This window comes from Curtobacterium sp. Csp2 (assembly GCF_013347165.1).
On record NZ_CP054593.1, the window covers coordinates 3,873,591 to 3,929,148 of the forward strand.

Genomic DNA, 55,558 nt, shown 5'->3' on the forward strand with positions numbered 1-55,558 from the left:
AAGACGCAGCAGACCGCCGCGACCATCGGGCTCGGCTGATGACGACGCCCGACCGGACCCACAGCGAGCGGGGAGGTGCCGGCATCCGCTTCTCCGACGTCGGCGTCACCTACCCGAACGGCCACCACGGCCTGCGCGGCATCGACCTCGACATCGCCCCCGGCGAGATGGTCGCCGTCGTGGGTCTGTCGGGCGCCGGCAAGTCGACGCTCATCCGCACGATCAACGGGCTCGTCCCGATCACCTCCGGCGGGATCACCGTCGGCGACACCCGCGTGGACGGCCTCCGCGGTCGGGCGCTCCGGGACCTGCGCGCGGACGTCGGGATGGTCTTCCAGGGGTTCAACCTCGCCAAGCGGACCACCGTCCTGAACAACGTGCTCATGGGCCGGCTGCACCACACCTCGGCCTGGCGGTCGCTCCTCGGCGCGTGGCACCGGGACGACGTCGAGCTCGCGATGCAGGCCCTCGAGCGGGTCGAGATCGTGCAGAAGGCTTACGTGGGCGCCGCCGAGCTGTCCGGCGGGCAGCAGCAGCGCGTCGCGATCGCCCGGACCCTCGCGCAGCGGCCGCGGGTGGTCCTGGCGGACGAGCCGGTCGCGTCGCTCGACCCGCCGACCTCGCACGTCGTGATGCGCGACCTGCAGCGGATCAACGCCGAGCTCGGCATCACGGTCGTCGTGAACCTGCACTTCCTCGACCTCGCCCGGCGGTACGGCACCCGACTCGTCGGGCTCCGCGCCGGCGAGGTCGTCTACGACGGCCCCGGGGCCGACGCCGACGAGTCGGTGTTCGAGGCGATCTACGGCCGGTCCCTCACCGCCGAGGACGTCCTCGACGCGCCGGCGGTGCAGCTGTGACGACGGCGGACGCGACGCGGTCCGGCGGACGCACCCCGTGCCTCCAGGCCGACGGCACGGGCCGTCCCCGCCGGCCGCGCACCCTCGGACGCACGCTCGCCGTCGTGGCGGTCGTCGCCGCGATCACCGTGTGGTCCGCGATCGCCGTGCAGGTCGACGTCGCAGCCCTCGTGACCAACGCGCGGAACGCGTCCGCCACCCTGGTCCAGCTGGTGCAGCCGGACTACTCGTTCATCCCGGAGACGCTCCCCGCGCTCCTGCAGACCGTGCAGATGGCCGTCGTCGCGACGGCCGTCAGCACGGCCGTGGCGATCCCCCTGTCCTTCGCGGCGTCGCGCGCGACGAACCCGAACGGTCCGTTCCTGGCGGCCGTCCGTCTCGTCATGAACGTCGTCCGCAGCGTGCCGGACCTGCTGTTCGCGTCGCTGTTCGTGACGGTCGTCGGGACGGGTGCGCTGTCCGGTGTCCTCGCGCTGGTGCTGTTCAACGTCGGGATCCTCGTGAAGCTCGTGTCCGAGGCGCTCGACGGCGTCGACCGCGGCGGACAGGAAGCGGCCCTGGCGAGCGGTGCCACCTGGCTCCGCGCGAACCGCGCCGCGGTGCTCCCCGAGGTCGCCCCGTCCGCCGTGTCGCAGGTCGTCTACGTCCTGGAGCTCAACATCCGCGCGTCGACCGTCATCGGCCTGGTCGGCGCCGGCGGGCTCGGAATGCTCATCGACAAGGTGCGGACGTTCTACCAGTACCACTACCTGAGCACCGTCATCCTGGAGGTCCTCGTGCTCGTCGTCCTGCTCGAGCTCCTCAGCTCCGTCACCAGGAAGCGGCTCCTCCGATGAGCGTCGCCGTCGGCCCGGCTCCGACACGCCCCGGCTCCGGCACCGGCCGGGAGGCACGCCCCGCCACCGCGCGCCCGACCCGTCCTCGTCGGGTCGGCCGGGCGCTCGTCGCGGTCGCCGTCGTCACGGTCGTCGCCGCCGCCTCGTGGGGGGTCGACCTCGACTGGGGCGCCCTGCCGGCGCTGCCCGCGAAGTCCGCGCACCTGCTCGGGCTGATGTTCCTGCCCCCGGCGTGGTCGGCGCTGCCGGACGCCCTGTCCGCCACCCTGCTGTCCGTCGCGATGGCGTGGTTCGGCACCGTGCTCGGTGCCGTCCTCTCGCTGCCGCTGTCCCTGCTCGCGACCGACCGGCTCGCGCCCGCGGTCGTCCGGGTCCCGCTCCGTGCGGTCTTCGCGGTGCTGCGTGCGGTGCCCGAGGTCGTCATCGCCGTCCTGATGCTGTCCGTCACCGGCCTGACCGCGTGGACCGGGGCGCTCGCGATCGCGATCGGGTCCGTCGGCACGCTCGGCAAGTGGGGCTACGAGGCGTTCGAGTCCGTCGACCGCGGGCCGGTCGAGGCGACGACGGCCGTGGGGGCCTCGCGGTGGCAGGTGATGCGGTGGGGCGTGTGGCCGAGCGCCCGGCCCGACGTGCTCGCGTTCTGGCTGTACCGCTTCGAGATCAACGTCCGGGCGTCGGCGATCCTCGGGCTCATCGGTGCCGGCGGGATCGGCAAGATGCTCGTCGACAACGTGCAGTTCCGCGTGTGGGACGTCGTCGGGATGCTCCTCCTGGTGGTCGTCGTCGTGACGATGGCGATCGACCAGCTCAGCGGCGCGGTCCGCACCCGGATCATCACCGGGCGGTGGGCGATCCCGCTCGTCGGGACGATCCGTCGGGGTCACGGGGCGCGCCGGACCCGTAGGGTCGAGCCGTGAACGACCAGCCGGGCGCGGTCATCGCCACCATCCGGAGCCTCATGCCGTCCCTGCTGCCGACCGAGCAGACCGTCGCGGCCGTGCTGCTCGAGCGCTCCGCCGAGATCGTCGAGCTGAGCGCGCAGCAGGTCGCGGACGCCGCCGGGGCATCGCGCGCGACGGTGGTCCGGACGTGCCAGAGCCTCGGGTACTCCGGGTACCAGCAGCTCCGGGTCCTGCTCGCGCGGGACGCCGCGGCCGCCCCGGTGCGTCCGACGGGGGCGACCCCGGACGGCGCCGCCGGGATCGTCACCGCGACATTCACGCAACTGGCCGACCGGGTGCACGACATGACGGCGCTCCTCGACGGCGGGGCGCTCGACCGCGCGGTCACCCTGCTCGCCGACGCACGCCGGGTCGTCATCGTGGGCAACGGCCTGTCCGCGCCGCTCGCGCAGGACGCCGCCGCCCGGCTGACGAGCATCGGTCGCCCCGCCGAGGCGCAGTCCGACGTCATCGGACAGCAGATCAGCGCGCGGCTCCTCGGGCCCGGAGACCTGCTCCTCGTGGTGAGCGGGAGCGGGGCGAACGCGCTGACGCTCCGGACCGTCGCCGCGGCCACCGCGGCCGGGGCGGACGTCGTCGCCGTGACCGCGTTCGGTCGGAGCCCGATCGCGCAGGCCGCCACGGTCGCCCTCGTCGTGACGATGCCGGACCTGACGTTCCGCGACGAGCTGACCCTGGCGTCGCGGTTGCCGCAGGCGATCCTCGTCGAGGGGCTCGTCGCGGCGACGGCGGACCGGCTCGGGGACGTGGCGGTGCGGGCGAAGGCGTTGGCGCTCGACGCGATCAGCGCGAACCTGTCCGACTGACGCCGAGCGCACCGGGCCGCGTCCGGGCACGTCGGGCCAGGATGGGACCCATGTCCTACATCGCCGCGGACGACCGCTACGACTCCATGCCCTACCGCCGGACGGGCCGCTCCGGCCTCGACCTGCCACTGCTCTCGCTGGGCTACTGGCACAACTTCGGCGACGACAAGCCGTTCGAGACGCAGCGGGCCATCAGCCGCCGGGCGTTCGACCTCGGCATCACGCACCACGACCTCGCGAACAACTACGGCCCGCCCTACGGCGCCGCCGAACTGAACTTCGGCCGACTCATGCGCGAGGACTTCCGCCCCTACCGCGACGAGATGGTCATCTCGACCAAGGCGGGCTGGGACATGTGGCCAGGCCCCTACGGCCAGGGCGGCGGGTCGCGGAAGTACGTGCTCGCCTCGCTCGACCAGTCGCTGCAGCGGACGGGCCTGGACTACGTCGACGTCTTCTACTCGCACCGGCTCGACGCCTCGACCCCGCTCGAGGAGACGATGGGCGCCCTGCACACCGCGGTCCAGCAGGGCAAGGCGCTGTACGTCGGCATCTCGTCGTACGACGCCGAGCGCTCCCGCCGGGCCGCCGAGATCCTCCGTGACCTCGGGACGCCGCTCCTCATCCACCAGCCCTCGTACTCGATGCTCAACCGCTGGATCGAGGACGAGGGCCTGCTCGACGCCGCCGGCGACCTCGGCTTCGGCGTGATCGGGTTCACCGCGCTCGCCCAGGGCCTGCTCACCGGGCGCTACCTGGACGGCGTCCCCGAGGACTCGCGCGCCGCGGCGGGCAAGTCCCTCGACGCCGGCTCCCTGACCCCGGAGGTCGTCGAGCACCTGCGCGCGCTGAACGGCATCGCCGAGGCCCGCGGGCAGAGCCTGGCGCAGCTCGCCCTGGCGTGGGCGCTCCGCGACGAACGGGTGACCTCGCTCGTGATCGGCGCCTCCCGCGTCGAGCAGCTCGAGCAGAACGTCGCGGCGCTCGGCAACCTGTCGTTCACCGCCGACGAGCTGGCGTCGATCGACGAGCACTCCGTCGGGGTGCTCGACGTCGACCTGTGGTCGGGCGCCCGCTCGGGCCAGGTGAGCTGACCGCTCGCCCGGCCGCAGCAGCCCGGTACGCTACACATCAGTGGGGCGGTTCGCCGGGTCGTCCTGCGGGCAAGGCTGAAGCCCACCACCGCGGCAACGGTGATGGGCTCCGGGTTGCCCTCCGAGTGGAAGGCCGAGGGCGCACAACCGCCCCCGAGTTCACTTGCTCGGGACCAGCATACGCAGGTCCGCCCGCGTGTGCAGCCCTCGGCCGCCTCCGCTCCTCGTGTCCGCCGGCCCTGACACGGAAGGTGGTCTCGATGTCGAAGGACACCGAGCCCGACCGCAGGCGTCAGGTGCCGTGGCTGGGGATCGCGAGCTTGCTCGTGACCCTGGTCCGGCTCCTGCACGACCTGTGGCGGAAGGGCCAGTAGGCACGGCGGCCCGTACCCGATCGGGTACGGGCCGCTCCGGTCTCCTGCGTCAGGGGGCCGGGGGGCGTCAGACCAGACCGAGGCGCTCGTCGAGCAGCGCCAGGAGCCGCTGCCGGAACGGCACCGCCGACCAGCCGTGGTCCGCACCGTCGACGACCGTGAGCGTCGCCCCCGGCAGGAGTTCGGCGTAGCGGCGGCCGTACGACACCGGGACGATCGCGTCCTCGGTGCCGTGCACGACGTCGGCCGGACCGGTGTACCCGGCGGCAGGGCCGTACACGTCGAGCCCGTCCCGGACGTCCGCGATGAACGCCGTCCCGAGCACCATCCCGCCGAAGTCGAACCACCCCTGCTCGCGCGCCGGGGCGAGGGGCTGCCCCTGGATCGCGTCGTGCACGGTGATGTCGTCGACCACGACGCCGGCTGGTGACCACAGGGTCAGTGTCCGGACGGCCTCCGGCACCCGCGCTGCGGCGAGCGCCGACTCCACGGCGCCCAGGCTGTGCGCCACGACGTGCACGCCCTGCCCCCGGTCCGCGGCGCGGATCATCGCGACGACCTGTTCGACCTCGTCACGGAGGGTGATGTCCGCGAACTCGCCGTCGCTGGCACCCTGGCCGAGCCGGTCGTGGCTCCGGACGAGGGCGCCGCGGGCGACGAGGTGTCGGGCGGTCTGCACGAACAGCTGGTGCCCGCCGAGGGCACTGTCGCTGAACCCGTGCACGAGGAGGACGACGGGGGCGTCCGGGGCGGCGCCGTCCTGCGGTTCCCACTGCCAGCCGCGGATCGTGCGACCACGGTGCTCCAGGGTCGCCAGGGTGGTGCGGGGGTCCGTCCCCTGCAGCGGCACGGTGCCCATCAGTTCGTCCGGTCCGCCCACCCGGCCGGCAGGTCACCGGGAGCGGTGTCGACGACGGTCTCGTCGTCCTCGCCGACGTGCTCGAACCGCGTGATGTGCGCGAACTCCGGCACGACGTAGATCGGGTACGTGGGGCCTTCGTCGCGGTAGCGCTGCATCTCGTCGAGGTGGTCGTTCTGGAACAGGACGGTCTTGGAGCCGTCGAGCTCGATCCAGCGCGGGAAGAAGATCGTGCCGTGCAGCACGCGCTGCTCGGGCAGCACGTTGACGACGACGCTCGTGCCGGTGGGCTCGTTCCACGAGACCTTGTAGACGCCCGGCGCGAGGGCGACGAGGTCGACCGTCTGGTCCTTCACCCACCGGCCACCGACGTGCCCGGTGTGGATCCGGTAGTCGATGGTCGTGGCGTTCTTGACGTACATCTCGTACTGCCAGCCGTTGGCGTACGTGTAGATGAACCGGTGTCCGACGATGCCGGAGAGGTCCTGGGGCGGTTCCGGGTGCTCGACCGAGGTGGTGGTGTCCATGACCTCGAGTGTGCTCCCGAAGTAGTTTTGTTGCAAACAAAACTTGCTGGTAGGTTGCCGAGCATGACGGGTACAGGCGACGAGACCGCTCGGATCGCCCGACGACTGAGCGACCGGATCGGTCCGTTCCGCCGGACCCTGCTGCGGACCTCCCGCGCCGTGGCGGACCTGCCCGACATCCCGGACGCGCAGGTCGAGGTGCTCCGCGCCCTGGCTGCCGGAGCCGCTGCGGCGCCGGGCGCGGACGCTCCCGGTGCCGCCCCCTCGGCCCTCGCGACCCGCCTCGGCCTCGCCCGCTCGACGGTGAGCAACCTCGTGTCCGCGATGGAGCAGTCCGGACTCGTCGAGCGTCGACTGGTCGGGGGCGACGGTCGCCGCACCACCGTGCACCTGACCCCGCTCGCGGTCGATCGCCTCCGCACGTACGACGACGCTGCGACCTCGGTGCTCGTCGACGCCCTCGGGCACCTGTCCGCGGAGGACGTGCACGCCCTCGCCGCGGCCCTCCCCGCACTCGAGCGCCTGCACCGCGAGATCACCCCGCCGCCCGCACCCTGACCGGCACCGCGCGACCCTCAGCAACCTCGAAGCGATCCTTTGGCACTCCTGAGGCAAGAGTGCTAAAACGGACGCCAGTTGAGTCGAGGGGACTCAACGAGGACCACGAAGGAGTTGATCTCGATGACGATGCAGTTCGACCCGTTCCGCGAGCTCGACCGACTCGCAGGCTCCCTGCTCGGAGCCGGCGCCGGTGCACCCCGGTCGATGCCCATGGACCTCTACCGCAGCGGTGACCACTACGTCCTCGACGTCGACCTGCCGGGCATCGACCCGGGCTCGGTGGACGTGGACGTGGACGGTTCCGTCCTGACCATCCGCGCCGAGCGCACGCTCGGCGCACCCGAGGGCTCGCAGTGGATCACGCGCGAGCGCCAGCCCGGCACCTTCGTGCGGCAGCTCACGCTCGGTGACCACCTGGACGCCGAGCGCATCAGCGCCGCCTACGACAACGGCGTCCTGAGCGTGACCATCCCGGTCAAGGAGTCCGCGAAGCCCCGCAAGATCCAGGTGTCGACCGGCGGCGGCGCCCAGCAGCTCGCCGTCGGCTCGAGGGGCGAGTGACCGGAAGGGCACGGCAGCGATGGCAGCACTCGGCAACGCGCTCCTCGCCGTCGGCGTCCTGACGGCAGCCCTCACCGCGACGGCCCTCGACCGTCGCACCGCGGCACTCCTCGGAGCCACCGGCGGCACCGTCGGGAGCTTCCTCGCGTGGCTCCTCGCCCCGCAGGCCTGGACCGGCTCCTGGCTGCTCCCGTGGATCGCCGCGGGAGCGGGGACGGTCGCGGTCGTCGCCGGATGGGCGGCAGCTCGCGCGTACACCGGCCTCACCCGCTCGCCGCGGGAACACGAGGACGACACGACGAGCATCACCACCCTGCCGGGCTGAGTGGGCGACGGGACGGGAGGCGCGGTGCCAGCCGGCACCGCGCCTCCCGTCCGTCTGCCGGTCGCGCCCCGCGACCGGCGTGACGCTCACTCCTTGTTGAGCGTGTCCTGCACGAGGCCCGCGGTCTTCTCGACCACGTTCGGCAGCACGGTCGTGCCGTAGAAGCGCACGTCAGGGTGCGTCGGCGGCGGAATCGGCACCGAGGACGTCGGGCCGTCGTGGTACGAGTACTCGCCCTTGCCGTCGAACGAGGGGCCGCTCGCCCAGGGCCCGTCCGCGGCCGCGGCGCCGTCGGAGAAGTTGAGGTACTGGAGGCTGGATCGCGCGGGGGCGGTGGCCGGATCGCGCGGACGGGCATCGTCAGCGCGGCCTACCGTGGCCGTCATGGACCTCGAACTCACCGGCCGTGTCGCGCTCGTCGTCGGCGGCCAGGGCTACATCGGCGCCGTCGTCGCGGAGACCCTCCGCCGCGAGGGCGCGACCGTCGTCGTCGCCTCCCGCAGCGCCGGCGGCCCGGACGCCGTCACGATCGACACCGCGTCGCAGGCCTCCGTCGACGCGGGGGTCGCCCGCGTGCTCGAGCAGCACGGCCGCATCGACGTGCTCGTCGTCACGGCAGCGCCCGCTGCCGGCACCCTCGACCCCGAGAAGGCGTCGGATCCGGAGCAGGTCGCGACCGCGATTGACGGCAAGGCGCTCGGGTTCCTCCGGGTGGCGAACGCCGTGCTCCCCCACCAGCAGCGCGCCGGCTCCGGCCGCGTCGTCGTCATCAGCGGGCAGAACGCCTACCTCGCGGGGAACATCACGACGTCGCTCCGGAACGCGGCGACGAGCATCATCGCGAAGAACCTCGCCGACCAGGTCGCGGGGTCCGGCGTCGCGGTGAACGTCGTGAACCCCGGCACGGTGACGGACGAGCCCGCCGCCCAGGTGCAGCAGGGCGCCGGTGGGGAGTCGAGCCCGCAGCAGATCGCGGACCTGGTCGCGTTCCTCGCCTCACCGCGTTCCGCGATGAGCGGCGAGTCCGTGTCGATCGCGCACCGCGTGCGCGGGCAGCTCACGATCTAGACGCGCCACGGGACGGACGGGAGGCGCGTGGTCGCGCGACCACGCGCCTCCCGTCCGTCACGGCCACGCGTCCAGGACAGCCTCGACCACTCGAGCGGCGACCCGCACGAAGCGGTCCCGCCATCTCTTCGGACGGGCCGGCTCCGGCTGCGCCCGTCGGAACAGCGCCGCGGGGACGACCGCGCGGCACAGCGTCGCCCCGGGTGCGGCCTGCTCGTGGTCGCGGTCGAACACGCACTCGTCGCAGACCGCGCTCGTCGACGTCGGAGCACCCGGGTGCTCCTCCCACGGATGCCCGCACGTCGGGCAACTCGTCTCCCGGAGGCGGCGGCGAAGCACGCGCGAACCGACCTCGGAGGAAGCACCGGTCGTCACGTCGCGATCATGCCACGGCTCTCGATCGGAGCGCGCTTCGTCCTCGCGGACGAGGCCGTTCGTCCCTCCGCACGATGACGGCAGGGCCTGCACCACGGGAGCCTGGGTGGCATGGAGAGCTCGACCAAGCACGTGATCGCCACCCTCGTCACCTGCGCCGCCATCGTCGCGGTCACCGCCGCCGCCCTCGTGGCGATGTCGCCCGTCCCGTGACCGCCGTCACGCCCGGCCGTCGTGCGATGATCGACCCGTGAGGGACGGGCGCGGGTTCACCAGGCCGCTGCCCCTCCGCAGTGTCGTCGCCGACGTCACCTGGGCGCTCCTGGCCGCGATGGTCTTCCTCGCCCCGATCGACCTCGAACTCGAACACGCGAGCCTGCCCGCCGTCGCGACCGCCACCGCCGCGATCGCCGTCCGACGGTTCTCGCCGTCCGGCGCGATGCTCGCCGCGGTCGCCCTCGGGGTGGTGCAGGTGCTCGGCGGCGAGCGCCCCTCCCTCGTGGACCTCGCCCTGTTCGTCGTGATCGGCAGCGTCGCGATCGTCGGCACCCGGCTCGAGGTCGTGCTCGCCGGTCTGCTCGCGGTGGTGGCCGGAGCGACCGCCGCCCTGTACCTTTCCAGAACCGGTTACCGCTACGCGCTCCTGCTGAACAGCGGGCCGACGGACCAGGCGGTCCTCGTGCTCGCCGCGCCGACGCTCGCGCTCGTCGCGGTCTGGGCCTCCGGACTCGCGACCCGGGCCGTCCGGTCGCAGAACGCCGAGTCCGTCCGTCGCGCCGACGCCGAGGCCGCCGCGACCCGCGCCGAGGCGGTGGCGAACCGCGCCGAGGCCGTCGCCACCCGGGCGGTCGACGAGGCCGAGGCCGAACGCATCCGGGCCGACATCGCCCGCGACGTCCACGACGTCGTCGGCCACTCCCTCGCGGTGATCATCGCCCAGGCCGACTCGGTGCCCTTCCTCGACGACGAGGCCCGCATCCGCGAGGTCAGCGCCACGATCGCGAGCACCGCCCGGAGCTCCCTGACCGAGGTGCGTCAGGTCCTCGGGCACATCGACGGCTCCGACGCCACCGCCGACCCGACCTCGTTCGAGGAGATCGTCCGGGGCATCCGGGACGCCGGCGTCGACGTCGAGCACGCCGTCCGCGGCACCGCCCGACCACTCGGTGCCGTGCACGGGACCGCTGCCCGCCGGGTGCTGCAGGAGATGCTGACGAACGCGCTCCGGCACGGGGTCCCCGGCGGCGCCGTCGAGGTCCGGGAGACCTGGCGCTCCGCCGACCTCGTGCTCGAGGTCGAGAACGCCGTGCCCCGAGCCGCCCTGCCCGTCGGCGACGGCCTGGGGATCGACGAGCTCGCGGCGCACCCGCGGGGCTCGGGCCGGGGACTCACCGGCATGCAGACCCGACTCACCACCATCGGCGGCTCGTTCGACGCCGCCGTGCTCGACGACGTGTTCACCGCCCGAGCCCGCATCCCGTTCGACGTCCGAGGGGGGACGAACCGATGACCGACCCGATCCGCATCCTGCTCACCGACGACCAGGCACTCTTCCGCGCCGGGCTCCGGGTGGTGCTCGACGCCCAGGAGGACATGGTCGTCGTCGGCGAGGCCTCCGACGGCGCCGAGGCCCTCGCTGCGATCCCGGAGCTGCGCCCCGACGTCGTGCTCCTCGACATGCGGATGGCCGGGGTCGACGGCGTCGAGACGGTCCGGCGGCTGTTCGCGGACGACGGGCCGGTCGACGGGCCGCTCCCCCGGGTGATCGTGCTCACCACGTTCGGCCTCGACCCCGCGGCGGCGACCGCGATCCGCCTCGGCGCGAGCGGGTTCCTGCTCAAGGACACCACCCCGCCCTTCCTGTTCGCCGCCGTCCGCGCCGTGCACGAGGGCAGCTCGGTCATCGCACCGAACGACCTGTCGCAGCTGTTCGGCGCCGACGTCGAGCGCGCCCCGGCACCGCAGCCGCCGGCGTTCCAGACCCTGACGGACCGGGAGCGGATCGTGTTCGGGTGGGCGTCCCGCGGGCTGTCGAACGCCGAGATCGCCGCGAAGGAGTTCGTGACCGAGTCCACCGTGAAGACGCAGATCTCGAGCATCCTCGGCAAGCTCGCTCTGCGCGACCGTGTGCAGCTCGTCGTGTACGCGCACGACCACGGGCTCGCCGGGGCACGCGAGCCCTGACCCGGAGCACGCCGGTGGCCGGGGACCGGTCGGCGCCGGTCAGGGGACCTGCACGAACCGCAGCGCGCCGCGCTCCCGCTGCCGGAAGCCGAGGTGCTCGTACAGGCCGATCGCCCCGGTGTTGCCCGCGGCCGCGTGCATGAGCGGCACCTCACCTCGGGCCCGGATGCCGTGCGCCACCGCGAGCACCAGCCGTCGACCGAACCCCTGCCCGCGGTGCTCGGGGTCCGTGCAGACGGCGCTGATCTCGGTCCACCCCGGCGGGTGCAGCCGCTCACCGGCCATCGCGACGAGCCGCCCGCCGCGACGGATGCCCAGGTAGGTCCCGAGCTCGATCGTCCGCGGCAGGAACGGTCCGGGCTTCGTCCGCTCGACCAGGGCGGTCATCTCCGGCACGTCGTCCGGCGTCAGCACGACGGCCTCGTCGTCGGGTTCTCCTGCCACCGACTCCCCCGTGAGCTGCACGCCGCCGGCGCTCTCGACGGGCAGCCACCCCGCCGGCGTGACGTCGTCCAGTCCGACCCGCACCACGGCACCCGATCCGGCGAGCACCCGGACGTCCTCCCAGTCGTCCGATGTCGCCCGGGCGGGGATGCCGATCCACACGGACACGTCCGGCCGGTACCGGACGACCGCGCCGCGCCGCTCGGCGAACCGCGCGTGGTGGGAGTCGAGGGCCGCGAGCGCCGGGTTGTCGAGGACGCGCGTCGGGGTGCCGTCCGCGGCCCGGGACAGGTCGAGGGCCCACAGGTCCGCACCGCGGTCGTCGTCCCGGAACCCCAGGTCGGCCAGGAGTGTGCGCTCGGCTCCGGTCCACCCGGTCGTGTCGGCGAGCACCCCCACCGCGAAGCGATCGCGGGCCCGGTCGACCACGGCCGTGACGTCCGACGGGCGTGCGATCGGGAGCTCCCCTGGACGGACGGGCAGGGCGGTGTCGGCGGTGGTCGTCATCCACACATCCTCCGCCCGGTGCGGCTGTCCACAGGCATCGTTGCCCCGCGTGACGGGGCCGATCCGAGCGGCTACCGTGCCGACATGGGGTGGGAACGAACCCGGCTGACGCCGGAACAGCGCGAGGCGGTCCGGCGGGTGCTGCCCGACGCCGAGGTCGTCGCCGACGAGTCGTGGGGGCTGCTCGACACGGTCGTGCTGCACGTCCGGGCCGCTGGATCGGAGTGGACGGTCAAGGCGTCGGGCCCCGACGACACGCACTTCCCACGCGAGCTCGAGGCACACCGCGGGTGGACGGCCGCCCTCGTGGCCCACGGCGACGCCGGGCGGCTCCGCGCCGCCGACGAAGTCGCACGAGTCCTCGTGCTCGAGCGGGTGCCCGGGCGTCTCGCCCTCGGCACCCCCGACGAGCACGACCCGGCGGTGCACCGGCAGGCCGGGCAGCTCCTTCGGCGACTCCACGATCAGGCGTCCCGGCCCGACGCGACGTGGCTCGAACGCGAGCGTGCGAAGACGACGGGTCTCCTCGACCACCCGCACGACATCCCCGCCGACCGGGTCGATCGGCTCCGAACCCTGCTCGCCCACCACCCCGTCGGCCCGGTGGTCCTCGTCCCGACCCACGGCGACTGGCAGGCGCGGAACTGGATCGTCGACGCCGGCCGGCTCCGGGCGATCGACTTCGGCCGGTTCGCGTTCCGCCCGGCGATGACCGACTGCACGCGCGTCGCCGTCCAGCACTGGCAGCACGACCCGGCGCTCGAGCAGGCCTTCCTCGACGGCTACGGCGACGACCCGCGGACCCCCGACGCCTGGCGCTGGCTGCAGCTCCGCGAGGCGGTCGGTACCGCGGTGTGGGCGCACGGGGTCGGCGACCGCCGGTTCGAGCAACAGGGACACGACATGCTCACCGATGCCCTCGCCGCCTTCACCGACGTCCGGTGGTGAGCGGATGCGGACGGTGACCGGACGACGGTCGCGCGCGGCGCGACGGACGGGATCCGCGCCTCCAGTCCGGGGGACGCGCGCGCCGACGGACCGCCGGCCAGGAGGCGCGTGGTGCGCCCGCCGCGTCGCTGCCGTCACGCCGTGGCCGGCTCGCGATCACCTGCGCGCCAGGTGTCCCCGGGAATGCGAGAAGGCCCCCGGATTCCTCCGGGGGCCTTCTCCTGCGTGGTGCGCGAGGGGGGACTTGAACCCCCACGCCGTTTCCAGCACACGGACCTGAACCGTGCGCGTCTACCAATTCCGCCACTCGCGCCAGCCCGGCAACACTAGCACGTTGCGGAGTGCCTCCGTGACCACGTTCAGACGCGCACCGGGGCCAACCACTACCATGCAGGGGTCCCTGACCGACGACACTGGAGACACATGGGCCTGCTGGACAGCTTCGAGCGAGGGTTGGAGCGCGCCGTGAACGGCGCCTTCGCGAAGACCTTCCGCTCCGGCGTGCAGCCCGTCGAGATCTCCAGTGCCCTCCGGCGCGAGCTCGACACGAAGGCCGCCGTCGTCTCGCGGGAGCGCATCCTCGTGCCGAACGAGTTCACGGTGCGCCTCGCGCCGCCGGACCACACGCGCATGCACGACATCGGGCGTCCGCTCATCGACGAGCTGTCCCAGATGGTGCAGCAGCACGCCGTCGCGCAGAACTACTCGTTCTCCGGTCCGGTGACCATCCGACTGCAGCAGGACGGCACGCTGTCGACCGGCATCCTGCAGATCGACTCGTCGACCGTGCAGCGGGACGTCGCCTGGGTCGCCGTCCTCGACATCGGGTCGCAGCGACACAAGCTGCACCGGGGCCGGACCGTCATCGGTCGCGGGACGGACGCCGACATCACGGTCGCGGACACCGGCACGAGCCGCAAGCACGTCGAGATCGTCTGGGACGGCAAGCACGCGCAGGCCAACGACCTCGGCTCCACGAACGGGTCGAAGCTGAACGGCGAACGCTTCCAGCAGGCGATCGTCGAACCGGACTCCACGATCGAGATCGGTCGTACCCGTATGGTGTTCCGGGTGATCCCCGAGAACGACGGAGGTGCTCGATGACCACAGGGCTGACCCTGCTCGTCCTGCGCTTCGCGTTCCTCGCGGTGCTCTGGCTGTTCGTGTTCGTGATCGTCTTCGCCCTGCGGAGCGACCTGTTCGGCCAGCGCGTCCGCACCATCCCGACCGATCCCAAGGCCGGTGCCTCCGGTCCGACGACCCCCGCGATACCGACGGCGGCCCCCGCGGCCGCGTCCGCATCAGCCGGGGCGTTCACGGAACTCATCGGCCAGTCCCCGGGACCGACGCAGGCCACCGCAACCGGGGTGGCCACGCGACTCGTCATCACCGAGGGCTCCCGCGAGGGCATGGAGATGCCGCTCGGCGGCGGGCCCATCACGATCGGGCGCTCGAGCGAGTCGAACGTCGTGATCCGCGACGACTACACCTCGACCAACCACGCCCGCCTCGAGCTCCGCGCTTCCGGCTGGGTCCTCACCGACCTCGACTCCACGAACGGCACCTTCGTCGACGGGCAGAAGGTGACCGCCCCCGTCACCGTCGGGGAGCGGACGCCGATCACCATCGGGACGACGACGTTCGAGCTGCGGCGGTAACCCGGACATGACGGCTCGCACGCTGAGCGCCGCTGTGTCCCACGTCGGGCGCATCCGCGCCAACAACCAGGACTCCGGCTACGCCGGCGCCCACCTGTTCGCGGTCGCGGACGGCATGGGCGGGCACGCCGGCGGCGACGTCGCCTCGGCGATCGCGATCCGGCGCATCCGCGAGGTGGACCGCGAGTTCCCCTCGGCGCACGACGCCGAGTTCGCGCTGCAGTCGGCGCTCATCGCGGCGAACCAGCTCATCACCGAGACCGTCTTCGAGCACCAGGAGCTCACGGGCATGGGCACCACGGTGTCCGCGCTCATCCGGGTCGGCGACCAGATCGCGATCGCGCACATCGGCGACTCCCGCATCTACCGCATGCGCGACGGGGAGCTGCAGCAGATCACCTCGGACCACACGTTCGTCCAGCGACTCGTCGACAGCGGACGGATCACGCCCGAGGAAGCCGCCGTGCACCCGCGTCGCTCGGTCCTCATGCGCGTGCTCGGTGACGTCGACGCCGCGCCCGAGGTCGACACGGCCGTGATGGACATCCAGCCGGGCGACCGCTGGCTGCTCTGCTCCGACGGCCTGTCGTCGTACCTCGCCGAGGAGCGCATCCGCCACGCGCTCGCGTCGACGATGGACGCGAACCAGGTCACGCAGCGGCTCGTCAAGGAGACGCTCGACCACGGCGCCCCGGACAACGTGACGGTCGTCGTGATGGACGTCACCGACGCCGAGGTCGACGACTCCGACGACGCCGCCACGACCGTCGGGTCCGCCGCCGCGCCGCTGACGTTCGAGGCGGCGACCGGCCGCAAGCCGATCCGCCTCCCCACGATCCTGCTGCACCCGCTCAAGGTCTCCACCGCGCCGGAGGACTCGCACTTCGAGCCCGAGTCCGACCAGTACTTCGCGGAGCTCATCGCCGAGGACCGCCGTCGTCGTGTCCGTCGCCGGATCGCCTGGACGGTCGCGCTCGTCGCCGCCGTCGCGCTCCTCGTCGGCGCGGTCTTCCTGGGCTGGCGGATCATCCAGGCGCACTACTACGTGGGCAGCGACCGCGGCACCGTCGCGATCTACAAGGGCGTCCAGCAGTCGATCGGTCCGATCGCGCTGTCGGACGTCTACGAGGACAGCGACATCTCGGTCCGCTCCCTGCCCGAGTACACCCGCGAGAACGTCCGCTCGACGATCAACGCCACGTCGCTCGACGACGCCCGCGAGATCGTCGACCGCCTGCGCAAGGCCGCCGAGACCGGGCAGGACCAGGCCGGGACCGGCGGGGACGGCGCATCGCCGTCGCCGACGTCCACGGCGTCGCCCACGCCGACGGCGTCCCCGACCCCGGGGTCCGGCGGATGAGCGCCACGACCTCCCAGTCCTTCACGCAGGCCATCACGATCAAGCTGCGTGAGCCGGCCCGCGCCCGCAACCTGGAGCTCGTGCTGCTCGTCATCGCCTGCGGCATCTGCGCCGGGGCGATGGTCCTCGTGCAGCTCGGCACGAAGGGTCGGCTCTTCGACACCGGCGTGCTCTGGGTCGGCGCGGGCATCCTCGGGCTCGCGCTCGTCATGCACGTCGTGCTGCGGGTCGTCGCGAAGAACGCCGACCCGTTCGTCCTGCCGGTCGCGCTCGTGCTCAACGGCATCGGCATCGCCGAGATCTACCGGATCGACGTCCACAACGGCCTGACCGGCTGGGACGCGATCGGCGTGAAGCAGATCGTCTGGACGATGCTCGCGATGGTGCTCGCGACGATCACGGTCGTCGTGGTCCGGAACCACCGCTTCCTGCAGCGCTACCGCTACATCTTCATGGCGCTGACGATCTTCCTGCTGCTCATGCCGATGCTGCCCGGGATCGGCGAGAACATCGGCGGCGCCCGGGTCTGGATCCGCATCGGCCCGTTCTCGTTCCAGCCGGGCGAGCTCGCGAAGATCACGATGGCGCTGTTCTTCGCCGGCTACCTCGTCACGGCCCGCGACTCGCTGTCGATCGTCGGTCGGAAGTTCCTCGGCATGACCTTCCCGCGTGCCCGGGACCTCGGTCCGATCCTGGTGATGTGGGGTGCCGCGATGGCGGTCCTCGTCTTCCAGCGCGACCTCGGCACCGCACTGCTCTACTTCGGGCTGTTCCTGGTGATGATCTACGTCGCCACCGGCCGGCTCAGCTGGGTCGCCATCGGTCTGACGCTCTTCGTCGGCGGCGCGATCGTGGCGCAGGCGGCGCTCGTGTACGTGCGCGGCCGCTTCGAGCAGTGGCTCGACCCGTTCGACCAGACCATCTACGACCGCGCGACGCAGGGCAGCTACCAGCTCGTGCAGGGCCTGTTCGGCTTCGCGAACGGCGGCATCACGGGCACCGGGCTCGGTCAGGGCCGCCCGTACATCACCCCGGTCGCGAACGCCGACTACATCGTCGCGTCCCTCGGCGAGGAACTCGGCCTGATCGGCGTCTTCGCGATCCTGGCGCTGTTCATCGTCCTGGCGTCCCGAGGCCTCCGGGTCGCGTTCATGGCGCAGGACGACTTCGGCAAGCTGCTCGGTGTGGGCTTCGGCTTCACGATCGCGCTGCAGGTGTTCGTCGTCGTCGGCGGCATCACCCGGATCATCCCCGTCACCGGCCTGACGACACCGTTCATGGCCGCTGGTGGCTCCTCCCTCATCGCCAACTGGATCATCGCCGCGATGCTGCTGCGACTGACCGACGCCATCCCCGCCGAACAGCGCGTCCAGCAGGGTGCGATCCCCGCACCGCGGGGGAAGGCCGCGCGCAGGAAGGAGGCCAGCCGGTGAACCGACAGCTCCGCGGCGTCTCGACCGTGATCGTGCTCATGTTCGTCGCGCTCTTCGTGTCGACGACGTCCATCCAGTTCTTCGCGTCCGACTCCCTGCGCGCCGACGCACGCAACTCCCGCACCATCCTCGACAGCTACTCGACGAAGCGCGGCGCCATCCTCGTGAACGGCAGCCCGATCGCCGAGTCGACCCCGTCGGACGACCAGTACCAGTACCAGCGCAAGTACACGAACGGCGCGCTCTACTCGGCCGTCACCGGGTACTTCACGATCGGCCAGGGCAACGCCGGCATCGAGAGCGCCGAGAACGCCGTCCTGTCCGGCAACTCCGACGCCTCGTTCTTCCAGAACCTCAACGCGATCCTGACCGGCCAGGACGTCCAGGGCGACAACGTCAACCTGACGATCGACCCCGACGTGCAGCAGGCCGCGTACGACGCCCTCGGGCAGAACACCGGCGCGGTCGTGGCCATCCAGCCGAAGACCGGCAAGATCCTCGCGATGGTGTCCAAGCCCGACTACGACCCGAACGCGCTGACCTCGCACGACACCGCGGCCGTCAAGCAGCAGTACGACGCGCTGCTGGCACAGAGCCCGACGCCGCTGCAGAACCGCGCCATCGGCGGCGACCTGTACACGCCGGGATCGGTGTTCAAGCTCATCGTCGCCTCGGCCGCGCTCAAGGACGGCAAGTACGACCTCGACTCCGAGTTCCCGAACCCGTCGCGGCTGCAGCTGCCGGGCACGAGCACGTACATCAACAACGCCGAGGGCGGTTCCTGCGGTGGCGGCGACACCGTCAAGCTGCGGACCGCCATCCAGTACTCCTGCAACATCCCGTTCGCCGAGCTCGGGCAGAAGCTCGGGTACGACGAGATCAAGTCGATGGCCGACGAGTACGGCTTCGGCGACCAGATCGAGGTCCCGATGAAGGCGACCGCGAGCCAGTACCCGGACGTCGACTCGACCGCCCAGCTCATGCTGAGCGCCTTCGGCCAGGCCAGCGTGCGCGTCTCGCCGCTGCAGATGGCGATGGTCTCCGCCGGGATCGCGAACGGCGGCAAGGTCATGCAGCCGTCCCTCGTCGACTCGATCACGACGAGCGACCTCAAGACCGTCGAGTCCTTCTCGCCGAAGCAGTACAGCGACCCGCTGTCCGCCTCGGAGTCGGCCGACCTGACCGAGGCGATGCAGAGCGTCGTGAACGCCGGGACCGGCACCAATGCCAAGATCGACGGTGTCGACGTCGCAGGGAAGACCGGCACGGCGGAGGGCGGTACGGGCAGCCCGTACACGCTCTGGTTCACGGGGTTCGCCCCCGCGAAGGACCCGGAGGTGGCCGTCGCGGTCGTCGTCGGCAACGGCGGCGGGCTCGGGCAGTCCGGCGTCGGCAACACGGTCGCGGCCCCGGTCGCGAAGAAAGTCATGGAGGCGGTGCTGAACAAATGAGACCCACCAGCGGACTCACCTTCGGTGGGCGGTACCAGCTCTCCTCCCGCGTCGCGATCGGCGGCATGGGCGAGGTCTGGCAGGCCACCGACCTGGTCATCGGGCGGACCGTCGCACTCAAGATCCTCAAGGACGAGTACCTCGGTGACCCGGGCTTCCTCGAGCGCTTCCGCGCCGAGGCCCGGCACGCTGCGCTCGTCAACCACGAGGGCATCGCGAACGTCTTCGACTACGGCGAAGAGGACGGCAGCGCCTACCTCGTGATGGAGCTCGTCCCCGGCGAAGCCCTGTCCACGATGATCGAGCGCGAGCACACGCTCCCCGTCGACAAGGTGCTCGACATCGTCGCGCAGACGGCGAACGCGCTCCAGGCCGCGCACGCGGTCGGGCTCGTGCACCGCGACATCAAGCCCGGCAACCTGCTCATCACGCCGGACGGCCGCGTCAAGATCACCGACTTCGGCATCGCCCGCATCGCCGACCAGGTCCCGCTCACCGCGACCGGCCAGGTGATGGGCACGGTCCAGTACCTGTCGCCCGAGCAGGCGAGCGGTCACCCCGCGTCGCCCTCGACGGACATCTACTCGCTCGGCATCGTGGCGTACGAGGCCCTCGCCGGTCGCCGTCCGTTCACGGGCGAGTCGCAGGTCGCCATCGCGATGGCGCACATCAACGAGCAGCCGCCTGCGCTGCCGTCGGACGTGCCGGAACCCGTCGCCGCCCTCGTGCTGTCCTGCATCGCGAAGAAGCCGGCCGACCGTCCCGCGACCGCCGCGAACCTGGCCCGTGCGGCACAGGCGCTGCGCCGCGGGGACGTCGCCGCGGCCACGGTCGCGGTGCCCGCGATCGGCGGTGCCGGTACGGTGGCGTTCAACCCGCCGCAGGGCCAGGGCGACGACCAGGCGACGGCGCTCATCGGCACCCAGGCCGGTGCACTGAGCGGTCCGCCGCGGACGCCCGGCTCGCCGGTGACGCCCGAGGACGAGGAACCGAAGAAGAAGCGCGCCTGGATCTGGTGGCTCGTCGGTGCCCTCGCGGTCCTGGTGATCGCGGGCGTCATCGCAGCCCTCGCGCTGAACAACGGCGGCTCCGCGGACCCGACGCCGTCGGCGACCGCCACCCAGTCGACCCCGAAGCCGAGCAACACGCCGACGCCCACCCCGACCCAGGTGCGCCAGTTCCTCGACAAGTCGCAGTACGTCGGGCAGCCGACGGACCAGGTGCGCTCGGCGCTCGAGGGGCTGGGCTTCGTCGTCGACGTCCAGGACGGCAGCCCGGCACCGACCGCCGACCAGGCGAACACCGTCGCCGACCTGACGCCGACCGGCAGCGTCGTCGAGGGCACCACCATCACGGTCACGCAGTACACGACCCCGCCGACGGCGAACAAGCCGAACACCCCCACGGCGGGCCCGGTCTCGAGCAGCGGCTCGGTGACGTTCAGCTGGTCCGCCGCGACCTGCCCGGACGGCTACTCGGTGTCGAAGTACTCGTGGAAGGTCACCGGCGGGAAGGACGCCTCCGGCGCGACCTCCGGCGACACGAGCTCGACCGCGGTCACGATCCAGGCGGACGCGGCCGGCGACGACGTCACCTTCACGTACAACGTGACGTGCGGGAGCCTCGCCGCCTCCGAGGACTCGGACCCCGCCACCGCGACGTGGACCGTCACGCCCACCCCGACGCCCACCGGCAACGGGAACGGCACCGGCAACGGGAACGGCAACGGGAACGGCTCGTCGAACGGCTGATCGCCACCCGGACGGGGGCTTCCGACACCGTTGCGTAACGGTTGTCCGGAGGTCCCCGTCACCAGCCTCCCGCCAGGAAGTGCTGCCGTACACTGTCCCGGACGGACATTCGGAGGAGTACGTGCCAGAAGGTGTGACCGCGGGGATCACGCTCCTCGCCAACCGCTACGAGATCGGTGACGTCATCGGTCGCGGCGGCATGGCGACGGTGCACGTCGGCAACGACACCCGTCTCGGCCGCAAGGTCGCGGTGAAGCTCCTCAAGCCGAGCCTCGCGAACGACCCGTCCTTCCGCGTCCGCTTCCGACAGGAAGCCCAGGCGGCCGCGCGCATGGCCCACCCGACGATCGTCCGCGTCTACGACGCCGGCGAAGAGACCGTCGTCGAGCACTCCGGCGCCGAGGTGCAGGTCCCCTACATCGTCATGGAGTACGTCGAGGGCCGTGCGCTCTCCGACATCGTCGCCGACGGGCCCATCGCCCCGGACGAGGCGATCCGCATCACCGAGGGCATCCTGACCGCCCTCGAGTACTCGCACCGCGCGGGGGTCGTGCACCGGGACATCAAGCCCGCGAACGTCATGGTCACGAACACCGGCCAGGTCAAGGTCATGGACTTCGGGATCGCCCGCGCGATCACGGACACGTCGGCCACGGTGGCGCAGACCACGTCGATCCTCGGGACCGCCTCGTACTTCTCGCCGGAGCAGGCCCGTGGCGAGACCGTCGACGCCCGCACCGACATCTACTCCACCGGCGTCGTGCTCTTCGAGCTCCTCACCGGCCGCCCGCCCTTCGTCGGGGACTCCCCGGTCGCCGTCGCCTACCAGCACGTCAGCGAGCAGCCCGTCGCGCCGTCCACCATCTCCGCCGACGTCTCGCCGGCGCTGGACGCGGTGACCCTGCACGCCCTGGTGAAGGACCGCACGCGCCGCTTCCAGAACGCTGCCGAGTTCCGGTCCGACCTGCAGCAGGCGGCGCAGGGCAAGGTGCCGACGTCGACCCGGAAGCTGGCCCAGAACGCCGCGAACGACGCGTCGACGATGCTCTTCGGCGTCAACCCGCGCACGACCTCCAACCCGGCGGTCGCCTTCCGCGAGCTCGACGACGACACGGCGGAGCACCGCCCGCAGCGCACGCAGAACCGGCCGCCGGTCGCGTGGATCTGGCTCGGCATCATCCTGACGGTCGCGGTGATCGTCGGCGTCGGCTTCTTCGTCGCGAACCTGCAGCCGGGCAAGGCCCCGGTCTCGTCGTCGGTCTCCGTCCCGAACGTCGTCGGCGCGACGTGGGACTCCGCGAAGTCGGACCTCGACAAGCGCGACCTGAGCCCGGTCGAGGTCGGCGAGAACTCCGACGACGTCCCGAAGGACACCGTCATCCGCACGGAGCCGGGTTCCGGCACGAACGTCGCTCGCAACCAGAGCATCCGCGTGGTGGTGTCGCTCGGGCCGGAGCAGGTCGCAGTGCCGGACCTGGCCGGGCAGACCCAGGACGCTGCCCAGCAGGCCCTGAAGTCCGCCGGTTTCGAGGTCGGGGCGATCAACACGGACTACTCGCCGGACGTCCCCGAGGGCACGGTGATGAGTTCGGACCCCGGGTCGTCCACGCAGCTCGCCAAGGGTTCGGTCGTCAACCTCACCGTCTCGAACGGCAAGGTGCAGCTGCCGAACGTCACGCAGCAGCCGTTCCAGACCGCGAACGCGACCCTGGCGCAGCTCGGGCTGACGGTGCAGCCCGCCCCGGCGTACTCGTGCATCGGCGGCACGGTGCTGCAGCAGAGCGTGCCCGCCGGCGACGTCGCGCAGGGCAGCACGATCGTGCTCACGTACTGCGCGGCTTCTGCGCAGAAGCCGTCCCAGCAGCCGTCCGCGCCCGCCACGGGCGCGCCGGCGTCGGGTTCCAGCGGCCTCTAGACCACGACCCTCCGGCGGGCTCACGTCCGGCGCGTGGTCGGTTCACCGGCCTGGAGGATCGTGGCCGCGTCGGTGCTCCGGCTCCATCCCACGCGTGACCGGGTCGACCCCCTTCGGTCCGGCGGATCAGGCCCGCGGCGACGCGATGAGGGGCGTCAGGTCGGCAGCCCGCTCAGCAGCACCGTGCAGGCCCGTGGTCTCCAGCCAGTTGCCCACCATCCGGTAGCCGCCCTCGGTGAGCACGGACTCGGGGTGGAACTGCACCCCGTACACCGGGGACTCGCGGTGCTGCACGCCCATGATGACGCCGCCACCGGTCCGCGCCGTGACGGTGAGTTCGTCGGGCACGGTGCCGTCGACGATCGCGAGCGAGTGGTACCGGGTGGCCGTGAACGGGTGCGGGACGCCGGCGAAGAGCACGCTGTCGTCGTGGTCGACCTGCGAGGTCTTGCCGTGCATGAGTTCTTCGGCGTGGGTCACCGTGGCGCCGAGGGCCTCCGCGATGGCTTGGTGCCCGAGGCACACACCGAGCAACGGCTTGTCGGCCGCGATCGCCGCCCGGACGGTCGGGATCGAGATGCCTGCGTCCGCGGGGGTGCCGGGACCCGGGGAGAGCAGCACGCCGTCGTAGTCCGCGATGCGCTCGGCGATCTCGGACTCCGGGAACGCGTCGTTGCGGACGACGTCGGTCTCCGCACCGAGCTGCTGCACGTAGCCGTTCAGGGTGTAGACGAAACTGTCGTAGTTGTCGACGACGAGGATCTTGGTCATGGTCGGATCACCGTACTCGTGGAGGATGTGCGCGGGCTCCTGAGGGTCTTCCCACACACGCGGTCACGGTAGGATACCGGCCATGGCCAAGGACAAGGACCGCACCAAGCCCGCCCGGAGGACCCGAGCCGACTCGGTCGACACGGCGGGGGACCAGCCCAACCCCGTGTGGTTCAAGCCCGTCATGTTCGGCTTCATGCTCGTCGGGCTCGCCTGGGTCATCGTCTTCTACATCTCGAACACGACCCTGCCGGTGCCGTCCCTTGGTTCGTGGAACATCCTCATCGGCTTCGGCATCATGTTCGTCGGCTTCCTGATGACCACCCGCTGGCGCTAGTCACCCCACGCACGCACGACGCCCGTCGGACCCTGCACGGTCCGGCGGGCGTCGTCGTTCGTCCAGGCCTCGGCTTGCCACGTCCTGTCCACAGGCGGTGCGGGCCGGAAGACTCGCTCTCCACACGGAGCAGCCCCTTCTCCACAGTTCTCCACACTTTCCACACGGTCATCCACACGACGATCCCCGAGTTATCCACACCTGATTCCACAGTGGGGATAATCACACCTGTGTAACTCTCCGATTTGTCCACAGTTGTGGAGAACTCGCGCCGTGCGTGTGGAAAAGCCGCTCCGCGACGGTGGGAACGGCGAACGCCCCGCCGCACCAGGGGGTGCGACGGGGCGTCAGGCGATTCGGACGGGTGCGGCTCAGCGGAGCAGGCCGTACCCGCCGATGGCGACGTAGGCCGCCGCGATGGCGCCGAGCAGGACGATCGCCTCGGCGACGAGCAGGCCGATCTGCAGCCCGCGCTGCTTGACGTTCCGCGTCCGCGCGAACACGAGCCCGGTCAGGAAGCCGATCACGATCCCACCGACGTGTGCCTGCCACGAGATGTTCGTCCCGGGCAGGAAGCCGACGAGCAGGTTCAGCCCCATCACGACGAGCAGCTGGACGGCGTTGTAGCCGAGGCTGCGCTGGATGATGAAGAACGCCGCGAACAGGCCGAAGATCGCGCCGGACGCCCCGACCACCGGCGTACCGGGGGTCAGGAACGACACTGCGACGTCGCCGCCGAGGCCCGCGAGGAAGTACAGCGCGAGGAAGCGCCACGTCCCGAGCAGGTTCTCGAGGATCCGGCCGAAGATGTACACCGCGAACATGTTGAAGGCGATGTGCAGGATCGACGAGTGGACGAACAGCCCCGTGACGATCCGCCACGGCTGCGTGCCGACGAGGGGCGTGTAGTACGCGAACCACGTCGTGAAGAACCGGCCGGTGATCTGGTCGAGCAGCCAGATGACCACCGACACCGCGATGATGACGACGGTGGCCTTCTGGTCGAGCATGGCGAAGCGGCGGCGGGCGACCGTCAGGCCGCTCGCCGCCCCCGACGCACGTCGGTTCGCCGTGTAGGCCGCGCGCTGCTCACGCACGCACTCCGGGCAGTGCACGCCGACCGCTGCCGGCGTCTGGCACTCGGTGCAGATCGTCCGCCCGCACCGCTGGCACAGGATGAAGCTCTGCCGGTCCGGGTGCCGGTAGCAGTAGTTGGCCCGGTTCGCGGCCTGGTCCGTCACCGAGCTCAGACGTCCTCGACGTCGATGCTCTGGATGACGACGTCCTCGACGGGCTTGTCGCGACCGTCGGTGGCGACGCCCTCGATCGCGTCGACGACGGCGCGGGACTCGTCGTCCGCGACCTCACCGAAGATGGTGTGCTTGCCCTGCAGCCACGGGGTGGCAACGGTCGTGATGAAGAACTGCGAGCCGTTCGTGCCGCGGCCGCCCTGGATGCCGGCGTTCGCCATCGCGAGGATGTACGGCTCCTGGAAGGTCAGCTCGGGGTGGATCTCGTCGTCGAACCGGTAGCCGGGGCCACCGATGCCCTGACCGAGCGGGTCGCCGCCCTGGATCATGAAGTCCTTGATGATGCGGTGGAAGACGACACCGTCGTAGAGCTTGTCGGTGGAGACCTTGCCGGTGCCGGGGTGCGTCCACTCCTGCTTGCCCGTCGCGAGGTCGACGAAGTTCTTGACGGTCTTCGGGGCGTGGTTGCCGAACAGGTTGACGCGGATGTCGCCCTTGTTCGTGTGGATCGTTGCGACAGCGGTGTGCAGAGACATGTTCCGATTCTCGCATGTACGGCTGACGGTGACACGGATCACACAGCAGAGGCTCCGTGACCTGTCAGGCGTCGCGGTGGCAGGATGGGGACACGCCGATCCGATGGAGGTACCAGATGACGACGATCGAGATCCCGCGCAAGCGTCGGAAGCAGATCAAGAAGCTCAAGGGCAAGACCGCCTCGCTCCTCGGCGAGCAGCGCAAGGTCCTCGAGCACGCGAACGCGATCCTCGCCGAGGCCCGCTCGCACGCTGCCGACGCAGCGCGCAAGGACATCGCGCCCCGCGTGCAGAACGCGATCGACAACGGGATCCGTCCCGCGGTCGCCACGAGCGTGCACGCTGCGACCTCTGCCGCGCAGAACGCCTCGCACCGCTTCCAGACCGAGGTCGTCCCCGGCCTGGTCGCGACGGCCGGCTCGGTCCTCAGCGTGAAGGACCTCGCGAAGGACCCGCGCGTCAAGAAGATCGTGAAGGACGCCCAGAAGAAGGGCAAGAAGGCCAAGAAGGCCGCCGCGAAGTACACGCCCGGTCACCAGAAGAAGGGCCTCGGCTTCGGTGGGGTCGCCCTCATCGTGGTCGGTGTCGTCGCGGTCGCCGGTGCGGCCTACGCTGCGTACCAGACGCTCCGCGCGGACGACGACCTCTGGGTCGCCGACGACGCGGACACGGCGGCGAAGCCCGCCGCCTGACCTCCTCGGTTCGTACGAAGGGCCCCGGCGCACGCCGGGGCCCTTCGTCGTCCCCGCCGCCCACACCGCGGCGCACCGATGAACCCGAGCGACCCCGTCGAGCGAACCAGAACGGGCGCGCTCGCCGGCCGCACACGACCCCGATCGACCACGCGACAAGACGCGGACGGCGTGTCGTGCCCACTCGCCGTCAGTCGCGGACGCAACCATCGCGGAGCGGCGCGCCGAAGGCGCCGGACGAACACGACGACCGAATGCGGCGGAGCGAGGAACGAGCGGAGCAGCGTCCGCCTTGGGGGAGTGGAGCCTAGGAGAATCGAACTCCTGACATCCTGCTTGCAAAGCAGGCGCTCTACCAACTGAGCTAAGGCCCCGGAGCGTCCAGCGTACTGGACGGGGAATGAATGGTGGGGCTACAAGGACTTGAACCTTGGACCTCTTCGTTATCAGCGAAGCGCTCTAACCGCCTGAGCTATAGCCCCTCAGACCGGATGAAAGCCTACCGTACCGATCCCGAAGTGCGAAATCGAGCGGCGGATGCCATCCGGCCGGGTGTGTCAGTTGTTCGTGAAGCCGACGAGCAGGCCGCCGGTGATCCGCACACTGAGGTTGTAGAGGACGCTCACGATCGCGCCGAGCACGGTGCCGACGACCACGTTGAGGATGCCCACCACGACGGAGAACCCGAGCACCTGGCCCAGCGAGAACTGGTCCATGATCGAGTAGTTGTTCTGCCCGGTGACGTCCTTCAGCAGGGAGTCCACCTGGGTGAACACGCCCGTCTGGTTCAGGATGACCCACACCAGCGCCGTGGCCACGACGATCACGATGGACCCGGCCAGGGCGATGAGGAAGGACAGCTTCACCATCGACCAGAAATCGAGGTACACGAGCCGCAGCCGCACCTGACGGGTGCCGACGGGCCGCTTCGCCTTCTTCTGGAGCTTCTCGGCGACACTACTCATTGGTTGACTGGTCCTCTCCGGCCACGGTCTCGGTCGGTTCGGGGGCCGCTTCGTCAGGGCTGACCGTCTCCACCGGGCCCGCGGGCTCGATCTCGGCGTCGTCCTGGTCGTCCAGGTTCCGCTCACTGTTCCGGGCCACCGCGATGATCCGGTCGTTCTCCGCGAACCTCGCGAAGACCACACCCATCGTGTCGCGACCCTTGGCGGGCACCTCGGACACGGCAGACCTTACCACCTTGCCCGATTGCAGCACGACGAGCACCTCGTCGTCCTCACCGACGATGAGAGCGCCCACGAGGTCGCCCCGGTCGGCCGCCAACTTGGCGACCTTGATGCCGAGACCGCCGCGGCCCTGGACCCGGTACTGGTCGACACCGGTGCGCTTGGCGTAGCCGCCCTCGGTCATCACCCAGACGTAGCCGTCGTCCGAGACGACCCGAGCCGCGAGCAGCGCGTCGTCGTCGCGGAAGGACATCCCCTTCACACCGGAGGTCGACCGCCCCATCGGGCGGAGGGTGTCGTTCGTCGCGGTGAAGCGCAGCGACATGCCGTGCTTCGACACGAGGAGCAGGTCGTCGGTCTCGTCGACGAGCAGCGCCTGGACGAGCTTGTCGCCCTCACGCAGGTTGATCGCGATGATGCCGCCGGTGCGGTTCGTGTCGTACTCGGTCAGCGCGGTCTTCTTCACGAGGCCCTGCGACGTGGCGAGCATGAGGTACTGCGCGGCCTCGTAGTCGCGGATGTCGAGCACCTGCTGGATCTGCTCGTCGGGCTGCATCGCGAGCAGGTTGGCGACGTGCTGGCCCTTGGCGTCGCGGCCGCCCTCTTGCAGTTCGTACGCCTTCGCCCGGTAGACGCGACCCTGGTCGGTCAGGAACAGCAACCAGTGGTGCGTCGTCGTGACGAAGAAGTGCTCGACGATGTCGTCCGCGCGGAGCTGGGCGCCCTTGACGCCGCGGCCGCCGCGGTGCTGCGAGCGGTAGTTGTCGCTCCGCGTGCGCTTGACGTACCCGCCGCGGGTGATGGTGACGACCATCTCCTCCTCGGGGATGAGGTCCTCGATGGACATGTCGCCGTCGTAGCCGAGCAGGATCTCGCTGCGGCGGTCGTCGCCGAAGCGGTCGACGATCTCGGCCAGTTCCTCGCCGATGATCGTGCGCTGCCGGGTCTCCGACGCCAGGATGTCCTGGAAGTCGGCGATCCTCCGCTCGAGCTCGTCGGCCTCGTCGTGGATCTTCTGGCGCTCGAGGGCGGCCAGGCGACGGAGCTGCAGCTCGAGGATCGCGCGCGCCTGGATCTCGTCGACGCTGAGCAGGTCCATCAGCCCGGTGCGGGCTTCCTCGACGTCGGGCGAGCGGCGGATGAGTGCGATGACCTCGTCGAGGGCGTCGAGCGCGGCGAGGTAGCCCCGCAGGATGTGCGCACGCTTCTCGGCCTCGCGCAGGCGGTACTGCGTCCGACGCACGATGACGTCGATCTGGTGGTCGACCCACGCCGAGATGAACCCGTCGAGCGCCAGGGTGCGGGGCACCCCGTCGACGATCGCGAGCATGTTCGCGCCGAAGTTCTCCTGCAGCTGCGTGTGCTTGTAGAGGTTGTTCAGCACGACCTTCGCCACGGCGTCGCGCTTCAGCACGATCACCAGGCGCTGGCCGGTGCGGCCGGAGGTCTCGTCGCGGATGTCCGCGATGCCGGCGAGCTTGCCGTCCTTCACGCCCTCGGCGATCTTGATCGCGAGGTTGTCCGGGTTCACCTGGTACGGCAGCTCGGTGACGACCAGGCACGTGCGGCCCTGGATCTCCTCGACGTTGACGACCGCGCGCATCGTGATCGAGCCACGACCGGTCCGGTAGGCGTCCTGGATGCCCTTGGTGCCGAGGATCTGGGCGCCGGTCGGGAAGTCCGGACCCTTGATCCGCTGCATGAGCGCCCCGAGGAGTTCCTCGCGGGTGGCGTCCGGGTGCTCGAGTGCCCACTGGGCGCCGGCGGCCACCTCGCGCAGGTTGTGCGGCGGGATGTTCGTCGCCATACCGACCGCGATGCCGACCGACCCGTTGACGAGCAGGTTCGGGAAGCGCGCCGGCAGGATCGACGGCTCCTGGGTGCGGCCGTCGTAGTTGTCCTGGAAGTCGACGGTGTCCTCGTCGATGTCCCGGACCATCTCCATGGCGAGCGGCGCCATCTTGGTCTCGGTGTACCGCGGGGCGGCGGCGCCGTCGTTGCCCGGCGAGCCGAAGTTGCCCTGGCCGAGCGCGAGCGGGTACCGGAGCGACCACGGCTGCACCAAGCGCACGAGGGCGTCGTAGATGGCGCTGTCACCGTGCGGGTGGAACTGCCCCATCACGTCGCCGACGACGCGCGAGCACTTCGAGAACGCGCGGTCGGGGCGGTAGCCGCCGTCGAACATCGCGTAGATCACGCGGCGGTGCACCGGCTTCAGGCCGTCGCGGACCTCGGGCAGGGCGCGTCCGACGATGACGGACATCGCGTAGTCGAGGTACGACCGCTGCATCTCGAGCTGCAGGTCGACCTGCGAGATGCGGTCGCCGGAGACGACGATGTCGCCGGAGTCGCCGTGCACGATCTCGGGCTGCTCGTCGTTCGTCTCGTTGTCGTCAGCCATGTGGCCTGGTCACCTTTCTGCACTGCCTGGAGGCAGGGGTTCCGTCGGTCGCGCCGGGCGCGACCACAGGTGGTCGGGACTGGTCGACGCGGCTGGCACCGCGCCTCCAGGCCGGTCTAGATGTCGAGGAAGCGAACGTCCTTGGCGTTCTGCTGGATGAACTGGCGACGCGACTCGACGTCCTCGCCCATGAGCGTCGCGAAGACGCTGTCCACCGCTGCCGCGTCCTCGAGCGTGACCTGCAGGAGCGTCCGGGTGTCCGGGTTCATCGTGGTGTCCCACAGCTCCTTGTAGTCCATCTCGCCCAGACCCTTGTAGCGCTGGATCCCGTTGTCCTTGGGGATGCGCTTGCCGGCGGCGAGGCCGGCGGTCATCAGCGCGTCGCGCTCCCGGTCGCTGAACACGTACTCGTGCGCCGAGTTCGACCACTTCAGGCGGTAGAGCGGCGGCTGCGCGAGGTACACGTAGCCGCGCTCGATGAGCGGCCGCATGTAGCGGAACAGCAGGGTGAGCAGCAGCGTCGTGATGTGCTGGCCGTCGACGTCGGCATCGGCCATCAGCACGATCTTGTGGTACCGGGCCTTGTCCGGGTCGAAGTCCTCGCCGATGCCGGCGCCGAACGCCGTGATCATCGACTGGATCTCCTGGTTCGCGAGCGCGCGGTCGAGCCGGGCCTTCTCGACGTTCAGGATCTTGCCGCGCAGCGGGAGGATCGCCTGGGTCATGGGGTTGCGTCCCTGGACCGCCGAGCCACCGGCCGAGTCGCCCTCGACCATGAAGATCTCGGAGACCGTCGGGTCCTTCGACTGGCAGTCCTTGAGCTTGCCGGGCATGCCGCCCGACTCGAGCAGCCCCTTGCGGCGGGTGGTCTCACGCGCCTTGCGGGCGGCGATGCGCGCCTGCGAGGCCTGGATCGCCTTGCGGATGACGTCGCGCGCCTGCGTGGGGTTGCGGTCGAACCAATCGGCGAGCTCGGTGCCGACGACCCGCTGGACGAAGGACTTCGCCTCGGTGTTGCCGAGCTTCGTCTTCGTCTGGCCCTCGAACTGCGGCTCGCCGAGCTTCACGGAGATGACGGCCGTCAGGCCTTCACGGATGTCGTCACCCGTGAGGTTGTCGTCCTTCTCCTTGATGATCTTCGCCTCGCGCGCGTAGCGGTTCACCAGCGAGGTCAGCGCGGCGCGGAAGCCCTCTTCGTGGGTCCCGCCCTCGTGCGTGTTGATCGTGTTCGCGAAGGTGTGGACGCTCTCCTGGTACGAGGTGTTCCACTGCATCGCGAGCTCGAGCGCGATCTTGCGGTCGGTGTCCTCGGCCTCGATGGCGATGACGTCCGGGTGGACCAGGTCGGCCTTCTTCTGCGAGTTCAGGTACTCGACGTAGTCCGGCAGGCCGCGCTCGTACCGGAAGGAGTCCTTCCGCGACTCCTCGCCTTCGTCCGGGGTGCGCTCGTCGCGCAGGCTGATCCGCAGGCCCTTGTTGAGGAAGGCCATCTGCTGGAAGCGCGTGCGGAGCGTCTCGTAGTCGAACTCGACGGTCTCGAAGATGTCGGCGTTCGGCCAGAAGGTGATCGTGGTGCCGGTCTCGTCCGTGGCTTCGTCCTGCGACACCGGGGCCACGGGGACGCCGTCGGTGTAGCTCTGCCGCCACACGTGGCCCTGGCGACGGACCTCGACGTCGAGCTCGGAGCTCAGCGCGTTCACGACCGACGAGCCGACGCCGTGCAGACCGCCCGAGACCGCGTACCCCCCGCCGCCGAACTTGCCGCCGGCGTGCAGGACGGTCAGCACGACCTGCAGCGTCGAGACGCCCTCGGCCGCGTGCACGTCGACCGGGATGCCGCGGCCGTTGTCGACGACGCGGACGCCACCGTCCTCGCGGATGGTGACGTCGATGGTGTCGCAGTAGCCCGCGAGGGCCTCGTCGACGGAGTTGTCGACGATCTCCTGCACGAGGTGGTGCAGACCGCGCGGGCCCGTCGAACCGATGTACATGCCGGGGCGCTTGCGGACGGCTTCGAGCCCCTCGAGCACCTGGATCTGATCTGCGCCGTACGATGGTTCCGACTGCGGAGCCTGTTCGGTCTCGCCCTGCGGGATCGTCCGGTCGTCGTCAGATTCTGCTGCCATGTCGAAGGTGCTCCTGCCTGCGCGCGGAACACCCGCACACTGCACTCCCCAGTCTACCGCAGGGACCCCCTTCCCGAGGGCGTATCCGGCCTCCAGACGGGCTTTTTTCGTCCCTGAGGACGATTTCGTCTGACTAGCCGTAGGTGTCGCGGGGGCCGCGCCCCTGGACGGTCCTGGGACCGCGTTTCCACGTGGGGACGTCCGGCCCGGAAACCCGGATGGACTGCACGCCCGCCTCCGGGTGCCGCTCGGCGATGGTCGTCGTGATGGTCGACCGCATCAGCCGGAGCTGCGTCGCCCACGCCGTCGAGTCGCAGCGGATGACGAGTGCGCCGTCGTCGATGGTCATCGGCCGGGAGTGCTTGGCGAGCTCGTCGCCGACCACGGCGGGCCAGTCCACGAAGAGCTCGGAGCGGGCGAGGGGTTCGGTCCAGCCGAGCTCGGCGGCCAGCGAGCCGACGACGTCTCCCAGGCCGCGGGGCTCGCGCCCCTTGCCGTACGGGACGGTGTCGGCGTCGAGTTCGCGGGCCCGCCGGCGGCGGGCATCGACGGTGCGGAGCGACGGGTCGCCGTAGACCGCGCGCAGGTGGCGGTAGACCCGGGCGGGCTCGGTGGGCTTCACGGGCTTCGGCATCAGACGCCGTCGACCGTCGTGCTCGGGGCGGTCGGACTGGAGGCACGGCTCGCGTCCGCCTCGTCGGTCACGATGGTGCCCGCCTCGATCCGGACGGTGTGTGCCGCGAGCTGCTCCGGCACGTCACCGAACACGGCCGCGGTGATGAGCACCTGCTCGTAGTCGGCGACCGCCCCGGCCAGGCGCTCCCGGCGGGACTCGTCGAGTTCGGCGAACACGTCGTCGAGGATGATGATCGGGTCCCCCAGCGAGGACTCCGCCCGGAGCACGGCGGCACTGGCGAGTTGGACGGCCAGTGCGAAGGACCACGATTCACCGTGTGATGCGTACCCACGCGCGGGTAACCCGTTCAGCTGGAACAGGACATCGTCGCGGTGCGGGCCGACGAGGGTGAGTCCGCGGTCGAGTTCGTCCCGTCGACGCCGCTCGAGGGCGGCCCGGAAGGCATCGGCCGCCGCGGTGACCGAGACCGGCTCGTCCGGGGTGCCGAGCACGGGGTCGGTCGCCGCCGCGTCCTCGGGGTCGCCGCCGCGCACGCTCAGGACACCGGCGATGGTCGCCTCGTGGCGTTCACCGGCAACGGTCGCGTAGGCCTCGGTGACGAAGGGGGCGAGTCGCCGCGTCAGGTGGTCGCGCGCGGCGATGATCTCGGCGCCGAACGCGACGAGGCGTTCGTCCCAGACGTCGAGCGTCGCGAGCGACCCGGTGCGCGACCCCGTGGCCCGCGCGGACTTCAGCAGGGTGTTGCGCTGCCGGAGCGTGCGGTCGTAGTCGGCGAGCACGCCCTGCATCCGCGGGGCGATCTGGCCGAGGAGCTCGTCGAGCATGCGTCGCCGGCCCGAGGGTTCGCCGCGGACCAGGGCGAGGTCCTCGGGGGCGAACAGCACGCTCGTGCAGTAGCGCGGGAGCTCGCGGGGCTTGATCGCGGCTCGGTTCACCTGCGCCCGGTTCGAGCCGGTGCGGTTGATCTGCACCTCGGCGAGGATGCTGCGGTCCTCGTGGGCGAGGCGCGCCCGGACGATCGCGGCGTCGCAGCCCTGCCGCACGAGCGCGGCGTCCGTCGGGACCCGGTGCGAGCCGAGGGTGGAGAGGTACCCGATCGCCTCGACCAGGTTCGTCTTGCCCTGTCCGTTCCGTCCGACGAACAGGTTCGGCCCGCGTGCGAGGTCGACCTCCGCCTCCCGGTAGTTCCGGAAGTCGGTGAGTTGCAGGTGGTCGACGTGCACGCGGGCCGAGACGAGCTCAGGTGGTTACCTGAACTACGCCTTCTTGACGGCGTGGCCGCCGAACTGGTTGCGGAGCGCCGCGACAGCCTTCATCGTCGGGGACTGGCTGCCCTGACGCGAGACGAAACGGGCGAACATGGCCGCCGAGAGCGCGGGCATCGGCACCGCGAGCTCGATCGCCTCTTCGAGGGTCCAACGGCCCTCGCCGGAGTCGTCGACGTAGCCCTCGAGCTCGTCGAGCTTCGGGTCCTCGTTGATGGCGAGCACGAGCAGGTCGAGCAGCCAGGAACGGACGACCGTACCGCGCTGCCACCCGGCGAAGACCGCGGGGACGTCGTGGACGATGTCCTTGGCCTCGAGGAGCTCGTAGCCCTCGCCGTAGGCCTGCATGATCGCGTACTCGATGCCGTTGTGGACCATCTTGGCGTAGTGCCCGGCGCCCACACCGCCGGCGTGCGAGAAGCCCTCTTCGCGCGGGCCCTCGGGGCGGAGCGCGTCGAAGACCGGCATGGCGAACTCGACGTCCTCGGCCGCGCCGCCCACCATGAGGCCGTAGCCGTTGTCCTTGCCCCAGACACCACCGGAGACGCCGGCGTCCATGTAGCGGATCCCCTTGGCGTCGAGCTGCTTCGCGTGCACCTCGTCGTCGAGCCACTTCGAGTTGCCGCCGTCGATGACCAGGTCACCGGGGCTGAGGACCTCGGCGAGGTCGGTGATCACGTCGTCGGTGATCTTGCCGTGCGGGACCATGACCCACACGAGCTTCTTGCCCTCGGGCAGTGCGGCGGCCAGGGCGCCGAGGTCGGCGACGTCGGAGACGGCCGGGTTCGCGTCGTACCCGGTGACCTCGATGCCTGCGTTGCGGAGACGGGCACGCATGTTGTTGCCCATGCGACCGAGGCCGACAAGACCGATGTGCATGATTTCCTCTTCTGTTCGTCGTCGCGCTGGTGCGTCGAGCACGTCAGCGCAGTGGTACGGCTGTTGCGCTCACCGCAGCAGGAGATTGGGCTGCAGCAGGTACCGGTATCCGTCCGTGGCCGGGGCCTCTTGCGAGGTCTGCCCGGTGATGAGCACCGGACCCGGCTTGTTGGGGTTCTCCGTCTTGGTGAAGGAGATGCGGACGAACTCGGAGTGCACCGCGTTCAACCCGTCCAGGAGGAAGGCGGGCTTCAGCGAGACCACCGTTTCCTCACCGGTCAGCAACGCACTGATCGACTCTGACGCCTGCGCTTGTTCGGAACCGATCGCCTCGAGCGTGAGCCCGTCGACCGAGAAGGAGAACCGGAGCGCCGCTTCGCGCTCCAGGACGAGGGAGACCCGTCGGACGGCCTCGACCAGTTCCGCGGTGTTGATCACCGCGTGGTCCTGGACCGTGTCGGGGAAGAGCCGGCGGACCGGCGGGTAGTTGCCCTTGATGAGCAGGGAGGTGACGGTCTTGTCGTCGGCGTGGAACGCGATGAGCTCGCGGTCCGAGCTGCCCGAGATCGAGACCGAGACGGTGGACGCCGATCCGAAGGTGCGGCCCACCTCCTGCAGGGTTCGGGCCGGGACGAGGGCGTGCAGCGGCTCGGAGCCGACGCGGCCGGAGTCCCACGCGATCGTGCGGATCGCGACGCGGTACCGGTCGGTCGCCGTGAGCGAGAGGTCGTTGTCCCCGACCTCGAGCTGCACGCCGGTGATGACCGGGGTGACGTCGTCGCGGCTCGCGGCGACGGCGACCTGGGAGACGGCCTCGGAGAACGCGTCGCCGGGGATCACGCCGGTCTGCTCGCCGATCTCCGGGAGCGTCGGGTACTCCTCGACCGGCATGGACAGCAGCGTGAAGTGCGCCGAACCGCAGGTGACCGAGATCTTGGTGTCCTCGGTCATGAAGGTCACCGGGGCGTTCGGCAGTCGGCTCGCGATGTCGTTGAGCAGGCGACCGGAGACCAGGACCGTGCCCGGGTCGTCGATCTGCGCCGTGATGGACGTCTGCGCCGAGACCTCGTAGTCGAACGACGACAGCGTGAGGCGGTCGCCCTCGGCGTGGATGAGGACACCGGACAGGATCGGGAGGGTCGTGCGCTGTGGGAGGAGCTTCACCGCGAAGGAGACGGCTTCGGAGAAGACGTCCCGGTTGACCTCGAACTTCACAGCTGGGACCCCTGTCGATCGGTTGGACTGTCCGGCCGCCCCATTGTGGCACAGCGGGAGGAGCGCCGGATTTCTTGTCATCCCGCCGTCCACAAGGTTGGCCCCTCCAACCAGATCGTTAACCAGGATCAATGGTGTTAACGCCTGTGCACAGTGTGGATAACTCTGTGCATCCCGCTTCTCCACAGGGAACTACACACGTGTGAGTTGTGAGTCGCGTGTTGACGGCGTCTGGATGAGCAAAACTCATCTATCCACTTCCATCCCCAGTCTCCACAGGTGGGGTCAGATCTGTGAACAATGCGACCGCGTGTCCTCCACAGTTATCCACAGGCTTTCCACACTGTGTGAATCTCGGCCCATGGAACCGTCTCAGATGGTGGATGCGCGCTCGGGTGGGCTGATCCGGGGTGGTGATCCGTGCCTCCAGGCCGGCCTTCCTGCGATGACGGAGGCGGGCGCGACGACGGTCGCGAGCGCGAAGGCTCACGGCGACGGCACGGATGCCGGTGCGGATCAGCGGTAGCGGCGGTCCTGCTTGATCCGGCTGGTCAGTTCGGTGACCTGGTTGTATCGACCGACGCTCCTTCGCAGGCGTCGGGGGTGCTGCCTCGGTGATCTGCGTCAGCGGTAGCGGCGGTCCTGCTTGATCCGGCTGGTCAGTTCGGTGACCTGGTTGTAGATCGACCGACGCTCCTTCATGAGCTCGGTGATCTTCTTGTTCGCGTACATCACGGTGGTGTGGTCGCGGTTGCCGAACAGCTGGCCGATCTTCGGCAGCGACAGGCTCGTCATCTCGCGGCAGAGGTACATCGCGATCTGTCGAGCCGTCGCGATCGCCTGCGAGCGGGAGGACCCGTAGAGGTCGTCCACGGAGAGCTTGAAGTACTCCGCGGTGTGGTTGATGATGTCCGTCGGCGCGATCACGTTGTCGTCGTCGAGCGTGATGAGGTCCTTGAGGACCGTCTGCACCAGGGCCATGTCGACGGCCGTCCGGTTCAGGCTCGCGAAGGCCGTGACGCGGATGAGCGTCCCCTCGAGCTCCCGGATGTTGCTCGACACCTTCGAGGCCATGAACTCGAGGATGTCGTCCGGTACCTGCAGGTGGTCGGACTGCGCCTTCTTCCGGAGGATCGCGATGCGCGTCTCCAGGTCCGGGGCCTGCACGTCGGTGATGAGGCCCCACTCGAAGCGCGAGCGCATCCGGTCCTCGAACCCGGTCAGGTGCTTCGGCGCGACGTCCGACGTGATGACGACCTGCTTGTTGTGGTCGTGCAGCGTGTTGAACGTGTGGAAGAACGCCTCCTGGGTGGAGTCCTTGCCCTGCAGGAACTGGATGTCGTCGATCAGCAGGATGTCGATGTCGCGGTACCGCTGCTGGAACTGGTTGGAGCGGTTGTTCGCGATCGAGTTGATGAAGTCGTTCGTGAACTCCTCGCTCGACACGTAGCGCACCCGGATCCCGGGGTAGAGGCTCTCGGCGTAGTGGCCGATCGCGCGCAGCAGGTGCGTCTTGCCGAGCCCGGAGTCGCCGTAGATGAAGAGCGGGTTGTAGGCCTTGGCGGGGGCCTCGGCGACGGCGACCGCTGCGGCGTGCGCGAACCGGTTCGAGGAGCCGATGACGAAGTTGTCGAAGTTGTACTTCGGGTTGAGCCGCGACTCCGGGCGACCGCTCGTGCCCGGGGCGTCGATCTGGCTCGGGACGAACGGCGCCTCGATGTACTGGCGGGGCGCGGCGCTCTGCTCGACCGGCTGCTGCACGGGCTCGGCGTACTCGGGGACGTGGCTCGGCACGACGGTGTCCACCCGGGGCTCCGACGCCATGTCCGGGTTGACCGTGATGGCGAAGTTCGCGACCGAGTCGTCACCGACGCGCGAGACGGCCTCGGTGATCGGGATCCGGATGCGCTGCTCGAGCATCCCGCGGGTCAGGTCGTTCGGGACCTCGAGGTACAGGGTGCCGGCGAGGACGCCCTTCGGTTCGACCAGGTTGAGGAAGCCGTGCAGCTGCGGGGTGATGCGGTCGTCCTCCGACAGGAGGCCCAGGACGGAGGACCAGAGGTCCTCGACGGGATCGGCCGGCATCGTCATGTCGCGCTCGTCTCCTGCTTCGCTGTCGTGGTGTGGTCGGGTCTTCGGTGGTCAGGTGGTCAGGTGGTCCGGTGCTCGCTGTGCTGCGGCCGCCGCGGCTGGCCGCGACCGGTCGTCTGGCCTCGCTCGGTCGTCTGGCCTCGCTCGGTCGTCTGACGCTGCTCGCCCCGTCGCCTGGCGGCGTGCTCGGGCGGTCGTGTCCGAGCGGCACCGTCGGGCCCGGACCACTGTCGCCCCGCGGCGGTGATCCACAGGGTTGTCCACAGTCCTGTCCACGTCGGCCCGGTGGCGGGCGGAGAGGTGACTCCCCCGTCGCTCCGCGGAACGGGCCGATCGATCACACCACTGTAAAGGGTCCGGGCGAGTGGCACCGAACGCACGTTTTCCCCAATGTGGATGATGATCGTGCGCAGGCCCCGTCCGACGGGCTCCCCGGGACCGTTTGACCTGCTCGCCGCTGTCACGTACCGTTAACCAGTTGACTGCGGCCATTCGGTCGCGCCCATCGTGCTGTTCGATCCTGTCGAGCGGCTGTCCAGACATACGTGTCGGCTCGCGCTGAGCCAGTCCTCGAGCGCAGCCGTGTGGAGATCATCATGAGCAAGCGCACCTTCCAGCCGAACAACCGCCGCCGCGCCAAGAAGCACGGCTTCCGCGCCCGCATGCGCACCCGTGCCGGCCGCGCCATCCTCGCCGCGCGCCGTTCCAAGGGCCGCACCGAGCTCAGCGCCTGATCAGGCTCCGCCTGGTCGAGTTGGTCCGGTCCCGGTCGGGAACCCGGTAGCGATCGTGTTGGCACGCGCCAACCGCATCGTGCGGGGTGACGACTACCGGACCGTCGTGCGTCGTGGTCGCAGGAGCGCCACGGCGCACGTCGTCGTATCCGTGGTCCGACGGTCCGACGGTGCCCCGACCCGCTTCGGCTTCATCGTGGCGAAGACCGTCGGCAACGCGGTCACGCGGAACACGGTGCGTCGACGGCTCAAGGCGATCGCGCACGATCTGCTCGCTGGGACCCCCACGGACTACGACGTGGTGATCAGGGCCTTGCCAGCCGCAGCGCAGGCGGCATGGCCTACCCTGCTCGGAGACGTTTCGCGCTCGTTCGCGCGCGGACTCGAGAAGGCAGCATGAACCGCACCCTGTGGACCCGCTTGGCCTGGGCCGTCGCGTTGCTCCCGCGCAACGCGTGCGTCGTCGTGCTCCGTGTCTACCGCGCGGTCATCTCCCCGCTGTACGGGAACGTCTGCCGGTACCACCCGTCGTGCTCGCGCTACGCGCTCGAGGCCATCCAGCAGTACGGCGTCGTCCGCGGGTCCGCGATGGGCGCCTGGCGCATCGCCCGCTGCAACCCCTGGGCTGCCGGCGGCATCGACGACGTGCGCGAACGCCGTCGCCCCTACCTCGTCAACCGGCTCGGGTTCGTGCTCGCGCCGACCCCGCAGCAGTCGCAGTCAACCCGGGCCGCAGTGGTCCCGGACCTGCTCCCCCAGCGCACTCGAAAGGCGTGAACTCCCGATGGGATTCCTCAACACGATCCTCTGGCCCCTCAAGTGGGTGGTGTCGGCGATCCTCGTGGCCTTCCACTGGATCTTCGAGAACCTCGGGATGGACCCGTCCGCGGGCATCACGTGGGTGCTGTCGATCATCTTCCTGACCTTCGTGGTCCGTGCCGCGCTGATCCCGATCTTCGTGCGGCAGATCAAGTCGCAGCGCCGCATGCTCGAGGTCGCGCCGCAGCTCAAGAAGATCCAGGACAAGTACAAGGGCAAGAAGGACCAGTTCTCGCGCGAGGCCATGAGCCGCGAGACCATGGCGCTCTACAAGGAGACCGGGACGAACCCGCTCAGCTCCTGCCTGCCGCTGCTCATCCAGATGCCGATCTTCTTCTCGCTGTACTCGGTGCTGCACGAGGCCCAGATCAACAAGACGGGCATCGGCCTGCTCACGAACAGCCTGGCGCAGGACTTCGGCAACGCCGCCCTGTTCGGCGCTCCCCTGCACGAGACCTTCACCAACGCCTCCGGGTGGGAGGTCCGGGTCATCGCGGGCTTCATGATCGTCGTGATGACCGTCTCGCAGTTCATCACGCAGCTGCAGCTCGTCGCGAAGAACATGTCGCCGGAGACCAAGGCGTCGCCGATGTACCGCCAGCAGAAGATGATGCTGTACATCCTCCCGCTCATCTTCGTGATCTCGGGACTGAGCTTCCCCCTCGGCGTCATGTTCTACTGGCTCGCCTCGAACATCTGGACGATGGCGCAGCAGTACTTCGTCATCCGCAGCATGCCCACGCCGGGCTCCGAGGCCGCGCTCGCGCGTGAGGCCCGCCTGGCGAAGAAGGCGCAGCGCCGTGGCACCCCGGTCCTCGCCGAGGCCGGTGCGGGTGCGTCGGCCGTCGAGGTCGAGCCGGTCCGTGTGACCACCCAGCGTCAGCAGCCGGTCGGCAAGAACCGCTCCAAGAAGAACGGGAAGAAGTAAGTGACCGAGCAGGACATCGCCCCCGTCGAGCAGGACACTGCCGACGACACCTCCGTCGAGCAGGACGGCGTCGACGACGACGCCCGTGACGAGGCGGACATCGCCGCGGACTACATCGAGGAACTCCTCGACATCTGCGACCTCGACGGCGACATCGAGATCGAGGAGCGCGCCGGGCGCGTGTACCTGTCGGTGAGCGATGAGGGTGGGGCCCTGCGCGTCCTCTCCAAGCCGGACACGGTGTCGGCGCTGCAGGAACTCACGCGCATCGCCGTGCAGGCCGAGACGGGCGAGTTCAGCCGCCTCATCCTGGATGTCGGGGGTTCGCGGGACGCACGGGCGACCGAACTCCAGCGCCTGGTCGACACCGCCGTCGAGCGGATCGAGGCCGGCGCTCCGACCGCCGCGCTCCCCCCGATGTCGTCCTACGAGCGCAAGCTGGTGCACGACCTGGTCGCCGAGAAGGGCTTCCACTCGGAGTCCGAGGGTGAGGGTCGGGACCGCCACACGGTCGTCACCCGATGACGGACGCCACCGAGGCGCCGGAGCTCGAGCAGGAGCCCGCTGCTGCGGCAACGCTGTTCGGTGAGCGGCTCGAGCTGGCCCGGTCGTTCACGGGAGAGCTCGCCCGTCGTGGCGAGGAGCTCGGCCTCATCGGCCCGCTCGAGCTACCCCGCCTCTGGACGCGACACATCCTCAATTCTGCGCTGCTGGCACCCCTCCTGGAGGATCGGGGCCGGGTTGCCGATGTCGGCTCGGGTGCCGGACTCCCCGGCCTGGTCCTCGCGATCGCTCGTCCGGACGTCTCGTTCACGCTCATCGAGCCCATGGAGCGCCGGTGTGATTGGTTGACGAGTGAGGCCGCGCGGCTCGGACTCGACAACGTCACGGTCGTCCGAGGCCGAGCTGAGGACGTGGCTGATGACATCGTCGTCGATCAGGTCACCGCTCGTGCCGTCAGCGCGCTGTCGAAGCTCATCCCGATCACCGCCCCGCTCGTCCGCTCGGGCGGTCAGCTCATCCTGATGAAGGGTGCGCGAGTCGACGAGGAGATCGAGAAGGCGCGGAAGGTGATCCTCCGGAAGCGTCTGGAGAACGTCGAGGTCCTCGAGCTCGGAGTCGGTGTGGTCGAGGAGACCACGCGCGTCTTCCGGGCTACAGTTGACTGACGCTGTCGCTCGGACCGGTGGTACCGGATTTCGCGGGCTCGACGTTCCACGTGAAACACTGCACCGGGGAAGAGGTCTTCGTTGAGTTCATCGACCGACTACGACGCGTCGACACCCCTCGCGCGGGAGATCGCTGATCTCAACCGGCGCCGTCGTGCGATCGCGGCGCAGCAGTTCCCGCTGCCGGCGAAGACCCGGATCTTCACAGTGTCGAACCAGAAGGGCGGCGTCGGCAAGACGACGACGACGGTCAACCTCGCGGCGGCGCTGGCGCACGGTGGTGCTCGCGTGCTGGTGATCGACCTGGATCCCCAGGGCAATGCATCCACTGCGCTCGGTGTGGATCACCAGGCCGAGGTCGCGAGCATCTACGACGTCATCGTCGACGAGGCGCCGATCGCGGACACCGTCCAGCGCTCCCCCGAGTCTGAGACGCTCTGGTGTGTGCCAGCAACCATCCACCTCGCCGGAGCGGAGATCGAGCTCGTGTCGCTCGTCGCGCGTGAGCAGCGCCTCCGTACCGCGCTGGACCAGTACCTGTCGTCGCTGGACGAGCCGTACCACTACGTCTTCATCGACTGCCCGCCATCGCTCGGCCTCCTGACGATCAATGCCTTCGTGGCGGCGCAGGAAGTGCTCATCCCGATCCAGACCGAGTACTACGCGCTCGAGGGCTTGAGCCAGCTCCTGCGGAACATCGAGCTGATCGAGCGGCACCTCAATCCCAACCTGCGCGTCTCGACGATCCTGCTCACGATGTTCGACGGTCGGACGAACCTGTCCAACCAGGTGGCCGCCGATGTGCGCGAGCACTTCGGGGATCAGGTCCTGCAGGCGATGATCCCCCGGTCTGTCCGGGTGAGCGAGGCGCCGAGCTACGGGCAGAGCGTCGTGTCGTACGACGTCAACTCATCCGGGTCGCTCTCCTACCTGGAGGCAGCCGCCGAGATCGCAGCACGAGGAGCGCAGGACTGATGGCACCCAAGCGAACCGGCCTCGGCCGCGGGATCGGCGCCCTGATCCCCACGGCGAACGAGCAGCAGGACCGTCCCGTCGACGTGTTCTTCCCGACCGGAGGATCGCCGGCGTCGGCTCCGTTGCCCTCCGGGCAGACCGCCGAGGACCTCGTGGCGGTTCCCGGTGCGCGTCTGGCGAACCTCAACCCGCTCGACGTCGTGCCGAACGCGCAGCAGCCGCGCAAGGAGTTCCGCGAGGAGGAGCTCCAGGAGCTCGTGCACTCCATTCGCGAGATCGGTGTCCTGCAGCCCATCGTCGTGCGCCCGATCTCCGGTGCGAAGGGGACGGACCCGCAGTACGAGCTCATCATGGGCGAGCGCCGACTGCGCGCCACGAAGGAGCTCGGTCTCACGACGATCCCCGCGATCGTCAAGGACACCCCCGACGACGCGATGCTCCGGGACGCGTTGCTCGAGAACCTGCACCGTGCGCAGCTCAACCCGCTCGAAGAGGCCTCGGCATACCAGCAGCTGCTCGCGGACTTCGGGATCACGCAGGAGCAGCTCGCGCAGCGCATCGGGCGTTCACGTCCGCAGATCACGAACACCATCCGGTTGCTGCGTCTTCCCTCCCCTGTGCAGCGCCGCGTGGCCGCCGGAGTGCTCTCGGCCGGGCATGCGAGGGCGATCCTGGCAGCGCCGGACGCCGAGGCGATGGAGTACCTCGCCGAGAAGATCGTGAACGAGGACCTGTCCGTGCGAGCAGCTGAGGCGATCGCCCAGCAGCTCGCCACGAAGGCACCGCCGAAGGTCAAGCCGGAGCCCTCGAAGCGGCAGGCGCACTTCAACGACCTGGCCGAGCGGCTCGGGGATCGTCTGAACACGCGTGTGAAGATCGCCGTCGGTGCTCGGAAGAGCTCGGTGACCATCGACTTCGCCAACGGAGACGACTTGAACCGCATCCTGAGCGAGCTCGGGGTCCAGGACATCGCTGGCTGAGCTCGGCGGCTTCCGGCACCGTCGTGCCGATGCTCCGATGGGCTCCTCGCGACCGATCTGCCAACAGGGGTCCTGCCGGTGCAGAGCGGCATTTTTCGGCCCGCAGAGCGCCGTCAGGCCGCTTTCGAGGGCTACTTTTCCCATTTCTTACCCCTCGTGTTCCACGTGGAACATCGATCGCATCAGTCGACTACGCGCTCTGTTGTGAACGGAGACGTGCGAGGGTACCGCCAGGGCCCCGCGATCAACGTCTTCCGCATCGTTCACCGACCTCGGACACTCAATGCTCATCAGTGTCTTCCGCTCCAGCCCGCGCGCAGAACCAGCCGTTGGCGCGGCAGACGGATAAGAGCGTTCCACGTGGAACATCGCTCCCGCACGACGATTACGCCGGCTTCAGAGCTGATGCCTGCCCAAGGTTCGAAGTTTGCGCAGGCCGACCGCGGCGAACAGCGGCTTGACCAGCACCATCTCCCCCACGCGGTAGTTGGCAGCGATGGTGAGACGCTCGACGACTGATGGGTCCTGACGTGCGAAGTACACACGCGCCTTCACGGCGTGCAGGTCGTTCGAACAGATGGCGATGAGTTCATTCGGACGCAGGAGCGGCCGGACGTCGTTGATGTTCTCCCACGTCGAGCGGCTGTGGCGCTCGAGGACGGTCTCGCCGTGCCACCCAGCGTGCCGGAGCGCGACCGCGAGGAGCTCCGCCTCCGGTACAGGGCCCTTGGTGGGGCCGCCGCAGCAGATGACGCGGACCGACCGCGCGCCTCGGCGGACGAGCAGGCGCGCAGTCCGGACGGCGATCCGGGCGCGCCACCGGTTTACGAGGTTCGGGTGTGCGCCCCGGTTGGCGAACCCCAGGAGCACGATGGCGATGTCACGTCCCGTTGGTGAATGACGTGCGCGGCGCCGGCGGCTTGCAGCACTTGCACCGAAGTGAGCCGCCTCGCCCCATGCCAGACATGAGAGCAGCACCACGCCTGCGAGACCGAGGAGACTCACGGTGGTCGATGTTCCACGTGGAACACGCACGAGGGCTCAGGCGCGGTGGTCGCGGATCGCCTGCTCGGCCAGCTCGGCGTAGGTCCAGCCGAGGTCGAAGCCGGATGCGCTCAGCGCCTGCGGGACGAGGGAGGTCTCGGTGAGGCCGGGGAGGACGTTCGCCTCGAGGAACCACGGCGTCCCGGCGGCGTCGATGATGAGGTCCACGCGGGAGAGGTGCCGCAGCCCGAGTGCACCGTGGGCTGCGACGGCCGCCTCTGCCGCGGCCGATGCGAACGCCTCGGAGAGTCTGGCGGGGGTGTAGAACGTCGTCTCGCCGGCGTTGTAGCGGGCCTCGAACCCGTACGGCCCGTTGCGCGGCACGATCTCGACCGCCGACAGCGCGACGGGGCCGTCCCCGGTGTCGATGATCCCCACGGCGACCTCGGTCCCGCGGATCAGCTGCTGGACCACGACGTCGTCGCAGTAGGTGTACGCGGTGACCATCGCGCGCGGGAGGTCGGCGACGTCCTCGACGAGGGTGACGCCCTGCGCGCTCCCGCCGCGTGCCGGCTTCACCGCAAGCGGGACGGGGTGCTCACCCGCGATGGCGTCGAGGACACCGACGGCGCCGAGCTCGCGGAAGACGTCGTGGGACAGGGTCACCGATCGCGGGGTGTGCACGCCGGCGCGGGCGACCAGTGCGGACGAGGTGGGCTTGTCCCACGCCAGACGGGCCGAGGTGGACCGGGAGCCCACGAACGGGATGTCCAGCGCCTCGAGCACGCCTCGGAGCGCGCCGTCCTCTCCCGACGCACCGTGCAGAGCCGGCCAAACGACGTCCGGTTGCTCCTCGCGCAGGGCGGGCAGGAGCGAGGCGTCGGCGTCACGGAGGTCGACCTGCCAGCCGTAGCCGGTCAGCGAGTCCGCGACCCGACGACCGGAGCGCAGGGAGACGTCCCGCTCGTGCGAGATCCCTCCGGCGACGACGACGACGTGACGACGGGTGAGGTCGGCCATGCGAGGGATCCCTTTGCTGTACCTGTGCGGAAAGTGCTGGTCAGGAAACGTTCGGCGGCGGCGCGACGACCGAGTTCGACTCGCGGACGGTCGCGATCGGACGGGTCGCGGAACCGAACGTCTCGAGCAGCTCGAGCTCGTCGTTGATCACCGTGGCGAGACGCTTGACCCCGACGCGGATCTGCTCGGGCGTCGGGTAGCAGAACGACAGCCGGATGTTGCCGCCGCCGCGGCCGTCGGCGTAGAAGGCCGTGCCGGGGGTGTAGGCCACCAGCTCCTTTACGGCGCGCGGGAGCATGCCCTTCGAGTCGAGGTGCTCGGGCAGGGTCAGCCAGACGAAGAAGCCGCCGTTCGGGCGGGTCCAGGAGAGGTCGGGCAGGAACTCCCCCAGCGCGGACATCATCGCGTCGCGACGCTCGGCGTAGAGGCCTCGGAAGGTGTCGACCTGGCCCTTCCAGTCCGCGGCGTCGAGGTAGGCGTTGACGACGTACTGGCCGAACGAGTTCGGCGCGAGCACCGCGGACTCGTTCGCGAGGACGAGCTTCTCGCGGATGGCGTGCGGTGCGAGGGCCCAGCCGACGCGGAAGCCCGGCGCGAGGGTCTTCGAGAAGGAGCCGAGGTAGACCACGCCCTCTTCGTCGATCGAGCGGATCGCCTGCGGCGCGGGCTCGTCGAACCAGAGCAGCCCGTACGGGTTGTCCTCGAGCACCAGGATGCCGTTCGACCGGCAGATGTCGAGCACCTCGATCCGGCGCTCGCGGCTCATCGTGACGCCGGCGGGGTTGTGGAAGTTCGGGATCGTGTAGAGGAACTTGATGCGCTTCCCCTGCGTCCGCAGGTTCGCGATGGCTTCGCGCAGGGCCTCGGGCACCAGGCCGTGTTCGTCGGTCGTCACGTGGACGGTCTGGGCCTGGTACGACCGGAAGACGCCGATCGCGCCGACGTAGGACGGGGACTCGGCCAGCACGACGTCGCCCGGATCGATGAACAGCCGCGTGACGAGGTCGAGCGCGTGCTGCGACCCCGTGGTGACGACGACGTCCTCGGCACTCGCGCGGATGCCCTCGAGGCTCATGACGTCGACGATGTGCTCGCGCAGGGAGCGCAGGCCCTGTCCCCCGCCGTACTGCAGCGCCATCGCGGCGTCCTCGGCCATCACGCGGTCCAGGGAGCCGGTGACGAGCTCACGCGGCAGCGCGGAGACGTACGGCATGCCGCCGGCGAGCGAGACCACCTCGGGCCGCGACGCGACGGCGAACAGGGCTCGGACCTCGGAGGCGCTCAGCCCGGCGGTGCGCTGGGCGTAGGAGTCGTACCAGGGGTCGAGGCTGTTGCCGTTCGTCATCGTGTGCTCCGTTCAGTGGGACATTCCCGCCACACTACGACATCCGTTGCCGGATCCCCGGTGGGAGGTGGGGGCCGATCCTGAAGCTGTGGCACGCGAACGCGCAGCGCGCACCCCGGGAACTCCGCCGCGGCGCTCCTCGCAGAACGACGACGGCCCCGTCCTCCACGTGGAGGACGGGGCCGTTCGACGGTGCGGTCGGACCTACGCCAGGAACTCCGCGAGGTCGGCCTCGAGCGCCGGCTTCGGCTTGGCGCCGATGACGGTCTTGACGACCTCGCCGCCCTTGAACACCTTCATCGCCGGGATCGACGTGATCTGGTAGTTCATGGCCGACTGCGGGTTGTCGTCGACGTTGAGCTTGACGATCTCGATCTTGTCGGCGTGCTCCGCGGCGATCTGGTCGAGGATCGGCGAGACCGCGCGACACGGGCCGCACCACTCCGCCCAGAAGTCGACCAGGATGGTCTTGTCGGACTTGAGGACCTCGTCCGAGAAGGTGGCGTCAGTGACAGCCTTGGCGTTCGACATGTGTGCTCCTTCGAGAGTTCTGTTGCTACAACGGGATGGCCGCTGCGGTATTCCGTGCGTCAGGCCCGCGCAGCCTCGACGTCGACCATCGCTGGCTCGGTGGGCGTCCGGCCCTCGGCCTGGGCGGTCAGTGCGTCGTCGAGCTCGGCGAGGTACTTCTCGGCGTCGAGCGCCGCGACCGTGCCCGAACCCGCGGCCGTGATCGCCTGGCGGTACGTCGGGTCGATGACGTCACCTGCGGCGAAGACACCCGGCAGGTTGGTCTTGGACGAACGTCCCTGGACGGCGATGGTGCCCTCCGGCGCGAGGTCGATCTGCCCGTGGATCAGGTGGGTGCGCGGGTCGTTGCCGATCGCGATGAAGAGCCCGTCGAGCGCGAGCTCGGACTCCTCGCCCGTCACGGTGTCCTTGAGCGTGACGCCGGTGACGGACGTGTCGCCCTGGATGCCCGTGACCTCCTTGTTCCACGCGAACTCGATCTTCGGGTCGTTCATCGCGCGGTCCTGCATGATCTTGGACGCACGCAGCGAGTCCTTGCGGTGGATGATCGTCACCTTGTCGGCGAACCGGGTGAGGAACGTGGCCTCTTCCATCGCGGAGTCACCGCCGCCGACGACGGCGATGTTCTTCTGGCGGAAGAAGAAGCCGTCGCACGTGGCGCACCAGCTGACGCCGTGTCCGGAGAGGCGCTCCTCGTCGGCGAGCCCGAGGTGGCGGTAGGCCGACCCCGTGGCGTAGATGACCGCCAGGGCCTCGAACGTCTCGCCGGAGCCGACGGTGACCTTCTTGACCTCGCCGGTCAGGTCGACGGACACGGCGTCGTCGTACAGGACCTCGGCACCGAACTTCTCGGCCTGCTCCTGCATCTTGATCATGAGGTCGGGGCCCTGGATGCCCTCGGGGAAGCCCGGGAAGTTCTCGACCTCGGTGGTCTTGGTGAGCTCGCCACCGGTCTCGACGCTCGAGGCGACGATGAGCGGCTTGAGCTCGGCGCGCGCGGCGTAGATGCCGGCGGTGAACCCGGCAGGACCGGAACCGATGATGATGAGCTGGCGCATGCCTGGTGCCCTTCCGTTGCGTACTGACCGGGTCAACACATGCTACCGGCGTGGCATTCCGCGGCAGCCGGGTGCGCCGACCGGACGGACGTCAGCGCCCGAGCTTGGACCGGAGGATCCCGACGGCGTTCTGGATCTCGCCGTTCTTCGCGACGACGAGGGCACCGAAGTACACGATCGCCATCACGGCGCCGGTGAGCACGATCGTGATGAGTGCGCCCGTCCGGTCGGACATCGCGAAGCCGTCGGCCGAGAACGCACCGAAGAAGTTCACGACCACGAGCCCGGCGACCCCGGCGATCAACGCCGAGACGACGAACTGCACGTGCGACCGCGTGACGACCGGACCCTCGATGCCGCCGAGCCGCTTGCGCACGAGCACCAGGGCGACGATCGTCTGCGCGGAACCGGCCAGCGTGGTGCACGCGGCGACCCCGATGCCGATCACCGACGACGGCAGGGTCGTCGCAGCGAGTGCCCCGATGACGAACAGCACGGACTGGATGCACTGCATGAGGAACGGCGTGCGGTGGTCGTGCATCGCCCAGAAGACCCGCTGGATGATGAAGAGCATGCTGAACAGCACGAGTCCGGGCATGTAGGCGACCAGCACGGCGCCGACCTGCAGGGAGTCCTCGAAGCGACCCTCGTAGACGCGACCGAACGGCACCGCGACGACCATCAGGGCGATCGTGGCGAACACCGTGAAGAGCCCGACGATCCGCAGGGACAGCGAGAGGTTCCGTCGGACGGCGCCGACGTCACCGGCCTCGGCGTCGTGGCTCATGCGGGTGAAGTACGCCGTCGCGATCGACACGGTGATGATCGAGTGCGGCAGCATGAACAGCAGCCACGCGTTCGCGAGCACCGCGTTGCCGGGACCGTCGGCGCCACCGAGCCACGCGACGCGGGACTGCACGATGCCGGCGACCTGGGTCACGAGGATCATCGCGAAGAGCCAGGCGGCAGCCGTTCCGGTGGACTTCAGACCGACGCCGCGCCAGCGGAAGTCGGGACGGAAGGTCAGGCCCGCACGGCGCCAGAAGAACGGCAGGAAGACGGCCTGCGCGAAGACGCCGAGCGAGGCGCTGCCGGCGAGGACGGCGATCTTCAGCGGCGTCCACTCCTCGACGGAGCTGTTGTCGGTCCCGAACAGTGCGATGAAGACGACGAGTCCGGCGACGGCGATGACGTTGTTGAGCAGCGGTGCCCAGGTGAACGGGCCGAAGACCTGCTTGGCGTTGAGGACCTCGCCGAGGAGCGAGTACATCGCGTAGAAGAGGATCTGGGGCAGGCACCAGAACGCGAAGGCGACGGCGAGGTCGGTCGCCGCGCCGTCGAGTGCGTCCGAGGTCGTGTTCGACGTGTAGAGCCGCACGAGCAGGGGTGCGAGTGCGGTCGCGATCACGGCGATGCTCACGAACACCGTCGCGCCGAGGGTCACGATCTTGTTGACGTACGCGGTCCCACCGTCCGCGTGCTGCTTCATCGAGCGGACGATCTGCGGGATGAGCACGGCGGACAGCAGACCGCCCGCGACGAGCGCGTAGATGTTGTTCGGCAGCTGGTTCGCCACGGCGAACGCGTTCGCGGACACGGACTGGTTCTGACCGATCGCGAACGCCAGGACGAAGGTCTTCGCGAACCCCAGCACCCGCGAGGCCATGGTGCCCGCCGCGAGCATCGCGCTCGCCCGGCCGAGACTGCGCTCGGCGGCGGGCTCCGCGTCGACGACGGGCTGCTGCTGGGTGCTGATGGTCGGCATCTTCGGCTTCGGCATCTTCCGCAGCATCCGCAAGCGGATCCGTCGCCGGAACGGCGAGGTCGACGACGAAGAAGACGACCCGAACCGCCCGCTCGCGGTCCAGCCGGCAGCGCCCGGTGCGCCGGGCCGGCCTGGAGGCACGTCAGCCGCCGCGCAGGCGCCCGCGGCTCCCGCCGTGGTCGGGTCCACCACGTCGCTGCGCGACCCCCTGCCGGAGCCGCAGGCGCCCACCGGGGTCGACCCGCGCCTCCAGGCCGGCCCGGCGCACCGGGCGCTGCCGGCTGGACCGCGAGCGGGCGGTTCGGGTCGTCTTCTTCGTCGTCGACCTCGCCGTTCCGGCGACGGATCCGCTTGCGGATGCTGCGGAAGATGCCGAAGCCGAAGATGCCGACCAGACCGACGGCGGCGACGGCCGTGATGACCGTCTCCCACTGCGCCTGGACGTTGAGCTCGACGGTGGACGGCTGGGAGATCGTCACGCCCGTGGGGCTCTGCAGCGACATGGTCAGCGAGACCTTGCCGTTCGCGACGGACTGCACGGGGACGGTCGTCCGGGTCGAGGACTGCGCCTGGACCTTGACCTCGATGTCGTTCTTCACGACGCGGAGCGCCGAGCTCGACGGCTGCACGCTCAGCCGCACGGTCACGGGGTAGTCGGAGCGGTTGCGCACCGAGATCGGGAGCGAGGAGCGGTCGCCGAGGAGCGTCAGGGAGCTGGAGTTCGGGATGCTGACGGCCGAGGTCTGCTTCGTCCAGCGGCTCAGCTGCCGGTCGATCGCGACGGTGAGGTCCCCGGTGTCCCCGCGCCACGCGTTCGAGGACAGCGCGAGCAGCGACAGCCGTGCCGGGGCGGTGAGGTCGGCCGGGTCGTCGAGGGCGGAGGCGAACGACACGACGTCACGCTCCCCGTCGACGAGTCGGCGCAGCTGGTCGACGCGGTCGTCGCCGGCGGACGAGGACGCCAGGGTCAGCGATCCGGCGGAGGCCGCGGCGGCGCTGGAGAGGTCGGACGGCGACACCCACGCGGTGCTCTCGAGGGCGTCGAGCGCGCGGGAGAGCCGGTCGGAGTCGGTCGGCCACTCGCGACCGAGCGTCAGGAGGACCGGGCTCGTCGCGGTGCCGGACCGGGCCGCGGTCGCAAGGGTGGCGGTCAGCTCGGCCATGTCGGTCGACCAGGTCTGCTCGTCCTTCGCCGTCGCGGCGTCGCGGAGCAGCGCGGACGCGCCCTGGTCGGCGACGAGCACGTGCTGGTCGCCGATCCGCTCGGAGGCGGCGATGGTGGTGTCCGCACCGGCCGAGGTGTTGCCGCTCGACACGATCGTCGTCTCGGTGCCCGAGGCCGCGAGGGCCGCGAGGTCGTCCTGGGCGACGGTGCCCTCGACCGGCCAGGACATGCCGGACATCGACCACGGGAAGTCGAGGAGCGACTTGGTGGTGGGGAGTGTCGGCGTGCCGGCGGCGCCGTCGGTGGCCGTACCGGTCGGCTCGGCGCCCGGGGTCGCGGTGTCCGTGGGCGCCGGGGCGCTCGGTGAGGCGGCACCGGGCGTGGCGCCGTCGGTGGGCGAGGGGGTCGGGCTCGCGGTGACGGCGCCGGGGAAGTCCTCGGGGTCGACCTGCTGGTCGAGGGAGACCACACCCGGGGTCCCGTCGGCGCCCGCCTGGTGTAGGCCGCTCACGTCGGCGTCGGCGTAGGCAAGGGCGAACTTCTCGTTGCGCAGGGACTCGAGGCGCTGGAGCCAGGTCGTCGCCGACGTCGGGGCGTTCTCGCCGAGGAGCCGGATCGACGCGATGATCCGGGGGTCGACCGCGAGCGTGACGTTGTGGTCCTGGGCGGCGTCGAGCTGCTGGGTGAGCGTGCCGTCGACGGCGGTCGCGGCTGCCAGTTCGCTCGCGGTGAGGACCCCGTCGGTCGTCCGCGGGACGGTCACGGGCATCGCGACGGAGACCCCGACCGGCGTCTGCTCGAAGTCCGGGTACCAGGTGATCGCCGAGCGGGCGACGGCCGAGGTGCTGCCCGCGGTGTAGTCCGCGGCGATGCGCCGGGCGCCGAACGAGGTGTACCCGCCGAGGCCGACGTTGCCCGGGACGATCGTCACCGTCTGCGTCACCGAACGGTGCGCCGGGACGGCGGGGACGTCCACCGAGTCCATGGGGGCACCGAGGTAACCGGTCGTGGTGGTGTCGGCGAGCCAGTCGGACAGGACGTCCCGCGTGCTCACCGAGCGGAAGATGTCGAGCTCGGCGGTTCCAGCGGGGACCTCGGTGTCGGTGTCGTTCGTGACGGTCACCGTGAGCTGCAGGTCCTGGTCGCGCTGGACGATCCCGCGGTTCGCGGGCGAGACGCTGACGGTGGTCTTCCCGGCGTCGGCGGCGGCCGGGTGGGCCGTCCGGGTCGTGACGGGCTGGGCGGTGGCCGCCCCTGCAGCGTCGCTCGCCAGGGGCGTGACGACGAGGCCGACGGCGACGAGGGCCGTCGCGGCGGCGAGCGTGGAGCGGAGGATGTGCATACAGGAGGACCAGGGGGTCGGTTCCGGCCGAGCACGAGTGTACGAGGGCGGAGCCATGACGATCCCGTGCGCACCGGGGTTGTGCAGAACTCGCGAGCACGCATCTGGGAGGATGAGGACCGTCATGCACTCCGTCGCCCAGGCCGTCGAACGTCTCGACGCACTCGCCGCCACCGAGCCCGTCGCCGTCCTCGCGCACGCCTTCGCCGACGCCGGGCACGAACTCGCGCTCGTCGGGGGCCCCGTCCGGGACGCGTTCCTGGGGCGCCCGGTGACCGACCTCGACTTCACCACCGACGCGACCCCGGACGAGACGCTCCGCATCGTGGAGCCGATCGCGAGCGCCACGTGGGACGTCGGACGCCAGTTCGGCACGATCGCCGCCCGGATCCGGGGCGAACAGGTCGAGATCACGACCTACCGCAGCGACGTCTACGACGGCGAGACCCGCAAGCCCGAGGTGGCGTTCGGCGACACCATCGAGGACGACCTGCTCCGCCGCGACTTCACCGTCAACGCGATGGCGCTCCGACTCCCCCAGCGCGAGCTCGTCGACGTGCACGGCGGGGTCGAGGACCTGCTCGCCGAGCGGCTGCACACCCCGCAGACGGCGGAGGTGTCGTTCCGTGACGACCCGCTGCGGATGATGCGGGCGGCACGGTTCACGGCGCAGCTCGGCTTCACCGTGTCGGACGAGGTCCGGCAGGCGATGACCGACCTGGCCGACTCGATCGAGATCGTCTCCGCCGAGCGCGTGCGGGACGAGCTCGTGAAGCTCCTGGACACCGCCGACCCCGTCCCCGGCATCCGGCTGCTCGTCGACACCGGGCTGGCCGAGCGGTTCCTGCCCGAGCTGCCGGCGATGCGCCTGGAGATCGACGAGCACCACCACCACAAGGACGTCTACGAGCACTCGTTGACGGTCCTGACCCAGGCGATCGGGTACGAGGCCGAGCGGCACGCCGGTGAGGCCCCGGACACCGTGCTCCGGCTCGCGGCGCTCCTGCACGACATCGGCAAGCCCGCGACCCGGAAGCTCGAACCCGGCGGCGCCGTGAGCTTCCACCACCACGACCTGGTCGGCTCGAAGCTCGTGAAGAAGCGGCTCCGGGCGCTCCGGTTCGACAACGACACCATCGCCGCCGTCGCGCGCCTGGTCGAGCTGCACCTGCGGTTCTTCGGCTACACCGAGGGTGCGTGGACCGACTCGGCCGTGCGGCGGTACGTCCGCGACGCCGGTCCCCTCCTCGAACGGCTGCACGAACTCACCCGCTCGGACGTCACCACCCGGAACCGGCGGAAGGCCGACCGGCTCGGGTTCGCGTACGACGACCTCGAGCAGCGCATCGCGGCGCTGGCCGAACAAGAGGAGCTCGACTCCATCCGTCCGGACCTGACGGGCGACGACATCATGCGGATCCTCGACATCCGACCCGGGCGCGCGGTGGGCGAGGCCTACCGGTACCTGCTCGAGCTCCGGATGGACGAGGGGCCCCTCGGCTCGGACGAGGCGGAAGCGCGCCTGCGCGCCTGGTGGGCCGACCGCGACGCGACCGCCTGACGGGGGCGAGCAGTTCTGCACAGCCGGTGGCGCGCCTCCAGGCCGTGGGCTAGGCTTGTGGGGTTGTCCGCGCGCTCCTGCGTGTCCGGACACATGCATCAACCCTCCTGCTCCGGGAACCGCCCGGAGCCGCCGAGACCAAAGGAGGTGGGTTCCGCATGCACCAGTACGAACTGATGGCGATCCTCGACCCCGAGATCGACGAGCGCACCGTCGCTCCCAGCCTGGACAAGTTCCTCGCGGTCATCCGCAACGACGGTGGCACCGTCGACAACGTGGACGTCTGGGGCCGTCGTCGCCTGGCCTACGAGATCGCGAAGAAGTCCGAGGGCATCTACGCCGTCGTCGACTTCACCTCGACCCCCGAGGCCGCCAAGGAGCTCGACCGTCAGCTCGGTCTCTCCGAGGCCGTGCTCCGCACGAAGGTCCTGCGCGCCGAAGAGGCGATCGCCCAGGTCGCCGCGCAGAAGCAGCGCGACGAGGCCCGTGCGGCCCGCAAGGCCGCCAACGCGACCGCGAGCGCCGAGTAAGTCATGGCCGGCGAAACCGTCATCACGGTGGTGGGCAACCTCACCGCGGATCCCGAGCTGCGCTACACGCAGAACGGGCTCGCGGTGGCGAACTTCACCATCGCATCCACCCCTCGCACGTTCGACCGTCAGGCGAACGAGTGGAAGGACGGCGACGCGCTGTTCCTCCGTGCGAGCGTGTGGCGCGAGTTCGCCGAGCACGTGGCGGGCTCGCTGACGAAGGGCATGCGCGTCATGGCGCAGGGCCGTCTCCGTCAGCGCTCCTACCAGGACCGTGAGGGCCAGCAGCGCACGAGCATCGAGCTCGAGGTCGACGAGATCGGCCCGTCGCTCCGCTACGCGACCGCACAGGTCACCCGCGCTGCGGGTGGCTCCGGCGGCGGTCGTGGCCAGGTCGGCGGCGGTA

The 55,558-nt window shown here is 70.2% G+C and carries 54 protein-coding genes, 3 tRNA genes and 1 pseudogene (2 of these 58 only partly in view); 33 read left to right on the forward strand and 25 right to left on the reverse strand.

Annotation, left to right across the window (positions count from 1 at the left end; genetic code table 11):
- The 6 genes in view from phnD to mgrA are tightly spaced (at most 50 nt apart) and all read left to right on the forward strand, a layout consistent with a single transcriptional unit that may run on beyond the window.
- On the forward strand, nucleotides 1-39 hold the end of the coding sequence (phnD, locus tag HUN59_RS18820) for a phosphate/phosphite/phosphonate ABC transporter substrate-binding protein (RefSeq protein ID WP_174779257.1). Its footprint begins 987 nt before the window's first position; the window shows 39 of its 1,026 coding nt (coding positions 988-1,026); its start codon lies off the left edge, out of view; it ends in the stop codon at nucleotides 37-39.
- A complete protein-coding gene (phnC, locus tag HUN59_RS18825) occupies nucleotides 39-860 on the forward strand; it encodes a phosphonate ABC transporter ATP-binding protein (RefSeq protein ID WP_174779258.1) in 822 nt (273 codons plus the stop codon). Before phnD ends, phnC begins: the two co-directional genes overlap by 1 nt.
- On the forward strand, nucleotides 857-1,696 hold the full coding sequence (gene phnE / locus HUN59_RS18830) for a phosphonate ABC transporter, permease protein PhnE (protein WP_174779259.1): 840 nt from the start codon (nucleotides 857-859) through the stop codon (nucleotides 1,694-1,696). The genes phnC and phnE (HUN59_RS18830) overlap by 4 nt, the downstream gene beginning before the upstream one ends.
- The gene (gene phnE / locus HUN59_RS18835; RefSeq protein WP_174779260.1) at nucleotides 1,693-2,613 is read left to right on the forward strand and encodes a phosphonate ABC transporter, permease protein PhnE; all 921 of its coding nucleotides are present in this window, start codon (nucleotides 1,693-1,695) and stop codon (nucleotides 2,611-2,613) included. The genes phnE (HUN59_RS18830) and phnE (HUN59_RS18835) overlap by 4 nt, the downstream gene beginning before the upstream one ends.
- Nucleotides 2,610-3,464 (forward strand): MurR/RpiR family transcriptional regulator, encoded by an 855-nt coding sequence (locus HUN59_RS18840; protein WP_174779261.1) that lies wholly within the window; start codon nucleotides 2,610-2,612, stop codon nucleotides 3,462-3,464. Before phnE (HUN59_RS18835) ends, HUN59_RS18840 begins: the two co-directional genes overlap by 4 nt.
- 50 nt (nucleotides 3,465-3,514) lie before the next feature.
- On the forward strand, nucleotides 3,515-4,558 hold the full coding sequence (gene mgrA / locus HUN59_RS18845) for an L-glyceraldehyde 3-phosphate reductase (protein WP_174779262.1): 1,044 nt from the start codon (nucleotides 3,515-3,517) through the stop codon (nucleotides 4,556-4,558).
- Between the two features lie 441 nt (nucleotides 4,559-4,999).
- Here mgrA and HUN59_RS18850 read toward each other — a convergent pair whose 3' ends face one another.
- Both HUN59_RS18850 and HUN59_RS18855 read right to left on the reverse strand, forming a co-directional pair.
- Nucleotides 5,000-5,791, reverse strand: coding sequence for an alpha/beta hydrolase (locus tag HUN59_RS18850; protein WP_174779263.1), 792 nt, complete (start codon nucleotides 5,789-5,791; stop codon nucleotides 5,000-5,002).
- Nucleotides 5,791-6,318 carry a phenolic acid decarboxylase gene (locus HUN59_RS18855; protein ID WP_114851281.1) on the reverse strand — a complete coding sequence of 176 codons (528 nt, stop codon included), beginning with the start codon at nucleotides 6,316-6,318 and terminating at the stop codon, nucleotides 5,791-5,793. Before HUN59_RS18855 ends, HUN59_RS18850 begins: the two co-directional genes overlap by 1 nt.
- 63 nt (nucleotides 6,319-6,381) lie before the next feature.
- On the opposite strand from HUN59_RS18855, the gene HUN59_RS18860 reads away from it, so the two are divergent.
- From HUN59_RS18860 to HUN59_RS18870, 3 genes are all read left to right on the forward strand, one after another.
- Nucleotides 6,382-6,876 carry a MarR family winged helix-turn-helix transcriptional regulator gene (locus HUN59_RS18860; protein WP_058741059.1) on the forward strand — a complete coding sequence of 165 codons (495 nt, stop codon included), beginning with the start codon at nucleotides 6,382-6,384 and terminating at the stop codon, nucleotides 6,874-6,876.
- A 123-nt stretch (nucleotides 6,877-6,999) separates the two neighbouring features.
- Nucleotides 7,000-7,440 (forward strand): Hsp20/alpha crystallin family protein, encoded by a 441-nt coding sequence (locus HUN59_RS18865; protein ID WP_058741058.1) that lies wholly within the window; start codon nucleotides 7,000-7,002, stop codon nucleotides 7,438-7,440.
- A 19-nt stretch (nucleotides 7,441-7,459) separates the two neighbouring features.
- On the forward strand, nucleotides 7,460-7,765 hold the full coding sequence (locus tag HUN59_RS18870) for a hypothetical protein (RefSeq protein WP_174779264.1): 306 nt from the start codon (nucleotides 7,460-7,462) through the stop codon (nucleotides 7,763-7,765).
- A gap of 86 nt (nucleotides 7,766-7,851) precedes the next feature.
- On the opposite strand, the pseudogene HUN59_RS18875 reads toward HUN59_RS18870, so the two are convergent.
- A pseudogene (locus HUN59_RS18875) lies at nucleotides 7,852-8,076 on the reverse strand (manganese catalase family protein); the annotation flags it as partial.
- Nucleotides 8,077-8,149: 73 nt separating this feature from the next.
- Here HUN59_RS18875 and HUN59_RS18880 point away from each other — a divergent pair.
- From HUN59_RS18880 to HUN59_RS18890, 3 genes are all read left to right on the forward strand, one after another.
- Complete coding sequence (locus HUN59_RS18880; protein ID WP_174779265.1) at nucleotides 8,150-8,833, forward strand: SDR family NAD(P)-dependent oxidoreductase; 684 nt, start codon at nucleotides 8,150-8,152, stop codon at nucleotides 8,831-8,833.
- A gap of 625 nt (nucleotides 8,834-9,458) precedes the next feature.
- Nucleotides 9,459-10,718 (forward strand): sensor histidine kinase, encoded by a 1,260-nt coding sequence (locus tag HUN59_RS18885; RefSeq protein ID WP_254629946.1) that lies wholly within the window; start codon nucleotides 9,459-9,461, stop codon nucleotides 10,716-10,718.
- On the forward strand, nucleotides 10,715-11,392 hold the full coding sequence (locus tag HUN59_RS18890) for a response regulator (protein WP_174779266.1): 678 nt from the start codon (nucleotides 10,715-10,717) through the stop codon (nucleotides 11,390-11,392). The genes HUN59_RS18885 and HUN59_RS18890 overlap by 4 nt, the downstream gene beginning before the upstream one ends.
- A gap of 39 nt (nucleotides 11,393-11,431) precedes the next feature.
- On the opposite strand, the gene HUN59_RS18895 is transcribed toward HUN59_RS18890, so the two are convergent.
- The gene (locus tag HUN59_RS18895) at nucleotides 11,432-12,343 is read right to left on the reverse strand and encodes a GNAT family N-acetyltransferase (RefSeq protein WP_174779267.1); all 912 of its coding nucleotides are present in this window, start codon (nucleotides 12,341-12,343) and stop codon (nucleotides 11,432-11,434) included.
- An 84-nt stretch (nucleotides 12,344-12,427) separates the two neighbouring features.
- Here HUN59_RS18895 and HUN59_RS18900 point away from each other — a divergent pair, with 84 nt between their 5' ends.
- Entirely contained in the window at nucleotides 12,428-13,291 is an 864-nt protein-coding gene (locus HUN59_RS18900; RefSeq protein WP_174779268.1) for an aminoglycoside phosphotransferase family protein, read from the forward strand.
- Nucleotides 13,292-13,517: 226 nt separating this feature from the next.
- Here HUN59_RS18900 and HUN59_RS18905 read toward each other — a convergent pair.
- Nucleotides 13,518-13,604 (reverse strand) — tRNA-Leu (locus HUN59_RS18905).
- Nucleotides 13,605-13,714: 110 nt separating this feature from the next.
- On the opposite strand from HUN59_RS18905, the gene HUN59_RS18910 reads away from it, so the two are divergent.
- From HUN59_RS18910 to pknB, 7 genes are all read left to right on the forward strand, one after another.
- Nucleotides 13,715-14,395 (forward strand): FhaA domain-containing protein, encoded by a 681-nt coding sequence (locus HUN59_RS18910; RefSeq protein ID WP_114851288.1) that lies wholly within the window; start codon nucleotides 13,715-13,717, stop codon nucleotides 14,393-14,395.
- Entirely contained in the window at nucleotides 14,392-14,949 is a 558-nt protein-coding gene (locus tag HUN59_RS18915; protein WP_058741049.1) for an FHA domain-containing protein FhaB/FipA, read from the forward strand. Before HUN59_RS18910 ends, HUN59_RS18915 begins: the two co-directional genes overlap by 4 nt.
- Before the next feature lie 7 nt (nucleotides 14,950-14,956).
- Nucleotides 14,957-16,309 carry a Stp1/IreP family PP2C-type Ser/Thr phosphatase gene (locus HUN59_RS18920; RefSeq protein WP_174779269.1) on the forward strand — a complete coding sequence of 451 codons (1,353 nt, stop codon included), beginning with the start codon at nucleotides 14,957-14,959 and terminating at the stop codon, nucleotides 16,307-16,309.
- Complete coding sequence (locus HUN59_RS18925; RefSeq protein WP_058741047.1) at nucleotides 16,306-17,742, forward strand: FtsW/RodA/SpoVE family cell cycle protein; 1,437 nt, start codon at nucleotides 16,306-16,308, stop codon at nucleotides 17,740-17,742. The genes HUN59_RS18920 and HUN59_RS18925 overlap by 4 nt, the downstream gene beginning before the upstream one ends.
- Nucleotides 17,739-19,193 carry a peptidoglycan D,D-transpeptidase FtsI family protein gene (locus tag HUN59_RS18930; protein WP_058741046.1) on the forward strand — a complete coding sequence of 485 codons (1,455 nt, stop codon included), beginning with the start codon at nucleotides 17,739-17,741 and terminating at the stop codon, nucleotides 19,191-19,193. The genes HUN59_RS18925 and HUN59_RS18930 overlap by 4 nt, the downstream gene beginning before the upstream one ends.
- A complete protein-coding gene (locus tag HUN59_RS18935; protein ID WP_174779270.1) occupies nucleotides 19,190-20,944 on the forward strand; it encodes a protein kinase domain-containing protein in 1,755 nt (584 codons plus the stop codon). The genes HUN59_RS18930 and HUN59_RS18935 overlap by 4 nt, the downstream gene beginning before the upstream one ends.
- A gap of 121 nt (nucleotides 20,945-21,065) precedes the next feature.
- On the forward strand, nucleotides 21,066-22,859 hold the full coding sequence (pknB, locus tag HUN59_RS18940; RefSeq protein WP_302690937.1) for a Stk1 family PASTA domain-containing Ser/Thr kinase: 1,794 nt from the start codon (nucleotides 21,066-21,068) through the stop codon (nucleotides 22,857-22,859).
- Nucleotides 22,860-22,985: 126 nt separating this feature from the next.
- Here the strand turns inward: pknB and HUN59_RS18945 are convergent, their stop codons facing one another.
- Entirely contained in the window at nucleotides 22,986-23,630 is a 645-nt protein-coding gene (locus HUN59_RS18945) for an anthranilate synthase component II (RefSeq protein ID WP_174779271.1), read from the reverse strand.
- Nucleotides 23,631-23,712: 82 nt separating this feature from the next.
- Here HUN59_RS18945 and HUN59_RS18950 point away from each other — a divergent pair, with 82 nt between their 5' ends.
- Nucleotides 23,713-23,967: a cell division protein CrgA gene (locus HUN59_RS18950; protein WP_058741043.1), complete on the forward strand. Its 255-nt coding sequence runs from the start codon at nucleotides 23,713-23,715 to the stop codon at nucleotides 23,965-23,967.
- A gap of 371 nt (nucleotides 23,968-24,338) precedes the next feature.
- Here HUN59_RS18950 and HUN59_RS18955 read toward each other — a convergent pair whose 3' ends face one another.
- Together HUN59_RS18955 and HUN59_RS18960 are read right to left on the reverse strand one after the other, a co-directional pair.
- Nucleotides 24,339-25,208: a rhomboid family intramembrane serine protease gene (locus HUN59_RS18955; protein WP_174779272.1), complete on the reverse strand. Its 870-nt coding sequence runs from the start codon at nucleotides 25,206-25,208 to the stop codon at nucleotides 24,339-24,341.
- Nucleotides 25,209-25,213: 5 nt separating this feature from the next.
- Nucleotides 25,214-25,753, reverse strand: coding sequence for a peptidylprolyl isomerase (locus HUN59_RS18960; protein WP_058741041.1), 540 nt, complete (start codon nucleotides 25,751-25,753; stop codon nucleotides 25,214-25,216).
- Nucleotides 25,754-25,869: 116 nt separating this feature from the next.
- On the opposite strand from HUN59_RS18960, the gene HUN59_RS18965 reads away from it, so the two are divergent.
- Nucleotides 25,870-26,445, forward strand: coding sequence for a hypothetical protein (locus HUN59_RS18965; RefSeq protein ID WP_174779273.1), 576 nt, complete (start codon nucleotides 25,870-25,872; stop codon nucleotides 26,443-26,445).
- 301 nt (nucleotides 26,446-26,746) lie between these two features.
- Here HUN59_RS18965 and HUN59_RS18970 read toward each other — a convergent pair.
- The 10 genes from HUN59_RS18970 to dnaA all read right to left on the reverse strand — a co-directional run bounded on the left by HUN59_RS18970 (nucleotide 26,747) and on the right by dnaA (nucleotide 38,246).
- Nucleotides 26,747-26,819: transfer RNA gene (locus HUN59_RS18970), tRNA-Ala, on the reverse strand.
- A 31-nt stretch (nucleotides 26,820-26,850) separates the two neighbouring features.
- Nucleotides 26,851-26,927, reverse strand: a tRNA-Ile gene (locus HUN59_RS18975).
- Nucleotides 26,928-27,002: 75 nt separating this feature from the next.
- Complete coding sequence (locus tag HUN59_RS18980) at nucleotides 27,003-27,410, reverse strand: DUF3566 domain-containing protein (protein WP_058741039.1); 408 nt, start codon at nucleotides 27,408-27,410, stop codon at nucleotides 27,003-27,005.
- The gene (gene gyrA, locus HUN59_RS18985; RefSeq protein ID WP_254629947.1) at nucleotides 27,403-30,033 is read right to left on the reverse strand and encodes a DNA gyrase subunit A; all 2,631 of its coding nucleotides are present in this window, start codon (nucleotides 30,031-30,033) and stop codon (nucleotides 27,403-27,405) included. Before gyrA ends, HUN59_RS18980 begins: the two co-directional genes overlap by 8 nt.
- A gap of 116 nt (nucleotides 30,034-30,149) precedes the next feature.
- Nucleotides 30,150-32,159: a DNA topoisomerase (ATP-hydrolyzing) subunit B gene (gene gyrB, locus HUN59_RS18990; protein WP_114851293.1), complete on the reverse strand. Its 2,010-nt coding sequence runs from the start codon at nucleotides 32,157-32,159 to the stop codon at nucleotides 30,150-30,152.
- Nucleotides 32,160-32,292: 133 nt separating this feature from the next.
- Entirely contained in the window at nucleotides 32,293-32,793 is a 501-nt protein-coding gene (locus tag HUN59_RS18995) for a DUF721 domain-containing protein (RefSeq protein WP_058741037.1), read from the reverse strand.
- Nucleotides 32,793-34,019 (reverse strand): DNA replication/repair protein RecF, encoded by a 1,227-nt coding sequence (recF, locus tag HUN59_RS19000; RefSeq protein WP_174779274.1) that lies wholly within the window; start codon nucleotides 34,017-34,019, stop codon nucleotides 32,793-32,795. Before recF ends, HUN59_RS18995 begins: the two co-directional genes overlap by 1 nt.
- Before the next feature lie 33 nt (nucleotides 34,020-34,052).
- Nucleotides 34,053-34,940: a phosphogluconate dehydrogenase (NAD(+)-dependent, decarboxylating) gene (gnd, locus tag HUN59_RS19005; RefSeq protein ID WP_114851295.1), complete on the reverse strand. Its 888-nt coding sequence runs from the start codon at nucleotides 34,938-34,940 to the stop codon at nucleotides 34,053-34,055.
- A gap of 69 nt (nucleotides 34,941-35,009) precedes the next feature.
- Nucleotides 35,010-36,155: a DNA polymerase III subunit beta gene (dnaN, locus tag HUN59_RS19010; protein WP_174779275.1), complete on the reverse strand. Its 1,146-nt coding sequence runs from the start codon at nucleotides 36,153-36,155 to the stop codon at nucleotides 35,010-35,012.
- Between the two features lie 624 nt (nucleotides 36,156-36,779).
- Nucleotides 36,780-38,246: a chromosomal replication initiator protein DnaA gene (gene dnaA, locus HUN59_RS19015; protein ID WP_174779276.1), complete on the reverse strand. Its 1,467-nt coding sequence runs from the start codon at nucleotides 38,244-38,246 to the stop codon at nucleotides 36,780-36,782.
- 596 nt (nucleotides 38,247-38,842) lie between these two features.
- Between dnaA and rpmH the strand changes: the two genes are divergently transcribed.
- The 8 genes from rpmH (at nucleotide 38,843) to HUN59_RS19055 (ending at nucleotide 43,851) form a co-directional block, all read left to right on the forward strand.
- Nucleotides 38,843-38,980 (forward strand): 50S ribosomal protein L34, encoded by a 138-nt coding sequence (rpmH, locus tag HUN59_RS19020; RefSeq protein ID WP_019181680.1) that lies wholly within the window; start codon nucleotides 38,843-38,845, stop codon nucleotides 38,978-38,980.
- A 55-nt stretch (nucleotides 38,981-39,035) separates the two neighbouring features.
- Nucleotides 39,036-39,380: a ribonuclease P protein component gene (gene rnpA, locus HUN59_RS19025; RefSeq protein ID WP_058741032.1), complete on the forward strand. Its 345-nt coding sequence runs from the start codon at nucleotides 39,036-39,038 to the stop codon at nucleotides 39,378-39,380.
- Nucleotides 39,377-39,757 carry a membrane protein insertion efficiency factor YidD gene (gene yidD, locus HUN59_RS19030; protein ID WP_174779277.1) on the forward strand — a complete coding sequence of 127 codons (381 nt, stop codon included), beginning with the start codon at nucleotides 39,377-39,379 and terminating at the stop codon, nucleotides 39,755-39,757. The genes rnpA and yidD overlap by 4 nt, the downstream gene beginning before the upstream one ends.
- A 7-nt stretch (nucleotides 39,758-39,764) precedes the next feature.
- Nucleotides 39,765-40,727, forward strand: coding sequence for a membrane protein insertase YidC (gene yidC / locus HUN59_RS19035; RefSeq protein ID WP_174779278.1), 963 nt, complete (start codon nucleotides 39,765-39,767; stop codon nucleotides 40,725-40,727).
- A complete protein-coding gene (locus HUN59_RS19040) occupies nucleotides 40,728-41,252 on the forward strand; it encodes a Jag family protein (RefSeq protein WP_231049759.1) in 525 nt (174 codons plus the stop codon).
- Complete coding sequence (gene rsmG / locus HUN59_RS19045) at nucleotides 41,249-41,896, forward strand: 16S rRNA (guanine(527)-N(7))-methyltransferase RsmG (protein ID WP_174779279.1); 648 nt, start codon at nucleotides 41,249-41,251, stop codon at nucleotides 41,894-41,896. Before HUN59_RS19040 ends, rsmG begins: the two co-directional genes overlap by 4 nt.
- A gap of 81 nt (nucleotides 41,897-41,977) precedes the next feature.
- Nucleotides 41,978-42,871: a ParA family protein gene (locus tag HUN59_RS19050; protein WP_302690941.1), complete on the forward strand. Its 894-nt coding sequence runs from the start codon at nucleotides 41,978-41,980 to the stop codon at nucleotides 42,869-42,871.
- Nucleotides 42,871-43,851 (forward strand): ParB/RepB/Spo0J family partition protein, encoded by a 981-nt coding sequence (locus HUN59_RS19055; RefSeq protein WP_174779280.1) that lies wholly within the window; start codon nucleotides 42,871-42,873, stop codon nucleotides 43,849-43,851. The genes HUN59_RS19050 and HUN59_RS19055 overlap by 1 nt, the downstream gene beginning before the upstream one ends.
- Before the next feature lie 396 nt (nucleotides 43,852-44,247).
- On the opposite strand, the gene HUN59_RS19060 is transcribed toward HUN59_RS19055, so the two are convergent.
- The 7 genes from HUN59_RS19060 to HUN59_RS19895 form a co-directional block, all read right to left on the reverse strand.
- Entirely contained in the window at nucleotides 44,248-44,721 is a 474-nt protein-coding gene (locus tag HUN59_RS19060) for an ElyC/SanA/YdcF family protein (protein ID WP_174779281.1), read from the reverse strand.
- Between the two features lie 171 nt (nucleotides 44,722-44,892).
- Nucleotides 44,893-45,855: a D-alanine--D-alanine ligase family protein gene (locus HUN59_RS19065; protein WP_174779282.1), complete on the reverse strand. Its 963-nt coding sequence runs from the start codon at nucleotides 45,853-45,855 to the stop codon at nucleotides 44,893-44,895.
- 40 nt (nucleotides 45,856-45,895) lie between these two features.
- Entirely contained in the window at nucleotides 45,896-47,200 is a 1,305-nt protein-coding gene (locus HUN59_RS19070) for an aminotransferase-like domain-containing protein (RefSeq protein WP_058741026.1), read from the reverse strand.
- Nucleotides 47,201-47,404: 204 nt separating this feature from the next.
- Nucleotides 47,405-47,731, reverse strand: a complete 327-nt coding sequence (gene trxA / locus HUN59_RS19075; protein WP_022832611.1) for a thioredoxin — start codon at nucleotides 47,729-47,731, stop codon at nucleotides 47,405-47,407.
- Nucleotides 47,732-47,790: 59 nt separating this feature from the next.
- Nucleotides 47,791-48,789: a thioredoxin-disulfide reductase gene (gene trxB, locus HUN59_RS19080; protein WP_174779283.1), complete on the reverse strand. Its 999-nt coding sequence runs from the start codon at nucleotides 48,787-48,789 to the stop codon at nucleotides 47,791-47,793.
- A gap of 91 nt (nucleotides 48,790-48,880) precedes the next feature.
- The gene (murJ, locus tag HUN59_RS19085; RefSeq protein ID WP_254630089.1) at nucleotides 48,881-50,386 is read right to left on the reverse strand and encodes a murein biosynthesis integral membrane protein MurJ; all 1,506 of its coding nucleotides are present in this window, start codon (nucleotides 50,384-50,386) and stop codon (nucleotides 48,881-48,883) included.
- Nucleotides 50,275-53,061, reverse strand: a complete 2,787-nt coding sequence (locus HUN59_RS19895; RefSeq protein WP_254629948.1) for a DUF6049 family protein — start codon at nucleotides 53,059-53,061, stop codon at nucleotides 50,275-50,277. Before HUN59_RS19895 ends, murJ begins: the two co-directional genes overlap by 112 nt.
- A 124-nt stretch (nucleotides 53,062-53,185) precedes the next feature.
- On the opposite strand from HUN59_RS19895, the gene HUN59_RS19090 reads away from it, so the two are divergent.
- From HUN59_RS19090 to HUN59_RS19100, 3 genes are all read left to right on the forward strand, one after another.
- The gene (locus HUN59_RS19090) at nucleotides 53,186-54,622 is read left to right on the forward strand and encodes a CCA tRNA nucleotidyltransferase (RefSeq protein WP_174779284.1); all 1,437 of its coding nucleotides are present in this window, start codon (nucleotides 53,186-53,188) and stop codon (nucleotides 54,620-54,622) included.
- Between the two features lie 158 nt (nucleotides 54,623-54,780).
- On the forward strand, nucleotides 54,781-55,152 hold the full coding sequence (gene rpsF / locus HUN59_RS19095) for a 30S ribosomal protein S6 (RefSeq protein ID WP_058728349.1): 372 nt from the start codon (nucleotides 54,781-54,783) through the stop codon (nucleotides 55,150-55,152).
- Between the two features lie 3 nt (nucleotides 55,153-55,155).
- Nucleotides 55,156-55,558, forward strand: the 5' portion of a protein-coding gene (locus HUN59_RS19100; RefSeq protein WP_174779285.1) for a single-stranded DNA-binding protein. Its footprint extends 170 nt past the window's final position; only the first 403 of its 573 coding nucleotides appear in the window; it begins with the start codon at nucleotides 55,156-55,158; its stop codon lies off the right edge, out of view.

Coding starts and splice junctions, on each gene's coding strand:
- HUN59_RS18865 (WP_058741058.1), top strand. CDS start 7,000: ATGACGATGCAGTTCGACCCGTTCCGCGAGCTCGACCGACTCGCAGGC.
- HUN59_RS18925 (WP_058741047.1), top strand. CDS start 16,306: ATGAGCGCCACGACCTCCCAGTCCTTCACGCAGGCCATCACGATCAAG.
- gnd (WP_114851295.1), bottom strand. CDS start 34,940: ATGCACATCGGTCTTGTCGGCCTCGGTCGCATGGGCAACAACATGCGT.
- HUN59_RS18950 (WP_058741043.1), top strand. CDS start 23,713: ATGGCCAAGGACAAGGACCGCACCAAGCCCGCCCGGAGGACCCGAGCC.
- HUN59_RS18910 (WP_114851288.1), top strand. CDS start 13,715: ATGGGCCTGCTGGACAGCTTCGAGCGAGGGTTGGAGCGCGCCGTGAAC.
- dnaA (WP_174779276.1), bottom strand. CDS start 38,246: ATGACGATGCCGGCCGATCCCGTCGAGGACCTCTGGTCCTCCGTCCTG.
- HUN59_RS18895 (WP_174779267.1), bottom strand. CDS start 12,343: ATGACGACCACCGCCGACACCGCCCTGCCCGTCCGTCCAGGGGAGCTC.
- mgrA (WP_174779262.1), top strand. CDS start 3,515: ATGTCCTACATCGCCGCGGACGACCGCTACGACTCCATGCCCTACCGC.
- HUN59_RS18900 (WP_174779268.1), top strand. CDS start 12,428: ATGGGGTGGGAACGAACCCGGCTGACGCCGGAACAGCGCGAGGCGGTC.
- HUN59_RS19090 (WP_174779284.1), top strand. CDS start 53,186: ATGCACTCCGTCGCCCAGGCCGTCGAACGTCTCGACGCACTCGCCGCC.
- HUN59_RS18850 (WP_174779263.1), bottom strand. CDS start 5,791: ATGGGCACCGTGCCGCTGCAGGGGACGGACCCCCGCACCACCCTGGCG.
- HUN59_RS18960 (WP_058741041.1), bottom strand. CDS start 25,753: ATGTCTCTGCACACCGCTGTCGCAACGATCCACACGAACAAGGGCGAC.
- HUN59_RS18935 (WP_174779270.1), top strand. CDS start 19,190: ATGAGACCCACCAGCGGACTCACCTTCGGTGGGCGGTACCAGCTCTCC.
- trxB (WP_174779283.1), bottom strand. CDS start 48,789: ATGCGCCAGCTCATCATCATCGGTTCCGGTCCTGCCGGGTTCACCGCC.
- phnC (WP_174779258.1), top strand. CDS start 39: ATGACGACGCCCGACCGGACCCACAGCGAGCGGGGAGGTGCCGGCATC.
- HUN59_RS19070 (WP_058741026.1), bottom strand. CDS start 47,200: ATGACGAACGGCAACAGCCTCGACCCCTGGTACGACTCCTACGCCCAG.
- phnE (WP_174779260.1), top strand. CDS start 1,693: ATGAGCGTCGCCGTCGGCCCGGCTCCGACACGCCCCGGCTCCGGCACC.
- HUN59_RS18860 (WP_058741059.1), top strand. CDS start 6,382: ATGACGGGTACAGGCGACGAGACCGCTCGGATCGCCCGACGACTGAGC.
- HUN59_RS18880 (WP_174779265.1), top strand. CDS start 8,150: ATGGACCTCGAACTCACCGGCCGTGTCGCGCTCGTCGTCGGCGGCCAG.
- yidD (WP_174779277.1), top strand. CDS start 39,377: ATGAACCGCACCCTGTGGACCCGCTTGGCCTGGGCCGTCGCGTTGCTC.
- HUN59_RS18870 (WP_174779264.1), top strand. CDS start 7,460: ATGGCAGCACTCGGCAACGCGCTCCTCGCCGTCGGCGTCCTGACGGCA.
- HUN59_RS18890 (WP_174779266.1), top strand. CDS start 10,715: ATGACCGACCCGATCCGCATCCTGCTCACCGACGACCAGGCACTCTTC.
- rpsF (WP_058728349.1), top strand. CDS start 54,781: ATGCACCAGTACGAACTGATGGCGATCCTCGACCCCGAGATCGACGAG.
- HUN59_RS18980 (WP_058741039.1), bottom strand. CDS start 27,410: ATGAGTAGTGTCGCCGAGAAGCTCCAGAAGAAGGCGAAGCGGCCCGTC.
- yidC (WP_174779278.1), top strand. CDS start 39,765: ATGGGATTCCTCAACACGATCCTCTGGCCCCTCAAGTGGGTGGTGTCG.
- rsmG (WP_174779279.1), top strand. CDS start 41,249: ATGACGGACGCCACCGAGGCGCCGGAGCTCGAGCAGGAGCCCGCTGCT.
- HUN59_RS18945 (WP_174779271.1), bottom strand. CDS start 23,630: ATGACCAAGATCCTCGTCGTCGACAACTACGACAGTTTCGTCTACACC.
- HUN59_RS18965 (WP_174779273.1), top strand. CDS start 25,870: ATGACGACGATCGAGATCCCGCGCAAGCGTCGGAAGCAGATCAAGAAG.
- HUN59_RS18995 (WP_058741037.1), bottom strand. CDS start 32,793: ATGCCGAAGCCCGTGAAGCCCACCGAGCCCGCCCGGGTCTACCGCCAC.
- gyrA (WP_254629947.1), bottom strand. CDS start 30,033: ATGGCTGACGACAACGAGACGAACGACGAGCAGCCCGAGATCGTGCAC.
- rpmH (WP_019181680.1), top strand. CDS start 38,843: ATGAGCAAGCGCACCTTCCAGCCGAACAACCGCCGCCGCGCCAAGAAG.
- trxA (WP_022832611.1), bottom strand. CDS start 47,731: ATGTCGAACGCCAAGGCTGTCACTGACGCCACCTTCTCGGACGAGGTC.
- HUN59_RS19895 (WP_254629948.1), bottom strand. CDS start 53,061: ATGCACATCCTCCGCTCCACGCTCGCCGCCGCGACGGCCCTCGTCGCC.
- HUN59_RS18920 (WP_174779269.1), top strand. CDS start 14,957: ATGACGGCTCGCACGCTGAGCGCCGCTGTGTCCCACGTCGGGCGCATC.
- gyrB (WP_114851293.1), bottom strand. CDS start 32,159: ATGGCAGCAGAATCTGACGACGACCGGACGATCCCGCAGGGCGAGACC.
- HUN59_RS19065 (WP_174779282.1), bottom strand. CDS start 45,855: ATGGCCGACCTCACCCGTCGTCACGTCGTCGTCGTCGCCGGAGGGATC.
- HUN59_RS19055 (WP_174779280.1), top strand. CDS start 42,871: ATGGCACCCAAGCGAACCGGCCTCGGCCGCGGGATCGGCGCCCTGATC.
- HUN59_RS18855 (WP_114851281.1), bottom strand. CDS start 6,318: ATGGACACCACCACCTCGGTCGAGCACCCGGAACCGCCCCAGGACCTC.
- HUN59_RS18915 (WP_058741049.1), top strand. CDS start 14,392: ATGACCACAGGGCTGACCCTGCTCGTCCTGCGCTTCGCGTTCCTCGCG.